Below are 54,952 nucleotides of genomic sequence, written 5' to 3'. Positions count from 1 at the left end.
CCACACGCTCGGCCTGCCTGTCGTGCAGGATCATGGGGATAAAGGTATCGAAGTTCACGATTGGTCGAATTACTACGGTGTTTCCGGGATTCGATGAGCACCTGGGGTGGGGCATCCTTACCGGCTGTGGGGATGAGAGCGGTGGCTGAGGTGCTCAGCCGTCAGGGGTTGCGTGGACGCGAGATCGAGATCGGGCGGTTGGACGGCCTGGTGGAGGGGGTACGGCAGGCGGGGACGAGCGCGCTGGGGGTGCTGCGCGGCGAGCCGGGGATCGGCAAGACGGCGCTGCTCGACGAGGCGATCACGCGTGCGAGGGCGGCGGGATTCTCGGTCGGTCTCGGCCGCGCCGACGAGCTCGACCAGATCGCGCCCCTCGCGTCGCTGGTGGCCTGCCTGCGTCACGGCGAGCGCCCGCTGATGTCCTGCGACGCCTTCGCCCGGCTGTCTCACCGTCATGACCAGCGCATCTGGCTGGTGGAGCAGCTCGCGGGAGCGATCGAGGCGAGAGCCGTGGACGAACCGGTCCTGATCGCGCTGGACGACGTGCACTGGGCCGACCCGCTCAGCCGGTTCGCGCTCGGGCTGCTTCCCGTCAGGCTGCGGACCTCGCCGGTGCTGTGGCTGCTGACCAGCCGTGACGACCACGGTGGCGCGGCGGAGGAGATCGCCCTCGCGGCGGCGCGCGACCTGCCGGCGCGGACCGTGCGGCTGGGCCCGCTGTCGGGGACGGCGATGGACCAGCTGGCCCGCGACGCGCTGGGAGAGGAGGCCGACGACCGGGTCAAGGAGCTGCTGGAGGGCGCGGGCGGCAACCCGTTCCTGGCGGTGGAGATGCTTGCGGGGGTGGCCTCCGCCGATCCAGCCTCCCGGCTGGTCCCCGGCGTGCGCGGCAGGCTCGGCTCGCTCCCCACCTCCACGCTGCGCTTCCTGCAGACCGGAGCGGTCCTGGGCCGGAGGTTCACCCTCGCCGACGCCGCCGCGCTCCTCGGCCGACCACCCGTCACCCTGCTGGCCGACCTGGAGTCGGCGGTCCGCGGCGGCCTGCTGGAAGACGACGGTGATCACCTGTCGTTCCGCCACGACCTGCTCCGCCAGGCCATCTATGCCGACGTGCCGCCCTCCGCCCGCAAGGCGCTGCACCGCGAAGCGGCCGCGCACCTGGTCACCACGGGCCGCAGCCCCATGGACGCCGCCCCGCACATCCTCATCGGCGCCGTGCCAGGGGACGAGCAGGCGATCGCGTTGCTGGGCAGGGCCGCCCACGACGTGCTGCCGATCGCCCCCGCGCTGGCCGCCGACCTGGCGATCCGCGCTCTCGAGCTGGCGCCCGTCGCCTCTCCGCTGCGTTTCGAGGTGGGCGAGCAGGCCATCGTCCATCTGACCAGGGCCGGCCGCAACCGGCAAGCCGTGCGGACCGGTCAAGAACTGCTGGCCCTCCGACCGTCGTTGGACGTCTTCGGGCGGCTGCAGGCCGCGCTGGGCGACCCGCTGTGGAACCTGAGCCTGGCCCAGGAGCTGCGGCACCGCGCCGAGAGCGGCCTTGACGCGGGCGGTGGCGGCCCACACGTCCAGGCGCGGCTGGCGGCCCTGCGCGCGCTGGCGATGTCGCGGGATCCCGACCTTGAACCCGCACGCGAGGCGGGCTGTGCCGCGCTGGCCCAGACCGTCGAGACAGGCGACCGCCAGGCGCGTGTGACGAGCCTGCTCGCGCTCGGCGAGATCGAGCTCAACGCCGGTCGCGGCGGCGCCGCCCTGTCCCACTTCACCGCCCTGCGGCTGGTCGACGAGGCCTACACCGCCGAAGAGGTCATCGCCCACCAGCATCTCGACGACTATGCCGCCGCCGAGCGGCTGCTGGCCGTACTGGAGGCGGAGCAGGAGGCTCCCCGTCCAGGGATGCTCCGATGGGCGCAGGCCAACCATCATCTGGGCCTGGGCAGGCTGGACGACGCCGAGGCCGAACTGCTGACCATGCAACACCTGGAGCGGAACGTCGGCGAGTCCGTCCACCAGGTGAACGCGCACGTGATCCGCTGCTGGATCGCGTGCCTGCGCGGCGAGCCCGACGAGGCCGGGGTATGTCTGGAGGCGGCCCGCCAGGCACTCGCCGACAAGCCGGATCGGGGCAACCAGGCGGCCGTCGCCTTCGCCGAGGCGATCATCGGCCGGACCGCGAGCAGGCTGCGCGACGTCGAGGGACCGTTCACCCGCTGGCGGCTGCTGCGCACGTGGATCGCCCCCGCGGTACGGCTGGCGCTGCGCGACGGGGACCAGGACCTGGCAGGGAGCCTGGCCGCCCAGGCGGACGCCCACGCCGCGCTCAACCCCGGTGTCCCGACAGTTCACGCCATCGCCGCACAGGTCGCCGGGCTCGTCGGCGACGACCTCGACCTGCTGGCGGGCGCGCACGAGCTGGCACGGTCAAGCCCCCGCCCACTCGTCCGCGCCGACATCGCCGCCGACCTGGGGCTGGCGCTGATGGCGCGCGGGCGCGGTGGCGAGGCGCTCAGCCCGCTGAACGAGGCCCACGACACGTTCACCGACCTCGGCGCCCACGGCGAGGCGGCCCGCGTCCGCGCCCACCTGGAGACGGGCTCGACCCGCACGGTACGGCCGGTGCAGGGTTGGCAGGCGCTTACCGCCACAGAGAAGAAGGTCGCCCGCCTCATCGCCGCGGGTCACACCAACCGCTCCGCCGCCGGCCGGCTCGTCGTCTCCCCCCACACGATCAACACCCACCTCACCTCCGTCTACCGCAAGCTGGCCGTCAACTCACGGGTGCAGCTCACCCACATCGCCATGAGCCACCCCGAGGACTGACGACCGGATGTGGGACGTTCGTGCGATGCCCATGGCCCGGCAGTCGGGTTCGCTGGAGGCGGTATCTCCCGGGAGGCGACATGAGCGAACCCATCCGGCCGACGATCGTGCTCGTGCACGGCGCTTTCACCGACGCGTCGAGCTGGGCCGCGGTCATCGGCGAGCTTCAGGCGGCCGGGTTCACCGTGCGTGCCCCGGCCAACCCGCTGCGCGACCTGGCCGGGGACGCCGCGCACATCTCCGGCGTGGTACGCGCGATCGACGGGCCCGTCGTCCTGGTGGGCCACTGCTACGGCGGCGCGGTCATCACCAACGTGGACGCCGGCAACGTCGTCGCCCTGGGCTTCGTGGCGGCCTTCGGCCTGGACTCAGGGGAAAGCGTCAGGGACCTGGTGCACCGCTTCGCCCCCATGCCGATCGCGGCCGCGACGGTCCGCGCGGAAGGCGAGCTGTACGTCCGCGACGATCGCTTCCGCGAGGTGCTGGCCGCCGACCTGCCGCCCCACGTGACCGCCGTCATGTCGGCCGCACAGCGCCCGATCGCCCGCGGCGCGCTGGAGGGCAGGTCGGGGCGGCCCTCCTGGGCGTCGCTGCCCACCTGGTACGCCATCGCCCACGCCGACCGGGCGCTGAACCCCCGCGCCCAGCACTTCATGGCCCAGCGCATGGCGGCCGTCGAACACCACCTGGACGGCTCGCACGCCGTACCGCTGTCCCTGCCCGCCGCCGTGGCGGACATGATCCGCGCCGCGGCGGGCCACTAGTTGGCTCATTCACGCGATGCCGCGAGGCGCGCGCTCGGGTTGGCTGGGGCCACCCGTCGCAAGGAGTCCCCACCATGTCCGCCGAGCATGACATTCAGCAGATCGAGCAGGCCAACGCCTCCGGCAGGATCCCTGTCGTCTTCGTCCACGGCCTGTGGCTGCTGCCCAGCAGCTGGGACCGCTGGGCCGCCGTCTTCTCCGAGGCGGGTTTCGCCCCGGTGACGCCCGGCTGGCCCGACGACCCCGAGACGGTGGCCGAGGCCAGGGCCCACCCTGAGGCGTTCGCCCACAAGACCGTCGGGCAGGTCGCCGACCACTTCGAAGGGCTGATCTCCAAGCTGGAGCACAGGCCCGCCGTCATCGGCCACTCCTTCGGCGGCCTGCTCACCCAGATCCTCGCCGGTCGCGGCCTGTCCTGCGCCTCGGTAGCGATCGACCCCGCCCCTTTCCAGGGCGTGCTGCCGCTGCCGGTGTCCTCCCTGCGTGCCGCCGCGCCGGTGCTGACGAACCCGGCCAACATCCACCGTGCCGTCCCGCTCACCTACGACCAGTTCCGCTACGCCTTCGCCAACGCCGTCACCGAGGAGGAGGCCGAGCAGCTGTACGCGACCTTCTCGGTCCCCGCCCCGGGCGCTCCGCTGTTCCAGGCCGCGGTGGCCAACTTCAACCCGTGGAGCGAGACCAAGGTCGACAGCACCGGTCCAGGACGCGGCCCGCTGCTCCTCATCTCGGGCGAGAAGGACCACACGGTCCCGTGGGCCATCACCAACGCCTCCTACAAGAAGCAGGCGCGCAACGAGCACGCGGTCACCGAGATCACGGAGATGGCGGGGCGCGGGCACTCGCTGACCATCGACAGCGGCTGGCGCGAGGTCTGCGACACCGCCCTGGCCTTCGTCAAGCGCTTCGTCTGAGCGGAGGACGTCGCCCCCCGGCCGCCAGGCGGGCAGGGCAGGCGGCGGAGGTGTTTCCGCCGCCCCCGCCGCTCAGCGTCTCCTGGCGCCGCCCCCTCCGTTGGCGGCCCCGTTGGCGGCCCCGGTGGCGGCCCCGTTGGCGCTGCCACCGCCGCCATCCAGCTGGACGGTGACAGCGGACACGATGGACGACGTTCCGGCAACGGTGTCCGCGCCGGCGGACGGGGCCACCGCGGCCGCGGGCGCCACAAGGGCGAAGGCCGTCATCGTTCCAACCGCTAGAGCGTTCCTGAACTTGATCATGACAGATCACTCCATGTCCTGTCGGTCGCGCCCTGGGCGATGGGCCCGGGCTGACGGAACGCCGACATCGGTATCGCGTGCACCGACACGGCGCCTGCGGACATCACGCTAGGAGGGATACGGAAAGGCATGGGAGGAGTCCCGCTCCCAGGGGCGGCCCTCCCCCTCACCCCCATGGACGGGAAATGCCGAAGCGTTTATCGCGAACCAGGAATACGCCACACAGCCGCCTGGTTGCCACCGAAAAGTGATGAACAACACATTCGGTGAATGAAATGGTCAGCGACAACTCTCTGGGTGAGTTCCTTCGCGCTCGGCGCGAGGTCACCACCCCCGAGCAGGTGGGGCTGCCGCACGCCGGTCCCCGCCGAACCCCTGGACTGCGCCGCGAAGAGGTGGCGATGTTCGCCGGGGTCAGCACGGACTACTACGTCCGTCTCGAACAGGGACGCGAACGCCACCCGTCCGAACGGGTGCTCGAGGGACTGGTCCAGGCACTCGCCCTTGACCTCGACGCCGAAGAGCACCTGCACGAACTCGCCCATCCCAGACCACGTCGCCGGGCAACGATCAGCCTGCCGGAGCAGGTCAGCCCGGACCTGCTGCGCATGATGAACAGCTGGCCGTACACGCCGGCCCTGGTGACGAACCGGCGGCTGGACGTGCTGGCGGCGAACCCGCCGGCCACCGCCCTCCACGAGGGGCTGGACCACGCAGGCAACCTGCTGCGCATGATCTTCCTGGATCCGGGGGCGCACGAGTTCTTCCGCGAGTGGGAGCAGGTCGCCCGCGCCCATGTCGGGCACGTGCGCGCCGAGGCGGGGGCGGACCTGGACGACCCCCACCTGGCCGACCTGGTCGGCGAGCTGTCCCTCAGGAGCGCCGACTTCCGCCGGTTGTGGGCCGGCCACGACGTGTCCCGCGTACCGCACAAGGTCATACTCCTGCGCCACCGCGTGGCCGGAGACCTGACCGTCACGTACGAGACTTTCAACGTCAACAGCGCGCCAGGCCAGCAACTGATCACCCTTCACGCCGATCCCGGCAGCCCTTTGCACACTCTTACCCTGCTCGGCAGGGACCTCGTGAAGGCCGGGCATGAAGACGCGCGCCATGCGGTGGCGCGCAGGTGAGATACCGCGCGTGCTTCAGGAAAGATAAAGCCAATATTTCAATATAAGTCCAAATTATCGTCGAATATCATTTATCGGAGTAGATTCGAGCCAAGTGCGTATCGTTGCCGTCCTGCCGGAAGCCGGCTCTGGCGAAAGGAGCCGATCGTGCCTGACAACGTACTGATCATCCGACTGCACTCGCTCAGCGGCGAGGACATCTCCATGGTCACCGGAGATTTCGACGGAGAGCGGCAGGCGGTGGAGGCGATCGCCAGCGCCCTGGACGAACGGCGCAGCCTGGTGTTGACCCAGGCGGGCTACGACCACGAGACCGAGACGAACGGCGTGGTCGTCAACCTGGCCAACGTGGTGTTGGTACGGGTGTCCACGTCGGACAGCGCCGGCGCCGGGCAGTACCTGTAGAGGCGGCCACTTCGCGCCGGAACGCTACGGGAATCGGACGGAGGACAGGGCCGCGGACAGGGCGTCGAGGGCGGCAGGATAGGCGCGTTCGGACGGTGCCGCGAAGCCGATCAGCAGACCTTGCGGGGAGTCGGCGGCGTCGTGGTGGAGCTCGGTGAGGCCGCGGAGCGCGAGTCCGCGGGCGGCGCAGTGGTCCAGGAGTTCCCGCTCGCTCGGGCCGTCGTCCGGGATGGTGACGAGAGTGTGGAGCCCCGCAGGAACGCCGTGGGCGGCGAGTCCCGGGATCGCGGCGACGCGGTCGAGCAGGAGCGCGCGGCGGCGGGCGTAGCGCAGGCGGGCGGCGCGGATGTGGCGGTCGTACGCGTAGGTGGCGATCAGGTCGGCCAGCACCAGCTGGTTGAGGGTCTCGGTGTACTGGTCGGCTTCCTGCTTGGCCAGCACGACCTCCTGCAGGAGGGCCGGTGGCAGCACCATCCAGGCCAGCCGGAGCGCGGGCCCGAGGGTCTTGGAGGCGGTGCCGCAGTAGACGGTGTGGTCGGGCGCCAGTCCTTGGAGCGCGCCGACGGGCTGGCGGTCGTAGCGGAACTCGCCGTCGTAGTCGTCCTCGACCAGAAGGCCACCGGTGTCGCGGGCCCACGCGTAGAGCGCCTGGCGGCGGCTGGAGTGGAGCGGGACGCCGGTCGGGTAGTGGTGGGCCGGGGTGAGGAACACCGCCGCGGTGCCCGGCACCAGCGCGTCGACGCGGGCGCCGTGGGCGTCGACCGGCAGGGGGACGGTGGTGAGCCCGGCGCGCTGGACGACTTTCCTGAAGTGGTTGTGGCCGGGGTCCTCGACGGCCGCCGTCGTGGCGTGGCGCGCGGCCAGCACGGCGCCGAGCAAGGTCACGCTCTGGTAGTGGCCGGAGGTGATCACGATGTGGTCGGGCGAGGCGATGACGCCGCGCGTGCGGCCGAGGTGGTCGGCGAGCGCACGCCGTAGCTCGATGCCGCCCTGGGGGTCGCCGGACGCGAAGATCTCCGGCGGGGCGCCGGTGAGGATCCGGCGGGTGGAGGCGAGCCAGGCGCGAGTGGGAAAGGCGCTGATGTCAGGCAGGCCGGGGCGCAGGTCGTGGAGGGGCGGTGGTGGCGCGGGTGCGAGCGGCGGGGCGGCCGGGGCGCGCGCCGGCAGCTCGGCCACCGTGGTGGCGGACCCGGGGCGGGTGATCAGGTAGCCCTCCTCGACCAGCTGGTCGTAGGCGGTGGTGACGGTGCCGCGGGAGAGGCCGAGTTCGCGGGCCAGCCCTCGGGTGGAGGGCATCCGGGTCCCCGCGGGCAGGCGTCCCTCTCGGATGGCCTTGCGCAGGGCGGATTCCAGGCCGGCGCGCCGTCCGCCGCCCGCCTCGACACGGAGATACAGGTCGATCCCCGAACTGGCCCAAGAAAGTGGCACAAGACTGGATCTTATCTGTAGTCCGGTCGCCGCTTAGGCTCTGGGCTCGACAGCCCGGGACGCCATGGGCACCGACGTGCCGGGCGAGGACACCGCCTGGAAGGAATGCCCGTCTTGACAGTGATCGCGCACCTCAGCGACACCCACATCGACGACGGTGAGCGCAGCGTCGAACGCACCGCGGCCGTCATGCGCTACCTCGAAGACCTCCCCTACGACCTTGACGCGGTCCTGATCACCGGGGACGTCGCCGACCACGGCCTGCCCGCCGAGTACGAACGCGCCCGGGAGCTGTTCACCTCGCGGCACCCGGTCCTGGTGTGCCCGGGCAACCACGACGACCGCGCCGCGTTCCGCGAGCACCTGCTCCGGCGGCCCGCGTCGGCCGCGCCGATCGACCAGTCACGCCGCGTCGGCGACGCCGTCGTCGCGCTCTGCGACTCCTCGGTGCCGGGCAAGGCCGAGGGTTTCCTGGAGGAGGAGACCCTCACCTGGCTGGAGCGCCTGCTGGCCGGCACCCCGAGGACGGTCCCGGTGCTGATCGGGTTCCATCACCCGCCGGCCCTGCTGCAGGACCCCTTCATCGACGGCATCCGCCAGTTCGGCGCCGAACGGCTGGCAGCGCTCGCCGACCGCCACGACAACATCGTGGCCTTCCTTTCCGGGCACGCGCATACGGCGGCGGCGACCACCTTCGCCGGTCGGCCCCTGCTGGTGGCGCCGGGTGTGGTGTCCACCCTCCGGCTGCCCTGGGAGCCCCACGCCCATCCCCGCGACCACGTCCACCTCGACCAGCCGCCCGCGCTCGCCTTCCACGTCCTCGACGACGAAGGGCGCCTCACCACCCATTACCGCAATGTCGTCTAAGTTGGTGATCTTCGACAACGACGGCGTGCTGGTCGACAGCGAACCCACGGCACACCGGGTGATGTCCGGCTATCTCACCGAGCTGGGGTACCCGACGACCCTGGAGGAGTCCTTGCACCACTTCCTGGGGAACGCGGGCCGCAACGTCCACCAGGTGATCGCCGACCGCTACGGGGGAAGCCTGCCGGAGGACTTCACCGCCCGTTGCCACGAGCGCGTCTTCGCCGCCTTCCGGGAGGGCGTGGCCGCCATGCCGGGCGCGGCCGAGGTGCTCGCGGAGCTGCGCCTGCGCGGCATCCCGTACTGCCTGGCCTCCTCGTCGGACCACGCCTGGATCGACCTCACCCTCGACAGGGCGGGGCTGCGCGACCTCCTTCCCCCGGGGGCCGTCTTCAGCGCGCAGGACGTCGGCGGCGTGGGCAAGCCCGCGCCGGACGTCTTCCTGCACGCGGCGGCGGCGCGCGGCGTCGCCGTCCACGACTGCCTGGTGGTCGAGGACAGCCCCAACGGGGTCCGGGCCGCCCGTGCGGCGGGCATGGACGTGCTCGGATACACGGCGCTGACCCCCGAGCAACAGCTCGTCGACGCCGGTGCGACCGGGTTGATCTCCCGCCTGCCCGAGCTCCTCGACCACCTCTGACGCCGGCGCCGGGCCGGCCCGTAAAGGCCGGGCCGGATCGCCGGAGGCCGGGCCGGTTCCGCGGAGGCGGCCGCGCCCGGCCCGATCAGCCGGCCGCGGCCGTGCTCAGCGCCTTGAGCGTGGCCGCCCCGCCGGGGTCGCGGCCCGTGCTCACCGGCACCAGGGCGACCTCGTCCACCCCGGCCGCCGCGTACGCGGACAGCCGCGCGCCGACCGCGTCCGCGTCGCCGAGCAACGCGACCGCGGCGACCAGCTCATCGGGCACGGCGGCCAGCAGCTCCCGGGGATGGGGCCGGGCGCGCGCGAACGCGACGACGTCGGCGAATCCCGCCTCGGCGAACATCTCGCCGTAGCCGGGAGCGGGCAGGTATCCGACGACGGCCCTGCGGATCCGGTCGACGGCCTCGCGGTCGGGGTTCACGGCGGCGGTGACCCAGGCGGTCACGGACGTGGCCGGGTTCACGGCACGCACCTGGGCGATCAGCCGCTCGGCCGAGGCGGGCGTGACCAGGTTGAGCACCATGCCGTCGGCCATGGCCGCGGTCCGGACGGCCGCAGGCCCGAAGGCCGCGACGGACAGCCGCGACCGCGGGGCAGGCAGCCGGAGCCGGTAACCGCTGCTCGCCACGGACGAGCCCGCGAAGTCGGAGCGCTCGCCGTCCAGCAGCGGCCGCAGTGCCTCGACCGTCTCCCGCAGCGCCGTCGCGGAGCGGGCCCGTAACCGCCCGTGCCATCCCTCCACGACGAGCGGGCTGGAGGTGCCGACGGCGACGTCGACCTGCCGCCCGGTCAGCCCGGCCACCGAGGCCACCCCCATGGCGATCATCATCGGATCCCGTACGGCGACCGCCAGCGGCCCGACGGTGAGTCGGATCCGCGTGGTGGCCAGGCCGACGGCGGTGGCCAGCGCGAAGGCGTCGTAGGTGGCCATCTCCCCGATCCACAGCGACGGGTAGCCCAGCTCGTCCGCGGCCCCGGCCGTCAGCAGGGCCTCCTCCGCGGGCCGGTCCTGCCACAACCCGAGAGACACGCACAACGACGGCGCGGGCGACACCATGGGGGCGGGGGACGGCACGGGCGCGGGGTGAGACGACGGCGAAGGGCTCATACGCGCTCCAGGAGGACGGCCGATCCGGAGCCGGCGGCGCCGCTGACCGCGGCCACGCCGTAGCGGGCGCCCCTGCGGTGGAGTTCGTCGACGCAGGCGGCGATGAGGAGGGCGCCGGTGGCGCCGAAGGCATGGCCCATGGCGATGGTGCCGCCGTTGACGTTGAACCGGTCGTCGCCGACCCCGAGGTCACGCTGGAACTTCAGGCAGAGCGCGGCGAACGCCTCGGCGAACTCGAAGACCTCGACGTCGTCGGCGGACAGCCCGGCATCGGTCAGGACCCGTTCGACAGCGAGCTGTCCGGCGGTGAGCATGGTGACCGGGTCGCCGACAGCGGTGGCGGTGCCTGCGATGCGGGCGAGAGGGTCCAGGTCGAGGCCGGTGCCGACGAGCACCAGGCCCGCAGCGTCGCACAGGCTGGGCGAGGTGCCTCTGGTGTGCGGGTGGCGGACCTCGCCGAGCTCGGGCCGGTGCTCGAGGACGACCGCGTCCTGTTCGGGGGTGCCGGCGAAGGCGGGCTCCATTCCGGCGAAGGAATCGATCGTCAGGCCGGGCCTGACGTGCTCGTCGCGGTCGAGGGCGTTCAGCGGGACGAGGGAGCGGTCGTAACGGCCGGCGGCCCACGCCGAGGCGGCGAGCGTCTGGGTCCGCAGGCCGTACCGGTCGAGCTCCTCGCGCGAGAAGCCCTCGAGGGTGGCGACCGCGTCGGCCGCGACGCCCATGTGGATGGAGCCGACGGGGAGCGACCACAGCGGGCCGCGGTCGGAGAACATCGGCACGCGCGAGACGGACTCCACCCCGCCCGCGACGACGGTACGGCTCGCACCGGAGGCGACGAGCGCGGCCGCGGTGCGCACGGCGTCGATCCCGGAGGTGCAGTAGCGGTTGACGGTCATGCCGGGCGTGTCGAAGCCGGAGGTCAGCGCGGCGGTGCGGGCGAGGTTGCCGCCCTGCTCGGCGTGCTGGGTGGCGCAGCCGACGATCAGGTCGTCGGCGGCGCCGACCCCGGTGCGCTCGCGCAGGGCGGACAGCAGTCCTTCGAGCATGGCCAGCGGCGTGACGTCGGCCAGGCCGCCGCCGGGGCGGGCCTTGCCGCGCGGGGTGCGGACGCAGTCGTAGACGTAGACGCTCATCGCAGCTGCTCCGACCGCACCCAGGTGGCGTGGAAGCCGAGCGGCACCCGCTGGGGCAGCAGCACGCGGGCGAGCGGCCCGTCGGAGATCCTGGAGGCGTCCAGGATCTGCACCTCCGAGCGGCCCTCCCGCTCGTCGGTGACGAAGCTGACCAGGTAGCCGTCGTCCTCGCCGGTCGAGCCGTCGCGCGGGGCGAAGGGGGCCTCGCTGCCGTAGCGGCCTGGGCCGTAGAAGTAGGTCTCCTTGGCGCCGGTGACGTTGTCGTAGCGGACGAGGCCGTCGAACAGGTTGGTCGCGGCGTCGGCCACGGAGACGTTGTAGGCGTACCGCGTGGGGTATCCGGTCGAGCGCGCGTCGATCGAGGGGAACTCGGTGTTGTGGTCGGCGTCCACGTATCCCTCGGAGGTGCTTCCCGTCCGCAGGTCGAAGCGGTAGCGGTACATCCGCGCGTCGAGCTTGAGATAGGAGATCATCCGCGAGAGCGGCGAGCCGTTCCCCGCGGGCGCCGGGCGCGAGACCCGGCAGACGTCCATGACGATCGCGTCGTCCTCTTCCCAGGCGTTGACGACGTGGTAGATGTAGCAGGGCTTGGCCTCGAACCAGCGGATCTCGTGCGCCTGACCGCGCCGCGGGATCACGCCGAAGCGGGAGGGCAGTTCCCTGTTGAAGGTCAGCTTGTAGCGCCCCTGCCGGGCGGCGTCGAGGTCCTGGTAGAGCGGCAGGTCCATGAGGATCGCGTGGTTCCGGGTGATCGCCATGTCGTGCGGCAGCCGGGCCCCCGGCAGGTCGAGCTCCACGCAGTGCTCGACCGTGCCGCCGGGGCCGACCACGCCGTAGCGCAGGTACGGCGGGCGCGGGCCGTAGTCGAACCAGAACAGCTCGCCGGTGCGCTCGTCCACCTTGGGGTGGGCCATGAAGTCGCCGTTGAGCGTGTCGAGGAGGGTGTCGGCACCGAGCGTCTCCAACGAGAGCGGATCCAGGCCGTACGGCGTCCCGCACAGGTACCAGGAGGCCAGCACCCTGCCGCGGTGGAAGATCACGTCGGTGTTGGCCGTGTCCTTGAAGGGCAGGCCGCGGGCGTTGCCGAACGGGTTGTCCTTCGGGTTCTCCATGACACCGGTCCAGAGCGAACGCCCGGCGGCGGACTCGGCCTCGAAGGCGCGGGTGCGCACCCAGCGGTTGCGGTAGCGGGCCCGGCCGTTCTCGAAGTGCACGGCGTGGACCATGCCGTCGCCGTCGAACCAGTGGTAGCGCCCCTTCATCGGGAAGCGCGCGTTGGGCCCGTTGCGGAGGTAGACGCCGTTGAGGTCAGCGGGGATCCGCCCGATCACCGTCAGCTCGTCGGCGGTGATCTCGTCCTGGACCGGCGCGTAGACGCCCAGGAGGTACGGGTTCGGCTCGCCCGACTCGTCCACGATCACGACACTTTCGACCATGGCTGGAAGCTACGATAGGCGAAGTCAGGTGTCAATATCCGGACATTGACGGGCTGACTTCTGCTTTCGTAGTGTTGCGGCCATCACACCCCATGGGAGTCGCGATGACGCATTCCACGGACCGGATCGCCCGCTACACCGCCGAGGGCTGGTGGACCGGTGACACGATTGGCAAGCTCCTCAGGACACACGTCGCGACCCGGCCAGGCGCAACGGCGATCGTGGACCCGCTGAACAAGGCGGACCTGCTCGACGGCCCGGCCAAGCGGCTGACGTGGGGACAGCTCGGCGCGGAGGTGGAGCGGGTCGCGGGCGTGCTGCACGCGCGGGGCATCGGTCCCGGCGACGTGGTGGCCGTCCACCTGCCCAACAGCGTCGAGCTGGCGGTGAGCTTCCTCGCGATCGTCCGGCTCGGCGCGACCGTCACGCCCCTTCCCGTGCAGTACCGCGAGTACGAGCTGGCCCAGTTACTGCCCCTGTCCGGCGCCCGGCTGCTGATCACCGGCAGGGAGTCCAGGGCGCCCGAGGGCACCCCAACGCTGTCGTGGCCCGGCGACCTGGAGGGCGTCCGGGGCGCGGCGGCACCCGAGCGCGAGGCCGACCCCGCCGAGCGGGTGACGATCTGCTGGACCTCCGGCACCGAGGCCACCCCGAAGGGCGTGCCGCGCTGCCACTACGACTGGCTCGCGGTCGAGGCGGTCTGCACGGCGGCGCCCGCGCTCACCGCCTCGGACGTGATCCTCAACCCGTTCCCGATGGTCAACATGGCCGGGATCGGCGGCGTGTTCCTGCCGTGGCTGCGGGTCGGCGCGGTGCTCGTCCAGCACCATCCCTTCGACCTGCCCGCCTACCTCGCCCAGATCGCCGAGGAGAACGTCACCTACACCCTGGCCCCGCCCGCGCTGCTCACCATGCTCCTGCACCGGAAGGTCGGGCTCGCCGGATCCCTCACCCGCATCGGCTCGGGCTCGGCGCCGCTGCCGCCGCCGATGGTGCGTGGCTGGCAGGAGGAACACGGCATCGCGATCATCAACTTCTTCGGCTCCAACGAGGGCGTCTGCCTGCTGTCGGACCCCGCCCACATGCCCGACCCCGAGGACCGCGCCCGCTTCTTCCCTCGCCCCGGTGCGCCGGGCGCGCCCGCGCTGCTCGACCGGGTGCGCACCAGGCTGGTCACCCCGGACGGAGCGGAGATCACCGAGCCCGGCGTCCCCGGCGAGCTGCGGCTGAGCGGCCCCACCGTCTTCGCGGGCTACCTGCCGGGCACGGCCACCGCGGACCCGTTCGACGAGGACGGCTACCTCAGGACCGGCGACCTGTTCGAGATCGCCGGCGAGCAGGGGCGATACCTGCGCTACGTCGACCGCGCCAAGGACATCATCATCCGCGGGGGCATGAACATCGCCCCCGCCGAGCTTGAGTCCCTGCTCGCCGGGCACCCGTCCGTCGCCGAGGTGGCCGTCGCCGGATATCCCGACGACGTGCTCGGCGAGAAGGTCTGCGCGGTCGTGGTCCCGAGGGACGAGATCGACCTGGAGTCGGTCGTCGCCTTCCTCAGGGACAAGGGCATCGCCTCCTACAAGCTGCCCGAGCGGCTGGAGATCGTCGAGGCGTTGCCGAGGAATCCGGTCGGCAAGATCCTCAAGAGGGAGCTGAAGCTGTGATCCGCGTCCTGGGCGGCTACCAGACCGATTTCGCCCGCTCCTGGGCCGCCGAGGGGCTGGGCCTGTTCGAGATGCTGCGCGAGGCGTCGCTCGGAGCGCTGGAGGCGGCGGCCGTACCGGCGGAGGACGTGCAGGTCGCGCACGTCGGAAACCTGGCGGGCGAGCTGTTCGCCGGGCAGGCCCACCTGGGCGGCATGGTCGCCTCCCTCGATCCTGCGTGGGCGATGCTGCCCACGTCCCGGCACGAGGCCGCGTGCGCGTCCGGGTCGATGGCGGTCCTGGCCGCCATGGCCGATCTGGAGGCGGGGCGGTACGACGTGGCGCTGGTCGTGGGCGTGGAGCTGATGCGCAACGTCGGCGCCAAGGAGGCGGCCCAGCACCTGGGGTGCGCGGCCTGGGCAGGGCGGGAGGCGCAGGCGGCCGGCTTCCCGTGGCCCGCGCTGTTCGCCGAGATCGCCGACGAGGTGGACGCGCGCCACGGCCTGTCTCACGAGCATCTCGCCAGGATCGCCGAGATCAACCATGGCAACGCCCTGCGCAACCCGCTCGCCCAGGCCCGGTCGTGGACCTTCCCCGACGGCTGTTTCGGGCCGGACGACACCCTCAACCCCGTGGTGGAGGGGCGGTTGCGCAAGTACGACTGCGGGCGGATCACCGACGGCGCCGCGGCGGTCGTCCTCGCCTCCGACCGGTACGGCAGGCCCGGCCCCGTCATCTCCGGCTGGGGACACAGGACCGGGCCGATGCTGCTGAAGGACAAGCTCGCCACGCCGGGCCCCTACCTCTTCCCGCACCTGCGGAGGGCCGCGCTGGACACCTACGAGCGGGCAGGGCTGCGCGGTCCCGAGGACGTCGACCTCATCGAGACGCACGACTGTTTCACCGTCACCGAGTACGTCGCGCTCGACCACCTCGGCCTCACCCCGCCCGGCGAGTCGTGGAGGGCCGTCGAGTCGGGGACGATCGCCTTCGACGGTTCCCTCCCTGTCAACCCGTCGGGCGGCCTCATCGGGCTCGGCCATCCCGTCGGCGCCACCGGCGTGCGCATGCTGCACGACGCCGCCCGCCAGGTCTGCGGCAGCGCGGGCGAGTGCCAGGTGCCGGGCGCGCGCACGGCGCTGACCCTCAACATCGGGGGCAGCTGCACGACGGTGGCGATGTTCGCCGTCACCGCGGGCTGAGCCTCACCGGCTCTCCCCCGCCTCCGATCGCCCGGCGGACGCGCCCGGCCGAGGCCCGTGGGCCCGGCTGTCCCGCAAGGCCGCGGGCAGGCGCCGGCGTCACGCGGTCCCGGCGAGCGGCAGCCGCCGTTCCGGCAGGACCTCGGGCACGACGAAGTGCACCTCGGTACGGCTGATCGCCCGCCCGCACGACCGGCACCGCAGACAGGGCCTGAACGGCTGCCCGCAGGCACGATGGGTGACGCGCAGGTCCGTGTTCGGCGGGCCGGTGTACCACGCCTGCGCCCACTCGACGACGAAGGCGAAGATCCCGAAGAAGTCGAGGCCCTTGCCGGTCAGCCGGTACCTGGGCCGCGCCCCCGGCTCCTCCACGGCGAGCACGCCCAGCTCCGTGAAGCGGCGCAGCCGGTTCGACAACACCGAAGGAGCGACCCCCAGCTCCGACTGGAAATCGGCGAAGCGCCGCATGCCGAGGAAGGCCGCCGCGAGGATCACCGTGCTCCAGCGATCGCCCAGCAGCTCGAACGTGTCGGGCAAGTACGACAGCGGGTCACGCTCGGCCTCGCCGCGGACCGTCCTGCGGTGGTGGCGCGGCACCGTCACCTGGGCGAAGGTCGCCGCGGCCCGCACGGTCTCGGTGTCACGGGCGGTCACCGGCGCCCGGCCGCAGCTCGCGCAGCCCAGCTCGACGTCGGTACGGCTACCGCAGGTTTCGTGCACCAACTCGGGCAGGCTGTGGCGCCGCGGCACCCACCGGCGCTCCCACGACCAGATCTCGACGAGCATCGGCCACAGCTCGATGGCCCGCTCGGTCAGCAGGTACTCGGTGCGCGCGCGGCCCGCCTCGCGGTAGGGCTCCGGCCGGAGGAGCTCGCCCGCGACCAGCTCCTTCAGCCGGTTGGCCAGCACCGACTCCGACATGCCCAGCTGGTCACGCCAGTCCGCGAAGCGCCGGGTGTGCAGGAGGAAGGCCCGCTGCAGGATCAGCAACGTCCACTGGTCGCTGATCGCCAGCAGCGCCTGCCCGATCGCGCTGGGCCGCTCCGCTTCCGACACCCTTCCTGCCCCCGCTCGCCGACCTGCCACTTCGATAACCGAAAGCTATCGGAGCGCCCCGGGACCGCGCACGCCGAGCCAGGCCGGGTCCGACAGCTGGGCCCGACAGCTGGGGCCGGAAAGCCGGGGCTGGACGGCCGGGATAGCTTTCGGGCCCGCTGGGCAGCAGGTGGGCATGGCTGGGATGACAATACGGAGCACCGCGTTCAAGGATTACGGGGAGATCCCGCGCGACCACTCCCGCGCGGCCGGCGACGTCTCTCCCCAGCTCCAGTGGTCGGGCGTGCCTGAGGACACGGCCGAGCTGGCGCTGGTGTGCGACGACCCCGACGCCCCGAGCGGCACCTTCATCCACTGGCTGGTCGCCGGCATTCCACCGGAGACCACGGGGCTGGACGTCGGCGCCGACCTGAAACAGTACGCCGTGGGGCGCAACGACTTCGGCGAGCAGGGGTACGGCGGGCCGCATCCGCCTCCGGGCAGCCGGCACCGCTACTTCTTCCGCGTCTACGCCCTGTCGGCCCAAACGCGCCTGGCGGACGGGTTCGACTTCGAGGAGCTCAACAGGCAGCTCGACGCGAACACTCTGGCGGCCGGCACCCTGGTCGGGACCTACGCTCGGTGACCAGGACGCTGGTGCAGGCCGTCCAGGACGCAGGGGTATGCGACCCGCGCCTGCTGGACGCCGTGCGCGCCACCCCGCGCAAGGGGTTCGTGCCGCCGGAGTTCGCCGCGCGGGCCGAGCGGGACGAGCCGATCCCTATCGGGCACCAGCAGCCGACCTCGCAGCCGACATTGATCGCCCGGATGATCGACGCCCTCCGGCTGTCGGAGACGGACGAGGTCCTGGAGGTCGGGACGGGATACGGCTACCAGACGGCTCTGCTGGCGCGGCTGGCCAGGCAGGTGTACTCCGTCGAGCGCCATGCGGACCTGGCGGCGCGCGCCAGGGCCAACCTCGAGTCGGCGGGCCTGCGCAACACCGAGGTCGTGGTGGGCGACGGCAGCGTGGGCCTGGCGGAGCACGCCCCCTTCGACGCCGTCGTCGTCTCCGCGTCGGCGCGCCGGGTGCCTGCCCCGCTGGCCGCGCAGCTGGCCGAGGGGGGCAGGCTGGTGATGCCGATCCGCACGCACGAGGCCGACATGGTCACCCTGTTCGTCAAGAGGCACGGCCGCCTGGAACGGCAGCGTCTGCTGCTGCCCGCCTGCTTCGTTCCGTTGGTCCAGGCGGGCACCGACCCGTAGCCCCTCAGCTGTCGTTCGCACCCTGCCCGCAGGCCTCGGCGATGGCCTGCGGATCCCAGTAGAACGGACGACATTCCAGCATCCTCCCTCCCCCCGCAGGCCAGAGGCCCGGGGTGAAACCATGGCCTTCCCGACGTGCCGCGGGCAGGGCGGTCCCCCTGCGGCGTGCGGACGCATGGAGGTTGGCCCGATCAGTCGTCCCGCAATTGGCCCTGTCGCAGGTCCTCGTGGTGTCGTTGGATGACTGCCACAAGCAAGATCGCTGTCCTCGCGCACGTCCGGATTCAAGCCTGAGAGGAGCACGATGGGGCTTCGTGACGATCTTCACGCGCGGTTCGGCGAGGTGCCCGACGTGCCGGACCGGTCGGCGGCCGACGTGCTGGCGCCGCTGGCGGGGCGGGCGTCGTGCCGTGACTTCGCCGATCGCCCGGTGGATCCGGGGCTCGTGCGGCTGCTGTGCGCGGTGGCGCTGTCGGCGCCGAGCAAGAGCGACCTCCAGCAGCGCGACATCATCGTCATCGAGGACGAGGCCGTCCGCGCCGCGCTCGACGAGCTGCTGCGGGAGCAACCGTGGATCGCCGCGGCGCCGGCGTTCGTCATGATCTGCGGCAACAACCGCCGCCAGCGGCAGATCCACGGCATGCGCGCTCGCCCCTTCCCCAACGACCACCTCGACGCGTTCTTCAACGCCGCCGTCGACGCGGCGATCGCGTTGGCGGCCTTCGTCACGGCGGCGGAGGCCGTGGGGCTCGGGTGCTGTCCGGTCAGCTCGGTCCGCGATCGGGCCGAGGAGGTCAGCGACCTTCTGGGCCTGCCGGACCACGTCTTTCCCGTCGCGGGCCTGGCGCTCGGGCGTCCGGCGGGTGAAGCCGTGATCAGCCCCCGGCTGCCGCTCTCGGTCACGGTGCACGTCGACCGCTTCGATGACGGCGACCTCGAGGCGCGGATCGGGGACTACGACAAGCGGAGAGCGGCGGCCCAACCGTACGAGACGCAGCGGATGCCGGCCGAGTACGGGCACGACCCCTCGTACGGCTGGTCAGAGGACAAGGCTCGGCAGTATTCGCGGCCGCAGCGTACGGGTTTCGGCGCCTTCGTCCGCGCCAAGGGCTTCGACCTCGGCTGAGGAAGCGTTCGCCCTGGTCGTCCGGCTCCGCGCCGGATCAGGGAACGGCTCCTAGACCAGGATGCGTCTGCGTCTGGCCGCCTGAGGAGGGATCTGAACCTTCGCGAGCTCTCTGAGGGCTCGCAGGGCACCGGTCTGCCTGGCCACGGCGAGAGCCTGGCGGGCCGTCTCGACCGACCGCTCGCGCTCGTGGGCGTCGGCGAAGGCGTGGGCCATGCGAGCCAGGGCGTAGGCGCTGGCGTACGTCATCGGCGCCTTCGGCGGTCCCGCCTCCAGCAGTTCGATCGCGCCCCTGGCCCGGCCCAGATCGACGAGACACCCGACGCACAGCGTGTTGTGGGCCTCGGCGGAACAGTCGAACCGGTAGGGCGTGTCGTCGCCCGGTTCCGCGAGCGACTGGGCTGACTCCTCCAGCCGTCGATGGCACATGTCCAGATCTCCGGCGAGGGCATGGCCCTGCGCTTCGTGGTGCCGGGACAGCGCGTCCATGTGCGGAGGGAGGTCGGCTCGTTCGCGGGCCGCGACGGCCAGGGCGACGAGCTGCCCGGGACTGCCGCCGACGTCGGAAAGACCGCCGCGCTGGGCGAGCGTGTAGGCCTCGAGCAGCGTGTCCGCCGCTTCGCGAGCGTCGTGTATGGCCTCATCCGACCAGGTAAGCGCCCCGCCAGGGTCGCCTGCCTCGTGGTGCATGCGGCTGATCAGCTCCGCGTTCTCCGCGGCGAGCAGGAGGAAGGCGCGCCTGACAGGCGCACTGCTGTCGCGGTGGAACTCCTCGATCCCCGCGAAGACCGGCCGCAGGACGTTGATCAGGTCAGCCGGCCGCAGGTCGGTACGGGTGTAGGCGTCCAGGATCGCCCTGAAGTAGCCGACCGTTCCCTCGTCGGCCCGCTGGGGCTGCTCGATCGCCCGGCCGGTGCGCTCCTCCTCGTCGGCAGTGAACATCCCCGGCATCAGCGGGATGCCCGTCAGGTGGTGCCACAGGGTGGTGCCGGTGGCTTCTCCGACGAACAGTTCCTTCTCGTCCACGCCGAAGGCCCGGCAGAGCAGCTCCGCATACCGCTCGTCGGGCCGGCCCTCTCCGGCCTCCCAGAGCTGGATCATCCAGGCGAGCGTCTCCTGTGCGGGCAGCCGGTCGCGCGACGTCTCGTCCGCCGCGTCGGCCATCCGCTTCCCCAGTTCCCTGCGGCTCCACAGCCGGCCGCGGCGCAAGCTCCGCAGACGGGCGGCCCAGACCGGAACATCGATGTCAACCATTGGCGTATCCCTCACCATCCGAGCGGTCATCGAGAGTTCTTTGCGGTCATTTGCTCCCATTGTCCGCTTTTCGGGCTGGCTCGTCAGCCCCGTTCCGGGTACTCGCGCCAGACCTGCTCACGCGCCCGCGGATCCGGGCCCCACTGCCGGCGAAGGACCATCCTGCGCCGGTCTCAGGCGCCTGCGGGACGGCTCGCGCCCGCGTGGCTGGCGCGGCGCGGGGGATTCCGGCGGAGCGGCCGGGATCGGGCACGTGATCGGCTTACCGCGGGCGAGAGTGACCGGCTTGCCGTGGTGCGTGACCGCGAACGGCTCGCCGTCGATCAGCGTGTAGGTGGCGGTGCCCTCGTCCACCCGCACCCCCAGCCTGCTCCCTCTCATGACGATCGTGAAGCCGAGCCGGGTCAGCCCGTCGGGCAGCCTGGGTGCGAAGGCCAGCCTGCCGTCCCTCCTGCGCATCCCTGCCAGGCCGTTGACCAGAGCGATCCAGCTCCCGGCCAGCGAGGCGATGTGGAGTCCATCGCCGGTGTTGTGCTCCAGATCGTCGAGGTCCATGAGAGCGGCCTCCGCCACGTAGTCGTAGGCCAGCCGCAGGTGCCCCACCTCCGCGGCCAGGACCGCCTGGGCACTGGCCGACAGCGAGGAGTCACGGACGGTGAGCCGTTCGTAGTAGGCGAAGTTGCGGACCTTCTCCTCGGTGGTGAAGGCGTCGCCACGCCTGAACATGGCCAGCACGAGGTCCGCCTGCTTGACCACCTGCTTGCGATACAGGTCGAAGTAGGGAAAGTGCAGCAGCAGCGGATACTGCTCGTCGGTGGTGGCGTCGAAGTCCCACACCTCGTGCCCGGTGAACCCTGCCGCCTGTGGGTGGACGCCGAGCGCCGCGTCGTACGGGATGTGCATCGTCTCCGCCGCGTCCCGCCACCCGGCCATCTCCTCGGCGTCGATGCCCAGCTCTCTGGCGCGTTCCGGATGGCGGCGCGCGGCCTCGGCGGCGGCGTGCAGGTTCTGCTGGGCCATCAGGTTGGTGTAGACGTTGTCGTCGGCGATGGCGCTGTACTCGTCGGGACCGGTGACCCCGTCGATGTGGAAGCGGCCCTGCGCGTCGTGGTGCCCCAGGGAACGCCACAGCCGAGCGGTCTGCGTCAGCAGGTCCAGCCCGACCCCCCGCTCGAAGGCCTCGTCACCGGTGGAGTCGACGTAGCGGATGACCGCGTCGGCGATGTCGGCGTTGACGTGGAAGGCGGCGGTGCCGGCAGGCCAGTAGCCTGAGCACTCCTCGCCCGCGATCGTCCGCCACGGGAAGGCCGCCCCTCTCAGGTTCAGCTGGCTCGCCCGCTCCATCGCCAGGGGCAGCGTGGAGTGCCGCCAGCGCAGGGCGTGCGCGGCGGCGGCCGGCACGACCTGCGTGAGCAGGGGCAGCACATACGACTCGGTGTCCCAGAAGCTGTGGCCGTCGTATCCGGGCCCGGTCAGGCCTTTGGCCGGGATCGCCCTGCCCTCGGCCCTGGCGCCCGCCTGCAGCACGTGGAACAGCGCGAAGCGCACCGCCTGCTGGATCTCGCTGTCGCCCTCGACCTGCACATCCGCGTGCTCCCAGAACGTGTCCAGGTAGGCGCGCTGCTCCGCCAGCAGGCCGTCCCATCCCGTCTGGACCGCGCCGGTGAGGGCGGCGGCCGCCTGGTCGCGCACCGCGGGCTGCGAGCGGGACCCCGACCATCCGTAGCCCACGAACTTGATCACCCGTAGCCGCTGCCCCGGCTGGAGAGACGCCGTGATCGTGACCCGCCCGAGATTGGGCAGGCTCTCGGCGCTCACATGGACGCCGTCGGGCCCTTCGACGACATGGTTCATCCCGACGGCGACACACAGGCCGCTGCGCCGGGTACGGTGCACGAGTCCCGCGCGGGCCTCCTTCGCCGCGTGCTCCAGCGGCACCAGCGGGGCCTCCAGCGCGGCGGCGACCCGGGGATCGCCGTCGGGAGACGGAAGCGGCTCGTTCGCGACCAGCTCCGACTGCACCACCAGGCGTACGGGTCCGGCCAGCGACTCCACCTCGTAGCAGATCGCCGCGACGGAGCGCTGCGTGAAGGACACGAGCCTGGTCGTGGAGACGCGCACCACGTCGTCGGCGGGAGAGGCCCATTCGGCGTGGCGGCGGAGCACCCCGTCGCGCAGATCGAGCAGGAGCTCGTGGGAGTGCAGTTCGCCGTAGCGGAGGTCGAAAGGCTCGTCGTCGACGAGCAGGCGGATCAGCTTGCCGTTCGTCACGTTGATGAGTGTCTGGCCGGACTGCGGGTAGCCGTAGCCCGCCTCCGCGTACGGCAGGGGCCGCAGCTCGTAGACGCCGTTCAGATAGGAGCCGGGAAGGCCGTGCGGCTCCCCCTCCTCAAGGTTCCCCCGCCAGCCGATGTGGCCGTTGGACAGGGCGAAGAGCGACTCGTACTCGGCCAGAACGGCGAGGTCGAGGTGGGTGGCGCGCAGGCACCACGGCTCGCTGGGGAAGGCCGGATGGCTGATCACGACTGGCCCTGGAGCTCGGCCAGATCCGTCACCACGACGTCGGCTCCGTGCGCCGTGAGCTCGGCGGCCTGTCCCACCCGGTCGACGCCGACCACGAACCCGAAGCCGCCGGCGCGCCCCGCCGCCACTCCGGCCAGGGCGTCCTCGAACACCGCGCACTGGCCGGGGGCCATCGCGAGGGCTCGCGCGGCGGCGAAATACATGTCGGGCTCGGGCTTGCCCGCCAGCCGGTCGCGCTGCGCGGTGAGGCCGTCGACGCGCACCTCGAACAGATCCTCGATGCCGGCCGCGACGAGCACGTCGCGGCAGTTCGCGCTGGAGGAGACAACGGCGCGACGCAACCCCGCGTCCCGTGCCGTCCGGACGTAGCGCACCGAACCGTCGTAGGCCTGCACGCCGTCGTCCCGCATCCGCCGCAGCACGATCTCGTTCTTGCGGTTGCTCAGCCCCTCCACGGTCTCCGCGCCGGGCCGATCGTCGGGCTTGCCCTCCGGCAGGACGATGCCGCGTGAGGCGAGGAAGGACCGTGTGCCGTCGGCACGGGGCTTGCCGTCCACGTAGGTGTCGTAGTCGCCGACCGGATCGAACGGGACGTACGGCTCGCCGTACGACCTGGCTCGCTCCCGCAGGTAGACGTCGAACATCTCCTTCCACGCGGCGGCGTGCACCTTCGCCGTCTGGGTGAGCACGCCGTCCAGATCGAACAGGCACGCGCGGATCCCATCGGGCAATCCCAGGTCGGTTGCCTTCATGTCATCCCCCACCGAAGGTCGCTTCACTGGAAGACGTGCCCGGCCGGACGCAACGGTCCACCTGGGAGATCCGTGGTCCTGGTAAAGGAAGGGCACGGACTCGGCCGGGGCGCCTTCCGGTGCCGCGCCGCCTGGCGCGTGGAAACGGTTCGGCCGTCCCTCTCAGCCTCGCCGCGCCCACCCGGCCCGCAGGATCACAGCGGCTGGTCGAGGCCGGGGGCGAACTGGTCCAGCGCGACCTGCCTGCCCGCCGCGATCTCCTCGGCGGTGGCGGTGCCCGACTTCTCGATCACCGACGTCCAGGCCAGCACCGACTCCTTGGAGTAGCGCTGCGCCTCCTCGGAGTTGGCCGCCTCGACCGGGTCTGCGGCCGTTTCGCCGCGCAGGAACAGATCCAGGCCCAGCACGGCGCCGTCCCAGCCGGGGCCGACGTAGAAGGCTCCCGCGCCGCTGACCGCCATCGCGATCGGGACGGTGTGCTCGAACTCGAAGTCGGTGCGCTCGTCGCCGTCCGCGCGCAGCCTCACCTCCACGAGGCTGCTCGCGTCCCCGAAGGTGGCCCTGAAGCGGTGCGGCGGGTCGCACTCGAGGATCTCGCCGCCGGCGTTGCCTTCGAGCTGGAACCTCCCCCCGACGCGCAGGTCGCCGCTGATGGGCATGAGCCAGCGCTTGATGCGGTCGGGGTCGGTGAGCGCGTCCCAGACGTCCTCCACCGACGCCTGGTAGGTGCGCCCCATGACGACGGTCACGCTCTCGTCGTCGCGCCTGACGCCGCGGCTCGTGGCGTTGATCTGGGCCAGGATGTCGATCATTTCGCTCTCTTCTCTTCGGTGGCCTTACGGCGTTCGCGCTTGCCCCTGGCGAGCTCGGTCGCCAGGGCGTCGAGGTGGTGGTTCCAGAAGCGGCGGAACTGTTCCAGCCAGATGTCGATCTCCTGCAGGGGTGCGGCGTTGACGACGTACAGCCGCCGCACGCCCTCGGCGCGCACGCTGGCGAACCCGGAGTCGCGCAGCACGCGCAGGTGCTGGGAGACGGCCGGCTGGGAGATGCCGAACTCCGCCTGAATGGCGGTGGTGAGCGAACCTGAGGTCTGCTCCCCGTCGACCAGCAGCTCCAGGATGCGGCGACGTACGGGGTCACCGAGAACGTCGAAGGCGTGCATGCGGGAGACTATGCCAGGCACGGCTTATATAAGTCAACTCTTATATACTGAGATATGGTGGCGCTCCCATGAACGTCATCCTGCTCATCGCGCTCCTCCTCCTGATGCTCGCCTGGCCCGTGCCCGCGCTGGCCGCCTTGGCGCTGGTCGTGCCGGCCGCCCTCGGCCTGTCCCGCCGCGCCGGCCGGACGGCGGTGCGAGACAGGACGAGGGCGCTGCGGGCGGGATGGCTGCTCACCGCCGCGTCGGCGTGCGCGGCGATCGCCGCCTACGGCTACGGCCTCAGGACGACCACCTTCGGGGCGTGGACCGACCCCGACGACCGGTGCGGGCTGGCCCGACCCGACCTGTACGGCTACGGCCATCGCGGCCCAGACGGCGGATCGCACAGCATGTGGCCCCTGCACGACACCACGTGCGGCCCCGACCTGGTGCCCGGCTTCGTCAATCCCGTGGTGGCCGGATCGGCGACGCTGTTCGCGGCGCTCATGGTGATCATGACGGTGGCGACAGTGGCGAAGGCCAGGTCCCGCCGCCGCGCGTCGCAGGATTGACCCCGGTCGTCCCCTGCCGCCCGCACGGTGTCATCACGGCCGGCGGTACCGCCCGAGACCGTACTTTCGGCCGGTTCTGCCGGCAGGAGGCGATCACCTAGCCTGAGCCGCATGCAGCTTCGGGGGTGGCCGGCCGATGTCGTGCTCGGCGCCGTGTTCGCGGCGGCGCTCGCCTTCCAGGCGTCCCGGATCGCGGAAAGCTGGGGTCCCGGTTACTGGCAATTCGGCTGCGCCGCCGGAGCGGTGGTGTGCGTGATCGCGCTGGGCCGCAGGCGCGACCGGGCCTGGGCGGCCGTCGCCGGCCTGGCCGTCGCGGGGGCGGCCGTCCTGGCCGGCCTGTTCGCCCATCTGCCGGCCGAGCCAGGCCCGGCCATGGCGCTGGGCCTGTCCGTGCTCGTCGGCTCCACCACCAGAGCGCTTCCCGCCCCGCCGGCCTGCGCCCTCGCCGCCGGAGGGCTCGCGGTGGTCATCGGCGGCCCGCTCACGTCCGACACGTCCTCGGCCGGCCTCCCCCCGGTGACCGCGCTGAGTGGCGCAGTCCTGCTCGCCGGCCTTTCGGCCGGGCTGTGCCTGCGGCTGCTCGCCGCCCGCCGCCGTGCCGCCGCCGAGAGGGTACGCCGCGACGAGCGCCTGCAACTGGCCAGGGAGCTGCACGACGTCGTCGCGCACCACGTCACCGGCATCGTGCTCCAGTCCCAGGCCGCCAGGCTCCTGGCCCGCAAGCAGGCGGAGCGGCTGGACGACTCCCTGGCGGGCATCGAGGCAGCGGGCTCCGACGCGCTGGCCGCCATGCGCCGCCTCGTCGGCCTGCTGCGCGACGCCGACGACGCGGCCCTTGCCACGCTCGGCGCCGAACGGCTCAGCGACCTGGTCACCCGCTTCGAGGGGCCGGCCGTACGCCTGCGGCTGCCCGGCGACGAGGACACGTCGGGGTGGCCGCCCGAAGTGAGCAGCACCGTCTACCGGGTCGTTCAGGAGTCGCTGACCAACATCTCCCGGCACGCCCCTCACGCGCGCTCCGTCATGGTCGACGTCTCCAGGGACGGCGACGCGGTCGTCGTCGAGGTCGTCGACGACGCCCCGCCGGCACCGGCCCTGCACCACCGCCGGGCCGGGTACGGCCTGGTGGGGATGCGCGAACGCCTCGAGGCCCTGGGAGGCACGCTGTCCGCGGGCCCGCGCCACGGGGCCGGCTGGTCGGTGCTCGCCACCCTGCCCGTCCCCGCGTGGGAGCGCCGATGACCATCAGGGTGCTGCTCGCCGACGACCAGGCGATGGTCCGCGCCAGCCTCCGGGTCATCCTCGAGGACCAGCCCGACATCGAGGTGGTGGGCGAGGCCGCGGACGGCGCCGATGCGGTCACTCTGGCGCGCAGGCTACGGCCGGACGTGTGCCTCGTGGACATCCGGATGCCTCGCCTCGACGGCATCGACGTCACCCGCGCTCTGGCCGGCCCCGGTGTCTCCTCCCCGCTCCGCGTGATCGTGGTCACGACCTTCGACCTCGACGAGTACGTCTACGGCGCGCTGCACGGCGGCGCGGTCGGCTTCGTCCTGAAGGACGCGGGCCCTGGCCTGCTCGTCGAGGCCGTGCGGGCCGCCAACGCCGGGGACGCCCTGATCTCGCCCTCGGTCACCCTGCGCCTGCTGCGTCACTTGAGGTCCGCCGGCGCTCCGGCCGCCCGCGAGCCCGCCAGTCCGTTGTCCGAACGGGAGGCCGAAGTCGTCATGGCCGTCGCCAGAGGCCGCACCAACCAGGAGATCGCCGCCGAGTTGTTCATTTCCCTGAGCACGGTCAAGGGCCACATCTCCGGCATCCAGACCAAGCTCCGGGTGCGCAACCGGGTCGAGATCACCGCCTGGGCCTGGGCGAACCGCATGATGGACGCCACCTAGAGGCGCCTTCGCCACCCGCCTCTCGGCACCCCCCTCGACGCCGGCGCCCGCCGCGCGGGCCGTCCGGGGATCGCGCCCTGCTCAGAACCAGTACCGCCGGCCGCCGACCGGACGTCCGACCGCGCCCAGCAACAGCAGCACGAGGCCGATGACAAGGAGAATGGCGCCGATCGTGTACAGGATCGAAATGCCGAGCAGCCACCCGAGCACCACCAGTATCACACCGAGGATGATCATGACATCCTCCTTGGAAGACGTGAGTCCCCTGCCACGCGGTCGCGTGACAACCGTAATATTCCCTGGCAAGGGCACACGAATCGTTCAAACGGCGTCGCCCTCAGGATGCGCGATCGCGGGCCCGTGTCCGCGTAGCGGCGTGGCCTCGACCGGCGTCACGGCCTGCTCGAGCCGCTGCGGCGCCGCCCCCTTCGGTCATCGGCAGCGGCGGTGGATCTCGTCCACCCGTTCGGTGATCCCGCTCCGGTCGAGGTGTTCCAGCAGTGGCACCGCGACCCTTCGGCTGGTGTCGAGGGCGCGCCTGGCCTGGCTGACCGTGAAAGGCTGCGGCAGCCGCCTCAGCAGCTCCGCCGCCCCGCTGTCCGCGCCGGGCAGCAGCACCACACCTTCGGTCACGCGCAGCAGGCTCCCCGCCCGTACCGCCGCCGCCAGCTCCCTTGTGCCCAGCCCCAGCTGGGCCAGCCGCGACGTCTCCGGCGCCTGGTAGGGGTGCGCCGACAGCTCGGCCCTCAGCCGCGCGACGGCCCGGGCCACCGGCACGGGCAGGCCGGAAGTCCGCCCGGAAGGCTCGGCGAGGACGCGACCCTCGGCGACTGTGAGCGGCGGGCGCACCAGCGCGACGACCAGCCGCCGGTCGGGCAGGCCGAGCTCGTGCCTGGCCGCCTCGACCGGCATGCCGGGCTCCAGCGGATGCTCCACCGCGTACCGCCGGGCCACCTCGGCCAGCCGCCTGGCCAGCCGCGCCCAGTGCTCGGGGTCGGCGTACCAGTCGCCGCAGACCGGGTGCCCTCCTGTAGCCCCGGCCATCGCGATCAGGTCGGCGGCGCGCAGCAGCCGATGGGTGCGCAGGACGGAGGTCGCGTCGGGCGTGGCCGACTCCAGCCGCGCCGCGCGCGCCCGCGCCGCCCCCCGGCGGCCGAGCTCCGGCGGCCGCACGTCGAGCACGCTCGCCCCCGCCAGCACCCGAACCTCGGCCCTGTCGCGGCCCGGGTCGCGCAACAGCAGCACGTCCCCGAGGTGGAGCGGGAGCGGGACGGCCAGGCGCAGCCGCACGACGTGCCCGCCGAGCGGCCGCACCTCGCACGCCACCGCCGCCGACCCGATGTGCGCGGTGAGCCGCCTGGGCAGGTGCCGCTCACCCTGTCCGCGGCCGGGACCCACGAGGGCTCCGACAGGTGAGATCCGGACGTCGACCAGGTCGGTGAACGTCCATCGGCCGGGTGTGACCAGCGCCCCGCCTCGCTCGGGGAGGCCGCGGCCCTTCAGGTTCACCGCCACCCTGGCGAGGCCGGTCACCGAGGCGAGCGGCTCCTTGAGGGACTCCAGCGCCCGGACCCGCACCGGCTCGCCGCCGAGCGCCAGCTCGTCGCCCACCGAGATCGTGCCCCCGGCCAGGGTCCCGGTCACGACCGTGCCACTGCCCGTCACGGTGAACACGCGGTCGATCCACAGCCGGACCGGCGCCCCTGGATCGGGCGCGGGCAGCCCGGCGACCAGCCGCTCCAGGGCCTCCCGCAGCTCGCCGAGCCCCTGGCCGGTGCGTCCGCTCACCCCCACCGCCTCGACGCGACCCGGCCCCGCCACCCCACCGGCCCCGTCCAGACCCGCGCCATCCAAGCCCGCCGCACCGCCCGCGTCCAGGCCCGCGCCACCGAGGCCGGCGGCGGCCATGCGGGTCCGTGCCTGCTCGATCGCCGGGGCCGGGTCGGCGAGGTCGGCGCGTGTCACCGCGAGCAGGCAGTGCCGTACGCCGAGGGCCTCGAGTGCCACCAGGTGCTCCTCGGACTGCGGCATCCAGCCCTCGTCGGCGGCCACCACGAACATGACGGCCGGCACCGGGCCCACCCCGGCCAGCATCGTGCCGAGAAACCGCTCGTGGCCCGGCACGTCCACGAAGGCGAGGCGCCGCCCCGAGGGGAGGGTCGTCCAGGCGTAGCCGAGCTCGATCGTCAGCCCCCGCCGCCGCTCCTCCTCCAGCCGGTCGGGCTCCATCCCGGTGAGCGCCCGCACGAGCGTGGACTTGCCGTGGTCGACGTGACCCGCCGTGGCGACGACGTCCATCAGCCGCTCACCTCGAGGATCGCGCGGGCCACATCGCCGTCACGGTCGCCGGCGACGGTACGGAGGTCGAGCAGCAGTCTCCCGCCCTCGATCCGGCCGACGACGGGGGGATCGCCGGTTCGCAGCGGTACAGCGAACCACTCGGGCAGGCTCACGGCGGCGCTCGCCAGCGTGACGCCCGGCGCTCCCCCGCCCCCGACGGCGGCCCTGCTCGGCACGGCTCGCGCCTCGATCCCCGCGCCGGCCAGCTTGTCGGCGAGCGCCTCCGCCCGGTCGGCGAGCGCCGCGGGATCGGCGTGCAGCGCCTGGCGGACCGGGACGGCGGGGCCCCGGAGTGTCGCCTCCAGCGCCGCCAGCGTCAGCTTGTCGACCCGCAGCGCGCGGGCCAGCGGGTGCCGCCTGCACCGTTCGACCAGGTCACGGCGGCCGAGCAGGAGCCCCGCCTGCGGTCCGCCCAGCAGCTTGTCGCCGCTGGCGGTCACGAGATCCGCCCCCGCCTGGAGCACGGTCGTCGCGTCGGGCTCGGCGGGCAGCAGCGGCTCGCGGGCGAGCAGGCCCGAACCGATGTCGGCCACGACGGGCACGCCCAGCCCGGTCAGCTCCGCCACCTCGGCGGCGCCGGTGAAACCTTCGACACGGAAGTTCGACGGGTGCACCTTGAGCACGCATCCGGTCTCCGGCCCCACGGCCGCCGCGTAGTCGCCGCACGAGGTGCGGTTGGTGGTGCCGACCTCGCGCAGCCGCGCCCCTGTGGAGACGAGCAGGTCGGGAATGCGGAATCCGTCGCCGATCTCCACCAGCTCGCCGCGGCTGATCACGATCTCCCGCCCTGCGGCGAGCACGGTGGCCACCAGGACGAGCGCGGCGGCGTTGTTGTTGACGACGTGCACGTCCTCGGCGGCAGGGACGGCGCGCGCGAGAGCCTCCATCGCGCCCCGCCCGCGGCGGGCCCTGGCCCCGGTCTCCAGGTCGAACTCCACGTCGGCGGCACCGGCCGCGGCCGCCATCGCCTCGACCGCGGCGGGCGACAGCGGCGCCCTGCCGAGGTTGGTGTGGATCAGCACGCCGGTCGCGTTGATCACCGCGCGCAGGCTGGCGGCCTGCGCGGGAAGCGCCGCGAGGGCCGCGTCCGCGACCTGCTCGGGGGCGATCTCGCCGAGCCGGGCCCGCTGCTGGGCCCGCACCACCGCGTCCTTGACGACCGACCAGCCCAGCCGCCCGCCCTCCGCGACCAGCCGCGGATCGGCGAGCACGGCGTCGGTGCGCGGCACGTGCCTTCGTGGGTCCACTCTTCGAAAATAGAACGGAGGCGGACGGGAATCGAACCCGCCAGGCCGAGGACCTCGGCCTCGTCGGTTTTGAAGACCGCGGGGGCCACCAGGCGCCCTCACGCCTCCAAGCAAGAACCTACCCCGCGGCGGGGCGGTGACCGCGGCGGCACACGCCGTCACCGTCCATCGGCGGCTCCGTCGTCGAGGCGCCGCCTCTGGGGCACGACCGTGTACTTCGGGTCAGCTGCCGATGCCCTGCCCGCTTCCAGGATGCCGAAGCGGGTGCACAGGGCGCCGGCCGTAAGGGCGAGGCCGGACAGCACGCTGAGCGTACGGCCGCGCCCGGCGGCCGCGGCGAACAGCCCGCCGCAGACCGTCAGCGCGCGGGCCGAGCGCATCAGGCGGCCCGCCCTCCCCAGCCGGTACGGCTCGCCCGCCGGCCCCAGCCTGCGCTCCATCACCGCGGCCGCGGCGGTCTCCATGACGGCCCCGAGCATCGCCACCGCACGGGCGGGCCGCTGCTCCGCGCGGGGCGCCGCCAGCATGCCCAGCGCCCCCGCGCCGGCCAGCGCGCTCCCGGCGAACAGGAACGGCAGCTCCCTGTACGCCTCGTGCCAGGCGGGCACGGCGGTGTCGGCGACCAGGACGGCGGTGTAGGTGGCGGTCAGCGGACCCGTCACTCCCGTGGCGAGGGCCGCGGCGTCGCCCACGAGGGGCAGGACCCCCGTCAACTCGGACGAGGCGGCGACCGCCGACAGCCCTCCCTGGGCGGCCAGGATCCAGGAGCCCACGCTCATCGGCGAGGTCGGCTTGAACACACGCAACATGTTGAGGAACCGTTCGGGCCTGCCCAGCTCGGCCGCCAGGAGGCCGGAACCGGTGATCGCCCCGAGTGCCGCCGCGAGCCGGGCGGTGCGCGCGAGCCGGTGGTGCCCGGTGAACCCCGCCATCACGGCCATCACCGACGAGGCACCGGACAGACCGCCCAGGTAGAGATAGGTGGGCATGTGTGGTTCATGCCAGATCGGAGGCTTAATCACCGGCCGGCCGTAGTACGACCGGAACTCGGCCTCCTGCACCATCGCCCGCTCCCGCGTCACCGTCGGCCCCCGTTGGGGGACGCCGCGAAGGCCACTGCCACCACCCCTGCCAAGGACAGCGCCGCAGCCCCCGCCCAGCGCCACATGGACGGCAGGTCGCGGGTGGTCACCACGGGATCCGGCGGCAGGCCGTACACCTCCGGCTCGTCCAGCAGCAGGAAAAACGCCCCCGCGCCGCCCACCCCGTCGTCGGGGCTCTCGCCGTACAGCCGGGCCTCGGTGCGTCCCTCGGCGTGCAGCCGCTCCAGCCTGCCCTCGGCCCGCTCCCGGAGCTCGTCGAGCGGGCCGAACTGGATCGAGTCGGTCGGGCACGCCTTGGCGCACGCCGGTTCGAGGCCCCCGCGCTGCCGGTCGTAGCACATCGTGCACTTCCAGGCCCGCCCGTCGTCCTCTCTGCGGTCGATCACGCCGAACGGGCAGGCAGGCACGCAGTAGCCGCAGCCGTTGCAGATGTCCTCCTGCACCACCACCGTGCCGAACTCGGTCCTGAACAGCGCGCCGGTCGGGCACACGTCCAGGCAGGCGGCGTGGGTGCAGTGCTTGCACACGTCCGACGACATCAGCCAGCGGTCCACGCCGCCGTCGTCCACGCCGCTGTCGTCCCCGCCGCCGTTCGTCCGCACGGGGCGCGACTGCTCGATGAAGGCCACGTGGCGCCAGGTGCTCGCCCCGAGCCGCCCGGTGTTGTCGTAGGAGGTCGCCTCGAACACGAACCCGTCGTCGGGCAGCTGGTTCCACTCCTTGCAGGCCACCTCGCAGGCCTTGCAGCCGATACAGACGCTCGTGTCGGTGAAGAACCCCATCCGCTCAGCCACCATCGCGGTAGACCTCCAGCAGGTCGAGCATCGCCCGGCCCCTCGGCCGCCTTCCGGGCAGCACGTCGCAGGTCACGGCCTTGCCCTCCTGGATGTAGACGTTCGGGTCGAGCACCAGCGGCAGCAGGTCGTTGGTGACGTCGCCGGTCACCAGGCCGCCGCCGCCCCACCCCCAGTGGTAGGGCATGCCGATCTGGTGGACAGTCCTGCCCTGGATCCGCAGCGGCCGGACCCGGCCGGTGACCAGCACCCTGGCCTCGATCACGGTACGGCTGGTCACGATCGTGGCCCAGTCGCCGTTGACCAGCCCGAGCTCGGCGGCGAGCTGCGGGGACACCTCACAGAACAGCGCGGGCTGCAGCTCGGCGAGGTAGGCCAGCGGCCGGCTCATGGCGCCCGCCGTGTGGTGCTCGGTGAGCCGGTAGGTGGTCAGCACGTACGGATAGCGGGGCGACTCCGGCGGGTTGTAGGGGCTTTCCGGACGCGCGTAGATCCGGCGCGCGGGGTTGGCCCGCTGGCCGTACAGCGGGTTGGCGACCGGCGACTCGTGCGGCTCGTAGTGGGTGGGCAGCGGTCCGTCGGCCAGGCCCGCCGGCACGTACAGCCAGCCCTTCCCGTCGGACTGCATGACGAACGGGTCGGTCCCGGCCAGCGCGGCCTCGGCCCTGGCGCCCTCGGGCGGCACGTAGTCAGGCGGCTTGTTCCGCTCGAAGTCGGGCACGTCGTGCCCGGTCCACTCGCCGCGCTCCGCGTCCCACCACACGTACGCCTTGCGCTCGCTCCACGGGCGGCCTTGCGGATCGGCGGAGGCGCGGTTGTAGAGGATCCGCCGGTTGGCCGGCCAGGCCCAGCCCCATTCGGGTGCCACGGGCGTCTGTTCCCGGCCCGGCCTGCGCCGGGCGGCCTGGTTGACCTCGTCGGCGTAGACGCCGCAGTAGATCCAGCAGCCGCACGCGGTCGACCCGTCGGGCCTGAGCTGGCTGAAGGACGACAGCGCCCTGCCGTCGGGGCCGACGCCGTTGATCTCGCGCAGCACGGCCGCCGCCGAGGGGTCCCTGTGCTCGCCGACCTCGGGGTAGTCCCACGTCAGCTCGCGCACCGGCCGGTCGATCTCGTCCCCGGTCAGCCGCTCCCTGACGAGTCTGCCGAGGTGATAGTAGAACCACAGGTCGCTGCGGCAGTCGCCGGGCGGGTCGAGCGCCTTCTCCCTCCACTGCAGGAGCCGCTGCGTGTTGGTGAAGGTGCCCTCCTTCTCCACGTGGCTCGCGGCCGGGAGGAAGAACACCTCGGTGCCGATGCCCTCGGTGCGCATCTCGCCGGTCTCGAGTTCCGGACCGTCCTTCCAGAACGTGGCCGTCTCCACCAACGTCAGGTCGCGCACCACCAGCCAGTCGAGGTTGGCCAGGCCGAGCCGCTGGGCGCGGCCGCCGGAGGAGCCGACCGCGGGGTTCTCCCCCACCACGAAGAAGCCCTTCACCGTCCCGTCGATCTGGCCCATCACGGTGGTGTAGTGGCTGTGGTCGCCGGTCAGGCGCGGCAGGTGGTCGAAGCAGAAGTCGTTCTCCTCGGTGGCCGCCTCTCCCCACCAGGCCTTGAGCAGGCTCACCATGTAGGAGCGCCGGTTGCCCCAGAAGCCGGTGTCGCCGCCCTCGCGCTCCAGGTAGTCGTCCAGAGCTTCGTGCCGGTGGGCGTGGGGCATGGCCAGGTAGCCCGGCAGGATGTTGAACAGCGTCGGGATGTCGGTCGAGCCCTGGATGCTCGCGTGTCCCCGCAGCGCCAGGATGCCGCCGCCGGGACGGCCCACGTTCCCCAGCAGCAGTTGGAGGATGGCCGCGGTCCTGATGTACTGCGCGCCGACCGTGTGCTGCGTCCAGCCGACGGAGTACACCCATGCCGTGGTGCGTTCCCTGCCGGAGTTGGCGGTGATCGCGTCGGCGAGTTCGGCGAAGTCCTCCGGCGAGATGCCGCACAGCTGCTCCACCATCTCCGGGGTGTAACGGGCGAAATGCCGCTTCAGGACCCGGTAGACGCAGCGCGGGTGGCGCAGCGTCGGGTCCGTCGGCGGGCTGGGGTGCGCGGCGGCGCCGCTGGAGCCGTAGCGGTCGGCCCCCGCGGCCCTCGCGTGGTGCAGTCCGCCCTCCAGGGTCTCGCCCGGCGCGTGCTCGCCCGTGCCCTCGTACGACCAGCTCGCCGGGTCGTACGAGCGCGTCTCGGGATCGAAGCCGGAGAACAGCCCGTCGAGATCCTCGGTGTCCTGGAAGTCCTCGGACACGAGGGTGGCGGCGTTGGTGTAGGCCAGCACGTACTCGCGGAAGTCGAGCTCGTTGCCGAGGACGTGGTTGATCAGGGCGCCGAGCAGCACGATGTCGCTACCCGCGCGGATCGGCAGGTGGCGGTCGGCCAGCGCGCTGGTCCGGGTGAAGCGCGGATCCACGTGGAAGACCTTCGCCCCCCGTGCCTTGGCCTCCACCACCCACTGGAAGCCCACAGGGTGGCATTCGGCCATGTTGGAGCCCTGGATGACGATGCAGTCCGCACCCGCCAGGTCCTGCTGGAAGGTGGTCGCGCCGCCACGCCCGAAGCTGGTCCCCAGACCGGGGACGGTGGAGGAGTGTCAAATGCGCGCCTGGTTCTCCACCTGGATCGCGCCGAGGGCGGTGTAGAGCTTCTTCATCAGGTAGTTCTCTTCGTTGTCGAGCGTCGCCCCGCCCAGACCGGCGATGCCCAGCGTGCGGCGCACGACCTTGCCCTCAGAGGTCTGCTGCCAGGTCTCCCGTCGCGTCCTCAGCACCCGCTCGGCGATCATCTCCATCGCGGTGCCGAGATCCAGCCGCTCCCACTGCGTGCCGTACGGCCTGCGGTACAGCACGTGGGTCTGGCGGCCCGGATGGGTGACGAGCTGCTTGCTGGCCGAGCCCTTGGGGCACAGCCGCCCACGCGAGATGGGCGAGTCGGGGTCGCCCTCGATCTGGCTGACGCGGCCGTCCTTGACGTAGACGAGCTGGCCGCAGCCCACCGCGCAGTACGGGCAGATCGAGCGGGCGACCGTGTCCGCCTCCTCGGTGCGCGGCCTCAGAGCGTCGGTCCGCGCCGAGCGCACGGCATCGCTCCTACCGTCCTCTCCCTTGAGTTGCCGGAGCACCGGCCACCGAGAGAGCCATCCCCGACCTGCCACAATGCGAATCCTGCCCTGATCCGTCCGGCCTAACCGCCCAGCGCCGCCTGCCGCGGCCTGCGTTCTCGGCGAGGGCCCTCGTGGGAGCCGCTCGGCCGGCTCGTCGAACACCTTGTCGACGGACGGGAGGGCAGGTCGTGAGGGTGTGTAGCATGAGGCGCATGTATCGAGGTGTTGGCTCCCTGAAGCTCCGCCGTCGCGCCTGACGGCGCGGCACTGAGCTCTCTTCTCGTGTGTCCGCCGTCCCGGTAGTCGTACCGGGCGGCTTCTTCGTGCTGCCCGGTTCCGGAGCGAACTGTGGAGCACACTGTGAAGGCATCACCCTCACGCGGTCGGCCTGCGTCCAGCCGGTCGACGCAAGAACTTCTCTCTGAACTGAGTACGACCGGTCGCCTGCCGGCCGGGACCAGCGCTCACGTCCGCGCCCGCGAGATACGGGTCGTCCTCGGCGGGCGACCTGTGCTGTCCGACGTCACCGTGACGGTCTCGCACCGGTCGCGGACGGCCGTCGTGGGTGAGAACGGCCGGGGCAAGACGACGCTGCTGCGCGTCCTGGCCGGCGACCTCGCGCCCGACGACGGCGCCGTCGAACGCGGGGGCACATCGGGGGTGGTCCATCAGTCGCTCCGTGCCCATGCGGGAGAGACCGTCGGCACCCTGGTCGCCGAGTCGGTGCGCCTGCCGCACCTGGCTCTGCGCGCGCTGGACCTTGCCGCCGCGGGTCTGGAAAGGGGCGACGAGGGCGCAGATGATCTCTACGCGACCGCCCTCGACACCGCGACGCGCCTCGATGCGTGGGACGCGGAACGTCGGGTCGACATCGCCCTCGAAGGGCTCGACGCGTGCACGGACCGTGACAGGAAGCTCGCCACATTGTCCGTCGGCGAGCGTTATCGCGTGCGCCTGGCATGCGTGCTCGGCGGGAGCCACGACGTCCTCCTGCTGGACGAGCCGACCAACCATCTGGACGCCGACGGTCTGGACTTCCTGACCTCCCACCTGCGATCACGGGCAGGCGGTTTGGCGATCGTCTCCCACGACCGTGCCCTGCTGCGCGAGGTGGCCGACGAGTTCCTCGACCTGGACCCGAGCGAGGACGGCCGTGCTCGCGTGTTCGCCGGAGGGTACGGCGGCTGGCAGGAGGGCCGCCGACGGGAACGGGAACGGTGGATACAGGAATACGAGGCCCAGCAGGCGGAGCACGCCAGGCTGACCCAGGCTGTGCAGGAGGCTCGCAACCGGCTCACCACAGGGTGGCGGCCGGACAAGGGCACGGGAAAGCACCAGCGCCAGTCGCACGCCCCAGGGGTCGTCCAAGGCCTGAGGCGCAGGCAAGAGGTCCTGGAGGCGCACCGGGTGAGCGTGCCGCAGCCGCCGCAGTCGTTGCGGTGGCCACAGCTGCGGACGCGCCGTGGCATGCCGATCCTGCGGTGCGACGAGGTGACGGTCGAGGGACGGCTGCGCGCGCTGATCTCATGGGACCTGGACGGCGGCGACCGGCTCCTCGTCACCGGCCCGAACGGCGCCGGCAAGTCGACGCTGCTCGGCGTCCTGGCCGGCCACATCACCCCGTCGACCGGGGCGGTACGCCGCTCCGCCGGCACCGCCATCGCCTACCTGTCGCAGGAAGTGCCCCCGTGGCCGGTCGATCTGCACGCGCACGAGGTGTACCGCAGGCACACCGCGATGCTCGTCACACAGGGTGAGGTGGCCGAGACCGACCTTCTCCCGCTCGGGAGCACGGGACTGCTGGACCGTGAGGCGCTCCGCACGCCGTTGGGGCGGATGTCCCAGGGGCAGCAGCGCCGTCTGCATCTGGCGCTGTGCCTGGCCGAGCGGCCCGACCTGCTGATCCTCGACGAACCCACGAACCACCTGTCATCGCTGCTCGTCGACGAGCTCACCGACGCGCTGCGAACCACGCCGGCGGCCGTCGTCGTGATCCCTCCCCCCTGCCCCCTGCGACCTCGAGGGCGGTACTGACCGCCTCGTCGAGGCCGCAGGACAGGAAGGTGACCGCCGGGTCGCCGGGCACGTCACCGAGGTGGTGCGTGAGGACGAACAGCGGGCCGAGCCGGTCGGCTCGTCCCTGTCTGTCAGACAGGGCCGGAGCGCACTGTTTCCATAGAGGAAAGTCAAGTGTTGACAACACGGAAAGTCTGATCGACCCTTTCCAGTATGGAAACAAACGAGAACGTCGACCGCCCCTCTCCCCTTGAGGCCGCCGCGGCACTGGACGCGGCCAGACAGGCACGCGCGGCGGGCAACACACCGATCCAAGGCTGGTTCTTCCCCGTCATCAGCCTGCTGGTGGCAGGCATCATGGTGGCGCAGATGCTGGCGGACACCACCCCTCTCGCCACGATCGCGCTGCTGGCTGTCATCGGCGCCGGCTGGTGGCTCACCGAGCGCCTGTACTCCAGGCAGGTCGACAGGGCGGGGATCGCGCCTCGCGAGCTCACGCTGCGCCGGCAACTGGTTCTGGCGGCGCCGCTGCCCGCGCTCTGGATCGCCGCCGAGCTACTCGACCACAGGGGGAACTGGGTCTGGGTGGCCGCGGCGCTCCTGTCCATGGGCTGGATCATCGGATACGGGATCGTCCACAACCGGCGGGCGCGGACCTCGGCATGAAGGTGATCGACAGGGCCGAGGACGGCTTCGACGCCACGATCCACGCGCCGAACCGGCTGCGGATCTGTGCCCTGCTGGAGGCGGCCGAAAAGGTCGAGTTCGGCGTGGTCCGCGAGCGGCTCGGCGTCAGCGACTCGGTGCTGAGCAAGCACGTCAGCGTTCTGATGGACGCCGGGTATGTGGAGCAGACCAAGGCCGTGCGCGACACCAGGCAGCGGGTCTGGCTCGCGCTCACCAAGACCGGCAGGGCCGCCTACCAGGCGCACGTCGCCGCCCTGCGCGCCATCGTCGGGGAGACCTGACGAGCGGGGGACGGCTCGCTCACTCCATGTTGGTGTGCCTGGCGCGCATCGCCTCGCGCGTGGCGCCCGTCAACGTGCTGAGCTTCAGCACCATCACCTCGAACAGCACGAACAGCGCGCCTTCGTAGACCGAGCCCATCGGCAGGACGGACGTCCGTCTTTCGCCCTGGTCGCTGGCCATGGTCTGCGCCGGGATCACGATCGCCAGATCGGCGAGCTCGGCCGCGCTGCTCTCAGCCTCGGCCGTCAGCAGCAGGTTCGTCGCGCCCGCCGCCTTCGCCGTCCGCATCAGCGCCAGCACCGTGGCGGTTTCGCCGGGGCCGGAGGTGACGAGGAAGACGTCGCCGTGGCCCAGCGCCGGCATGGTCATGTCGCCGATCACCGCCACAGGCAGGCCGAGATGGAAGAGGCGCATCGCGAAGCCCTGGATCTGCAGCGCCTCCCTGCCACAGCCGTAGACGCCGACCGTCGTCGCATCGGCGATCAGCCGGCACGCGGCGTCGACCTGCCGCTCGTCCAGCTTCGCGAGCACGGCGCCAAGCTCGTCGAGCGCGGCGCGGAAGAGGTTGTCGCCCATGACAGCTCCGCCATCAGCCCCTGGTTCGGCGATAGAAGTCCTTGGATACCCGATACCGCCGGTCCTAGACGGCGCCGTCCTTCCCGCCGCTCACGGCCGGGCGGAAGACGCCGATCCACGACCCTCAGCCTGCCGACCGAGGCCGGGTGATCCGCTTGCGGGTCCACCGGACGGCGCGCTGGACGACGGGCCCGGCCAGGCTGATCTCACCCGTCGCCTTCCGTAGCGCCTGCACGGCGGTTCTGGACTCGGTCACGGTCTTCTTCAGCTCCGCCGAGGTGCGCTGGAGTTCGGCGCTCAGCCGTTCCAGTTCCGCCAGGTCGCCGCCGCCCGCGGCGGGCTTCGGCTTCTTCCGCTGGTTGACGCGCACGAGCTGACGCTCGCCGAGCACGTCGACGGTGTGCCACAGGTCGGGGACGGTGCCGAGCCACGCGAGCATGCGCGTCCGGACAGGGGCGGGATCGCCCCACGTGGCGTAGAGCTTCTGGGTGCTGACGCAGATCGGCTCCAGCCCCAGCGCGGAGACGGCCTCCCAGACCGCCAGGGCGACGCCCGGCGTGTGCTCGCTCCGGTAGTCGTCGAACGCGACGACTCCGTCCTCGCGCAGGACCGTCCTGGCCGCCAGCACGTCCTGCTTGACGTGCGCGTACAGGTGTGACGCGTCGACATGGACGAACCTGCAGGACCCGGGCTTGACGTGGTCGAGGATCTCCGAGGTCGGCCCGTGCACGATCCGCGGCAGAGTGGCGTGCACGCTGAGGTAGTTGTCCTCGAACTTCCGCCGGGTGAGCGTGGAGTACGACTTGCTGGTCTCGGCGTCGTTGTCGGCGTCGGGCGCGTCCGACTCGAACAGGTCGCAGACGGTGAACGTTTCCCCTTGCCGTAGATGCCCGCCGATCAGGACCGCGCTCTTGCCCAGGTAGGTCCCGAGCTCGAGAAGGTCTCCCTGATCGCCCGCCGACAGGAACCACTCGAACAGGCGCCGGTCGGTCGGCCAGAACCATCCGGGAATCCGATCCACCGCCGGGGCGAGGTCTGCTGTTGCCGTAGGTTCGGACATGGCCGGACGCTAACAGCCCCCGATCCCGGCACTGAAGGGGGTTTGCCGCATCGCCATCCGGGCGTCGCCGAGAATTCGGCCGGACGACCCGGTCGCCTACGTCTCCGCGACCCCGGCCTGCCGTACGCCACGGACCGTGACCCGGCGTTCCCCCAACCGCGTCTTCGGCCGGCTTCCCCCGACCTCTTCCTCTTCACCGCGCTCACCGGCCTCGTCCGGCTGATGACGTGGCCACCTCCAGAACGCCGAGCCCGCTTGTTCGGGCAGGTTCACCCGCGGGGCGCGGCGAGCCGGTCGGCGGCCGGGCCTGACCTGGTGGACGCGCGCTGGGATTCGTATCAGGTGTCGCCCGCCCATGTTCCAGCTCCATGAGACCGTCGGCCGGTAGGCGGGACTCCTCCTCGGTGAACGACGGGGATGCCTCGTTCAGGTCGGCGCAGGTCCGGCCAGCAGGCGCGCGAGGAAGTCCTCGACCGCGCGTTCCGCCTCCTCCGTCTTCCCCGTCCGTGCCACCAGCAATGCCATCTCGTTGACCGCCGCCAGCAGCATGTGCGCGTACAGATCCAGATGGTCGCCCGGAACGGCCCCGGTGGCCCGAAGCGCCCCCTTGAGCATGCCGAAGGCGTGCCGGGCCTCGACCTCGCGCCATTTCTCCCAGCCGAGCACCGAGGGCGCGTCGATGAGAACGATCCTCTGGATCACCGGGTCGCCGGCCAGGCGGACCCACGCCAGGACGCCCAGGCGCAGCGCCTCGGCCGCGCCGCCCGCCCCCGCCCCGACCGCGCCGGCTGTCCCCGTCGCCGCCCCGGCCGCGCCGTCCGCCCTTGTCACCGCCTCGGCGATCTCGCGGCCGACCCTCTCCTCCACGGCCTCGAGGACCGCCTCGAACAGGGCGTCCTTGCCCGCGTAGTGGTGGTAGAGCGCACCTCTGCTCAGGGCCGATTCGTGCAGGACCATCTCGATCGAGGTGCCGTCGTAGCCGTGCTCGGCGAACAGGCGGGTGGCGATGGCCAGGACCCTGTCGCGGGTGGCGGCGCCGCGCTCTGCCTTGAGGTTCATGCGAACACTCTAGACATACCGACTATCAGTCGGTTATTTTCTAGACCGACAGTCGGTATGCAATCGGAGGAACGATGAGAACGCCGCATGGAATCTCCTACGTCGACGAAGGCCGCGGGCCGGTCGCCCTGTTCGTGCACGGCCTGGGCACCAACGCGAGCCTGTGGGCCAACGTCATCGCCGAACTCCGCGCCGAGCGCAGATGCGTGGCCTTCGACCTGCCCCTCCACGGACAGAGCGAGGCGAGAGACGACCTGTCGCTCCCCGCGCTCGCCGAGCTGATCGAGGAGGTCTGCGCGGACCTCGACCTCGGGACGGTCGACCTCGTCGCCAACGACACCGGCGGCGCCATCGCGCAGGTCTTCGCGGTCAGGCATCCCGAACGGCTGCGCACGTTCACGCTGACGAACTGCGACGTGCACGACAATCTGCCGCCCGAGACGTTCAAGCCCACGGTCGAGCTCGCCGCGCAGGGACAGCTCGCCCCGCTCACCGCCCAACTGCTCGACCAGCCCGAGCTCGTGGCGCAAAGCGCCTTCGGCACGAGCTACGAACGCATCGACGATCCCGCCGCACTGGTCGACCGGTTCCTCCGGCCGATCTTCGGCGACCCCGAACGCGGCCGCGCTTTCGAACGGTTCGTGGCGGGGCTGGACGCCAAGGACCTCATCGCCATCGAACCCGGGCTGGCCGCGCTCACCGTGCCCACATTGGTGGTGTGGGGCACCGACGACGCGTTCTTCGAGCTGCGGTGGGCGGCATGGCTGCGTGACACCATTCCGGGGGTCAGGAAGGTCGCGGAGATCGAGGGCGGCAGGCTGTTCTTCGTGGACGAGCGGGCGGGCGAGCTCGTGCCGCACCTACGGGAACACTTCGCCTCGGTCCCCCAGCACAGCTGACCACCCCCGCACCGACCTCCAGCCGTCACACCTCTACCTCCACCCCCGACTCCACCCGGTGACATCCCCCACCCGGGCTCCACTCCCACAGCAACCAACCAACACCACGCAGGCCTTCACCTCCAGCACAACCGACCCCGCGGCCAGAGGTCTTCAGCACGGCCGGCCATCACACGGGGCGGGGCCTTCAGCGCCGACCGTCCACCACATGCCCTCCCTCCGCACGACCGGCCACCGCTGGCGCCGAGGGAGGGCCGGGCCGGAGGAGCCACCGCCGGTCTGCACCTCGGGCCCCGAGCCGTGGCGCGCGGGATCTCGGGATCGTGACCGGTTCCGCAGACCGGACGTCAACGCACGCGCCCGTCACGGGGTTTCGGCACGGCCCCGTGTTTCCCTCGTGAAGGGGTGCGGGCGCTTCCCTCGCGAAGGGTGCGGGCAAAGGCGCTCGGCGGAGAGGCCTGGCGGAAAATCGGTGGAGGTCGACGGCGCCGCCGTACACACTGGGCCGGGTGACGGAGAGCGAACTGGTGACGGCGGCGACGTTCGAGGGCGACGACGAGGTCCGGCGAGTGCTGGACGGCGGCGCGTCCCCCGACCAGCCCGACGACGAGGGCGCCACGGCCCTCTACCGGGCAGCCGTGCGAGGGGAAGCCGGTATCGTGCGCATGCTGCTGGCCGCCGGGGCCGATCCCGACAGGGAGAGCGGCGCCGAGAGCGAAGGCCTGCCGCTGTGCGCCGCCGCGTGCTGGGGGCACCTCGACGCGGTGGTCGCGCTGCTCGACGGAGGGGCCGACCCCGACAGGCTTGAGGATCGCGACCGGCACGGGATGGCCGCTCTGCACTGGGCGTCCGCGAAGGACCATCTCGCCGTCGTGTCGGTGCTGCTCGACAGGGGCGCCGACCCCGACATCCGCGACGGCGCCGGAGGCACCCCCCTCGTGCACGCCGCACGGTACGGCGCGGCGGCCGTGGTCAGGACGCTGCTCGACCACGGAGCCGATCCCACGATCGCCGATGGTCAGGGCCTGCGTCCCATCGAACTGGCCCGCGAGTACGCCGGCCAGGACATCGAGGCGGTCGTGCGCGACAGGGCGCGGCAGTACGCCTCCGAGGGGGCGCGGATCACCGTCCGCCGCGAGGATGCGGAAGGCGGCGGCGAACGGGTCGTGGCCGAGGTGCACGACAGCAGCGGCCAGTTGCGTTCGGAGACGCCCCTCGGCACCGGGCATGCCGAGATCGTCCGCCTTCTGGAGGGCCGCCCCGCTCGCGCGTAGGGCGCGTCAACCGCGCCCGTCAGGGGTACGGCCGAGCATGGCGAGGATCCGCTCGAAGCGGGTGGCCTCCTCCGGCGCGGTCACGCCTGGACGGAACGCGGATCCGGGCGCCAGCCGCCGTTCGTCGTCAGGGACCGCCTGAGCGATCGGCCAGGCGGCCTCCACCAGATCGTCCGCCACCACGTAGTCGATGCCCAACGTCACGGCGACGTCCCATCCGTGCACCAGGTAGTCGATGAAGTGGAAGCCGATGGCCCGCGCGCCGGGGAACACCGCGTGGGAGCCGAACTCCGGGAGGGCGAACTCGCGCTCCAGCACCCCGTCCTGGGCGAAGGCGTCGATCACGTGCAACGCGGCCCGGCCGTACTCCTGCAGCACGTCCTCGTCCGGCGAAGGGACCCGCCAGGCCGCGAGGTCCGCGCCCTCTCCTCTGGCCGCGGCGGCGAACCCGCGATGCTGGGCGATCATGTGGGCCAGCAGATCCGCCAGCGTCCAGCCCGCGCACGGGGTCGGCCGCCCGAGGTCCTCGCCCGTCGCCTTTCCCACCACCGCGACGCCGGCCATCACGGCACGGCGGTCAAGCTCCCTGATGCCATCCTGATTGATAAGCATACAAATATCATCATCATCTGCTTATCATCTGTCAATGCGCATAGTATGTGGTCGTTCTGAGGGGGAGTTTCCGAAGCAGCCGACTGGAGATCTTCCCTTCGACAGAGGGACCGAAATGGTGAGCGACCGCTTCAGCACGCACGACCTTGAACTCGGCGACGACGTCGTGACCAAGCGATACACGTCGTGGGATCGAGGAGAACCCCACCGAGAGTGGGCGGCGCTGACGCTCCTCGCCGAACACGTGCCAGGCCTCGCGCCCACGCCTGTCCGAGCCGAGTTCGAGACATGTCCCCCCGCGATCGTGATGACCCGGCTGCCCGGCCGTGTCCTGCGTGGCGAGCACGTCACCGAAGAGCAGATCCGCGCGATGGCCGCGGCTCTGAACCGGTTGCACCACGAGATTCCCGCTCACGTGGTCGAGGCGGTCGAGCCCGCCGCTTGGCGACCCGCCCTGGCCGTGAGCAAGGTCCGCGCCTGGGCCGACAAGCGACCCGACCTTGGCGAGGACCCCCTCGTACGGCAGGCGGTCCACACGGGTGCCGCCTGGCTCGCCTCCTCCGCGCCGGACGAACTCACCACGAACCCGCTGACGCCCGTCCTCGGCTTGGCTGACGGAAACCATGCCAACTACCTGTGGGATGAGCACCAGGTGCGGCTCATCGACTGGGAAGACTCCGGTCGCAGTGATCGCGCCTTCGAACTGGGCGAGGTAGCCGAGCACATCTCCCGCGTCGACGGTGTCCTGGACGCAGAGCGGCTGCTTGCCTGCGTCGACCTGACCCGGCAGGAAGCCGAGCGCGTGCGGGAGTTTCGTCGCCTGTTCGCGCTGGGGTGGTTCCTCATGCTCGGCCCCGATGGGCCGGCCACACCCCACAATCCGGCAGGCACCCTGGAACGCCAGGCCGAACGAGTTCTGCACCTGCTCAGCTGACTCCCCGCACCTCACGGGAGGAGATCGATGCGTATCCACGGGCCGGAGCGACCGCAACGGCTCCTTCGATCGGGTGCAGGAACCACCACGCGCGTGGGGCCACCGAGGTCAAGGACGGCCCAGAAGCCGGGAATCCCTACCGGATCTGACGGGTTCATCAGCAGTATGCGTGCCATTGTCATCACCGCCCAGGGCGGACCAGAAGTCCTTGACCACCGCGAGCTGCAGGACCCCGTGCCAGGCCGGGGAGAGGTGCTCGTCGACGTCGCCGCGAGCGGCGTCAACTTCGTCGACATCTACCACAGGTCGGGGGTGTACCCGGTGCCGCTCCCGACGTCCATCGGGTCGGAGGGCGCGGGCACGGTGACCGCGCTCGGTCCGGGTGTCGAAGGGGTGGCCGTGGGCGACAGGGTCGCCTGGGTCAACGTGCTGGGGAGTTACGCGGAGCGGGCCCTGGTGCCGGCCGACCGGCTGGTCCCGATTCCCGAGGACGTGTCGTTCGAGGTCGCCGCGGCCTCGTTGCTCCAGGGGCTGGCCGCCCACTACCTGACGCACACCACCCACGAGGTGAAGCAGGGCGACACCGTGCTGATCCACGCCGCGGCCGGCGGCATGGGCCTGCTGCTCACCCAGCTCGCCAAGCTGCGCGGCGCCCGTGTGATCGGCACGGTGTCCACCCCGGAGAAGGAGAAGGCGGCCCGCGAGGCCGGCGCGGACGAGGTGATCGGCTACGAGGGGTTCGCCGAGCAGGTGAAGCGGCTCGCACCGCCTGGTGTGGACGCCGTCTACGACGGGATCGGCAAGGCGACCTTCGAGGGCAGCCTCGCCTCGGCGCGCCCGCGTGGCGTGGTGGCCGTGTACGGCGTGGCGAGCGGGCCCGTGCCGTCGTTCGACTCGCAGGCGCTCACCTCGCGGGGATCGTTGTTCCTGGCCAGACCTTCGCTCGTGCACCACATCGCCGAACGCGACGAGTTGCTGAGCCGGGCGGCCGACGTGTTCGGGTGGATCGGCAGGGGCGAGCTGAAGGTGACCGTGTCTCGCCGCTACCCGCTGGCCGAGGCTCGGCAGGCACACGAGGACCTGGCTGCCAGGCGCACGACGGGCAAACTGCTCCTGATCCCCTGACCCTCTGATCCTCTACTCCACGGGAGGGCGGCGCCGGTCACGCCGGAGGCGACCCTCCCATGGCATCCCCGACGCGGCCACCTCGTGGTTCCGCGGTGCGGGATCGAAGCGGCCCGTCCGGGGCGCGGGCGTGGCCGGCGTCGCGCACGCCCTTGCCGAGGCCCGAGCGGGAGGCCCGTCCGGGCGCGGGCGTGCCGGCGACCTGTACGGCGAGGTCGAGCGGTGGTGCGGTCAGCTGTGTGCGGGCAGGGCGGAGGGGGCAGGCGTTTGCGCGGTCGGTGAAACGCGTCCCCGGACGGCCTGCCCAGGTGGACGGGCGGCCACGGTCACCGCCTGGGGCGGCTCAGCTCGGCTCGGTAGTCGGGCAGGGCGACCGTGCTGACCTTCTGCCCTTCCTTGAGCATCCAGTTCATGACGGACCGCCTGTTCAGCAGGCCGTTGCGAAGGCGAAGGCCGGTCGCGGTGCCGGGGGCGAGGAACCTCCCCGTGCGGGCGCCGCCCTTCTGGCAGCTCTCGGCGTAGCCGCGCAACGTCTTCTCGTACCGTGTGAAGGCCGTCCGGTGGTCGCCCTCGGCCAGTGCGAGTTCGCCGGCCAGCACGTAGGCGGCCACCACTCCGGTCCCGCTGCCCATGCCGCCGATGGTCGCGCCGCAGGCCGCGTCGCCGACCAGGCCGATCCGCCCCTTGGACCACGCGCCCACGTCCACCCTGCTGATCGAGTCGAAGTAGAGCTCCGGGGCCTGCCGCAGGGACTCGAGGAGTCGCGGCACCTCCCAGCCGAGGCCCGCGAAGGCCTCGGCGATCAGCGCCTTCTGCTGTTCCTGGTCGTGGCGGTCGTAGGTGATGCGGGGTGCGGCGAAGACGAAGAAGGCGCCGGCCTTCGTCGCGTCCCTGTGGTCGCCGCCGACGCCGGCCAGGCGGCCAGGCGTGTTGTAGCCGACCAAGCCAGGCCCGAGGTCCAGGTAGTTGGCCAGGTGCCAGGTGGCGGCGTGGTAGCCGAGGTGGCGGACGAATCCCTCCTCGGGACCGAAGGCGAGCCTGCGCACGTTGGAGTGCAGGCCGTCCGCACCGATCACGAGGTCGAACTTCCGGGGCGGACCGTACCGGAAGCGGACCAGCACGCCCTCGGCGGTCTCGGTGAGGCTGGTGATCGAGTCGCCGAAGATGTACTCGGTGTGCGGGAGGCTGCGCTCGTAGAGCACCCTGGCCAGGTCGCCGCGCAGTACCTCGACGTCGCCGCCGGCGACCTCGGCAGGCAGGCGCAGCAGCTCGCGGCCGTGTTCGTCGACGAAGCGCATCGGGCTGCCGCCGGTCTGGAGCCGGCGCAGCTCCGCGAGGACGCCCATCCGCTCCAGAACCGTCAGGTGGGTCTCGCCGCGGAAGTCGACGGCCTGGCCGCCTTCGCGCAGGGCCGGCGCCAGTTCGACCACGGTGGGCTGGAACCCGTAGCACCCCAGCCAGTAGGCCAGCGCCGGTCCCGCGATGCTCGCGCCGGAAATGAGGACGTTCTTGCTCATGGGCACCACTCCAAAAACTGTGTCTGCCGGACACTGATTATTAAGTGTGTACGATAGACACAGTTTTTGGCGGGTCGCAAGAGGGCGGGGACAGGAGTGGAGAGATGAGCGACGAGCAGAGTCCGGCCGCACGGCTGCTGTGGGGCCCGCATCCGAAGCCGTCACGCGGACCCAAGCCGGCGCTGAGCCTGGACCGCATCGCGCGGGCCGGCGCGGAGATCGCTGACGCGGAGGGCCTGACCGCCGTGTCGATGCAGCGGGTCGCCGGGCTGCTCGATGTCACCAAGATGGCGCTCTACCGGTACGTGCCCGGCAAGGCCGAGCTGGTGGCGTTGATGGTCGAGGCCGCGATCGGTGAGGCCCCGCCCCTGAGCGGGCCGGGCAGCGGCTGGCGGGAGCGACTCGCCGACTGGTCCCGCCGGCTCGTCACCGTCTTCCAACGACACCCCTGGCTACTGGACGCCATGGTGGGCCCCAGGGTCCCCGGGCCCAGGGAGCTCGCGTGGATGGAGCTGGCCGTCGGCGCGCTGGACGGCTCCGGCCTCACGGGCGCCGAGCGGCTCGACGCCGTGGTCCTGCTGGCCGGTCACGTGCGCGGGATCGCGCAGCAAGCACAGGCGGCGGGCCCCGCGGGCGGCCCCGAGGCGCAGTTCTCTGGCGCGCTTGGGGAGCTGATGCAGGCGCACGCCGAGCGCTACCCCGCCATCGCCGCCGCGCTGACCTCGGCGAGCCGGCATGGCGGACACGACCAGGCACTCGAGTTCGGCCTGCAACGCATCCTGGACGGCTTGGGCCTGCTCATCGCCCAGCGCTCGGACTGACGCGGGACGACCCGACGGCCAGACGACCCGGGCGGCGGGGACGGGCCGCGCAGCGGGACAGCCTGGACAGCGAGGCGACCCGGACAGAGGGACGGGTCGTGAGAGGTCACACTCCGGTCGGGGTGAGCTCCGCCGCGGGGGTCGGACGCACGCGCGGCCGCATGACCGCCGACAGCAGGACCATCAGGACGGCCACCGCGGTGATCAACGCGAAGGCCGCGGGATAGGAGATGCCGCCCGCGACCCAGCCGGTGACCGCCGGAGCCGTCAGGCCCGACAGATACGTGATGGTCGCGACTCCGGCCACCCCCTCGCCGGGTGTCGGACCCGCGTGGCCCGCGGCGGCGAACACGAGCGGCACGATGGCCGCCACACCCAGCCCGATCAGCGCGAACCCGGCGACGCACAGCAGCGGCGTGCGGGCGACGACCACCATGACCCCGCCCACGGCGGCCAGCGCGCCGCCCACCCTGACGACCGCCACCGGCCCGAACCGGTGGACCAGCCGGTCACCGGCCAGCCGGGCGCCCGCCATGCACAACATGAAGATCGTGTAGCCGGCGGCGGCCATGCCGGGGCCCGCGGCCGCGACCTCGGTCAGGTAGACGGCGGTCCAGTTCGCGCTCGCACCCTCGACGAAGGTTCCGCAGAAGCCGACCACGCCGATGGCCAGGACCGCCTTCGGCGGGAGGGCGAAACGGCGGGGTGCGGGCTCGGCGCCGTCCGAGCGCTCACGGTACAGCCCGCGACCCGCGATGACGCCGACGACGAGCAGGAGCAGCGCCATCGTGCCGAGGTGCACTCTGGCGTCGGTCTCCGTATGGGCGGCCAGGACGCCGAGACCGCCGCCGGCGAGGCTGCCCAGGCACCACATGCCGTGCAGTCCGGAGATGATCGGGCGTCGCAGGTGCCGTTCCAGGACGACGCCGTGGGCGTTCATGACCACGTCGCACATGCCCGCGGCCGTGCCGTACAGGAGGAAGACGGCGAACAGCGCGGCGGGCGCGGGAGCGAGCGCGGGCAGCGCGAGCACGACGCACCACAGCGCGAGCAGGATCCTGGTCGTGGTGGCGCCGCCGAGGCGGTAGCTGAGGCGACTGGCCATGGGCATGGCGACGAACGCGCCGATCGATGGGCAGAGCAGGGCCAGTCCGAGCGTCGCGGCGCCGAGGCCGAGGTGATCCTGGATCCAGGGGATGCGGGTGGCCAGGCTGCCCGCGACGGCGCCGTGGACGGCGAACACGGCGGCGATGGCGCGATGGGGGCTCATGGCCGAGAAATTATCAGGAAGCCTTCCTGATGAAAAGATGTAATAGGCAGGCTCCCTGATTATTATGTTCAGGGTGAAGACTGCGACCCCGGCCATGGCCCGCGCGATCAACGACCGGCTCGCCCTGGACCTGCTGCTGGAACGCGGCCCGCTGACCGCCCCCCAACTGCGTGCGCTGACCGGCCTGTCGAGACCGACCGTCTCCGACCTGATCGAGCGGCTCATGGACGGCGGGCTGATCGAGGCGACCGGCGAGTGCGGCGGGGACCGCCGGGGGCCGAAGGCCCGCCTGTACGGGATCGTGGCGGGTCGCGCCCACGTGGCAGGCGTGGACCTGCGGCGTGTGTCGGTCAACGTGGAGGTCGCCGACATCACGGGAACCACGCTCGGCACCGCCGTCCGCGACATCCCGGGAACGGCGGGAGAGTCCCGCCCCGAGCCTGTGGACCTGGCCGCGCTCGTGGAGAGCGCGGTCGCCGCGGCCGCCGGAGGCCGCGCGCTGGACACAGTGGTGATCGGTGCGCCGGGCCTGGTCGATCCACGTCGCGGCGACCTGGTGTCCGACAACGGCGTGCCCGGGTGGGGGCCGGGCTTCCTGAAGTCGGTACGGCACCGGCTGGGCGTTCCTGTGATCCTCGAGAACGAGGTGAACCTGGCCGCCATCGCCGAGCACCGCACGGGCGCGGCCAGGGAGAGCGACGACTTCGTGCTGCTGTGGCTCGACGACGGCGTCGGGGCGGCCGTCGTGCTGGACGGCCAGCTGCGGCGAGGCGTGTCGGGCGGCGCGGGCGAGATCGGGCTCCTGGACGTGAACGGGGCGACGTTCTGCGACGTCGTGGACGCTTCGGTGCCACGAGGACTCGATCACGAGGAGTGGGCGAAGCTGATCACCGTGGGCGCGTTCGCGATGGTCACGGTCCTCGACCCGGGGCTGGTGGTGCTCGGCGGCACGATCGGGCGGGCCGGAGGCGACGAACTGGCAGGGCTGGTGGGCGAGCGCCTTCGCGAGCTGTCACCGGCTCCGACGAGGGTGCTGGGGAGCACGGTGGCGGGTAACGCGATCCTTCAGGGAGCCGTGCTGACAGCTCTCGACACGGCGCGCGACAGGATCTTCGGCTAGGAGGCGGGTGGTTTCCTCGGCCTGCGACCTCGGCGGGTCACTCGGGGAGCACGACATAGGCGATGAGCGAGGCGGCGATGAAGATCGCCAGCAGCCACTGAGCGATCACCGCCACCTGCATGCGCTCACGGTCCCACCGGCCGACGAGGCCTGCCGGCGGCGAGCCGGGTTTCGTCGCCCAGCCCAGGACGGCCGACGCGACGGCCAGGACGAGCACCGAGACGTAGGCGGCGAACGCCACCGGCGGCAGGCCCCGCAACTCCCCGGACAAGGCGATCCAGATCCAGGGCACCAGCAGGAGCGCGGCTCCTGTGCGCGCGATCATCGTGCCGCCGTACGCGGCCCTTTCCTGTACGGTGCCGCTGCTCCGATCCGTCCGGGTGCGATCCGAGCTGTCACGATCCATCGGATACCCCCGCGGCCACGGCGGTGACTGCCATCATGCATTCCCCCCTGTCCAGGATGGACCTACAGGCGAATGCGCTCGCGACATCACGGTTAACCCACGGCGAAAGTCACGTAGATCTCGCGAAAGAGCCCGATCGACCGCATTCGGCGTCGTGCAGCGCACGCCACCTCCCTTGGAACGCGCGATCGGGGCCTGCCTTCGCGAAGGCACCAGACGAAACCGATGCCTCGGCCCCATCCGCCTCGCGGACATGGGGCCGAGGCACCCGGAGGTCGGCGCTCGAAGATCAGGGCCTTGGGGCTCTCCCGATCCGCGCCGTCACGGTCCGCTTCGACGACGTGCTCGTCGAATACCAGCTGGCCCGGCCCGGCAGCGGGCTCGTCAGACTCGCCGCGAAGCTCGACCCGCTGAACGCTCACCCGTACCTGATCGACACCCTTCGTGCCTTCGTCAACCGAGGGCACAACCGCCGCCAGACCGCCCAGGACCTGCACATCCACCGCAACACGCTTGACTACCGGCTCCACAGGGTGACCGCCCTGACCGGCCTGGACCTCATGGTGCCGGCCGAGGCGCGCATGCTGGCGGCGGCTCTCACCGCCAGGGACCTCGCCTGAGCATGACACGGTCGCCCGCCGCCGGGCCGCTCCGGGCGGCGGCGGTCAGTGCGGTGTCGCGCCACTCGATGACGCCCGCCCCTGAGGCGTTCAGGCGCCCAGCGCCTCCTGCCTGATCTGCTCGAACTGCGCGCCCATCGCCTCGGCCAGCGCGTTCGCCCCCGACAACGGCCGCACCATCACCGTGAGGTCGTCGATGAGCCCGTCGTCGTCCACGTGCAGGAAGTCGCAGCCATGGACCTGCCGCCCGTTCACCTTCGCCTCGAACACGAACGCGTGGTCACGGCCGTCCGCGCCGGCGATCTCCCTGACGTAACGGAAGTCCTCGAACACGCGCGCCGCCCCGCGCACGATCGCCGCCGTGAGGGCCTTGCCCTGATACGGCTGGTAGGCGACCGGGCTGGTGAACACGACGTTCTCGGCGAGAAGCGCCTCGACCGCCGCCATGTCGTGGGCCTCGACGGCCTGACGGAACGGATGCATGCCCACTCCTACTCAACTTGTTGACTATACGCGGGAGACAGTAGCTCCGACGTGCGACCACCGTCCAGAGAGCGACACGTGCGACTAGTCACATTTTTGACTAGGGAACAAGACGGCTAATCAACTTGGCGATACTGTTGTCGCATGTCGTTGCGCTACGCGGTGATGGCCGCGCTTCTGGAGGGCGAAGCGTCCGGATACGACCTGGCCAAGGGTTTCGACGCGTCGGTGGCCAACTTCTGGATGGCCACACCCCAGCAGCTGTACAAGGAGCTCGACAAGATGCGAGCCGAAGGCCTGGTCCAGGCACGGGTCATCCAGCAGGAGCGTCGCCCCAACAAGCGATTGTTCTCGCTGACCGAGGCCGGACGCCGCGTGCTGCGCGACTTCACCGCCGTGCCGCCGCGCCCTGGCGCGATCCGCGACGAGCTGATGATCAAGGTCCAGGCCGTGGACGCCGGCGACGCCGAGGCCGTACGCGCAGCCGTCGAGGAACGCGTGGTCTGGGCCCAAGCCAAGATCGCCCGATACGAACGGCTCCGTGCCCGGTTGCTGAACGGCCGCAGCGAGGAGGAGTACCTGGCGCGGTCCGAACGCGTCGGCCCGTACCTGACGCTGATGCGCGGCCTGGCCTTCGAACGTGAGAACCACCAGTGGGGCGAGTGGGCCTTGGCCGTGCTGGAGCAGCGCTCGGCCGCCACCACGTGAAGCCCCGAGCGGCTTCGTCAGCACATGATCGCTTGTTCGACGATGAAGGTGGGCCGATGAGGCATCTGCGATACGTCGCGGTCGGCGACAGCCAGACCGAGGGGCTGAACGACGGCGACGAGAAGACCGGCTACCGAGGCTGGGCGGACCGGCTGGCAGAACAGCTGGCGGCCGAGGAGCCGCGGTTCCGCTACGCCAACCTCGCGGTCCGCGGGCGGCTCGCCGCGCAGATCCGCGCCGAACAGACGGACGCGGCCCTCGCGATGGAGCCGGACCTGGTGACGGTCATGGCGGGCATGAACGATCTGATCAGGCCGGGATTCGACGCCCCCGCCGTCACCGCCGAGCTGGAGGCGATGCTGGACGCTTTCGCCGCCTCCGGCGCACGCGTGGTCACCTTCACCTTCCCCGACGTCGCCCGGGTCGTCCCGATCGCCCGGCACCTGCGGCCCCGCGTACTGGACTTCAACGAACGTGTCAGGGCGGCGGCGCACCGCCACGGCGCCCTTCTGGTGGACACCTTCACCCACCCGGTGACCACCGACCCCCGGCTGTGGAGCGCCGATCGCCTGCACGTCAGCCCCCTGGGACACGCCCGCATCGCCGCGGCCGTCGCCGAGGTTCTCGAACTGCCCGGCAGCGACGGGTCCTGGACCCATCCGCTCCCGCCGCTGCCACCCATACCGGCATGGCAGCGCGCCCGCACCGAGGCGACCTGGGCGGCCGCCTTCCTGGGACCATGGCTCGTCCGCCGGCTCCAGGGCCGCTCGTCAGGCGACGGCCGCACCGCCAAACGCCCGCACCTGCAACCGGTACAGGTCACCGGCCCCTGAACGCCACGCGCCGGCCGCGCCCGGGTCCCGGCGTACCGACCGGCCCGCGGGAGGCTCGCCCTACTCCCCCGCGAAGTCGGCGGCCCAGATCAACCGGCCGGTGTCCGGGGCGCGGGCCAGCGTCCCCCGGCACTCGGAGAAGCTCCGGGGCGGCTTCTCGACGCTCCACCTTCGGCCGTCGTACCGGAGCAGGACCGTGGACACCTCGTAGATGCGCGGCTGGACCTTGGTGTACTGCTTGGCGAGGATCCACGCGCTCCCCCGCCCGTCACCCTCGACCTGGCAGGCACGCCCGGTCGGCGGCGGCGGCAGGACGTGCCAGCGCCGGCCGTCCCAGCGCATGACCTGGGCGACGGAGGAGACCGTCACCCACACCTCGGCCGGGGACACCGCCCTGAGGCGGACGTCGCCGTTCTTCGCCGGAGCGGTGGGGCTCGGCACGAGGCGCCAGCGGCGGCCGTCCCAGTGGGCGACGGCGAGCTTGCCGCCGACGTGGCCCACCGCCCACACGTCCTCCGGTGACACGGCGTCGATCTCCTCGATGTCCATGCCGCCAGGCGAGTCGATCTGCGACCAGCCCGAAGCCGTCCTGCGGGCCAGGAAGGGGAACGTCGCAGCGTCGGGGTCGCTGTCGCGGTAGGCGGTCCCCGCCACCCACGCCTCGCGCGGGCTGGTGACG

54 protein-coding genes and 1 tRNA gene (2 of these 55 running past the window's edge) are annotated in these 54,952 nt (G+C 71.9%); 27 read left to right on the top strand and 28 right to left on the bottom strand.

Going from position 1 to position 54,952, the window contains the following annotated elements; genetic code table 11:
• Positions 1-34 carry part of the coding region annotated (locus AC3EO4_RS12830) for a helix-turn-helix transcriptional regulator (RefSeq protein ID WP_431895555.1) on the bottom strand (this coding region is incomplete at its 3' end). Its footprint begins 2,684 nt before the window's first position, so 34 of the 2,718 annotated nt are shown.
• Between the two features lie 107 nt (positions 35-141).
• Here AC3EO4_RS12830 and AC3EO4_RS12825 point away from each other — a divergent pair.
• The 3 genes from AC3EO4_RS12825 (at position 142) to AC3EO4_RS12815 (ending at position 4,498) form a co-directional block, all read left to right on the top strand.
• Positions 142-2,820 (top strand): helix-turn-helix transcriptional regulator, encoded by a 2,679-nt coding sequence (locus AC3EO4_RS12825; RefSeq protein ID WP_431895553.1) that lies wholly within the window; start codon positions 142-144, stop codon positions 2,818-2,820.
• 80 nt (positions 2,821-2,900) lie between these two features.
• A complete protein-coding gene (locus tag AC3EO4_RS12820) occupies positions 2,901-3,584 on the top strand; it encodes an alpha/beta fold hydrolase (RefSeq protein WP_431895551.1) in 684 nt (227 codons plus the stop codon).
• 74 nt (positions 3,585-3,658) lie between these two features.
• Entirely contained in the window at positions 3,659-4,498 is an 840-nt protein-coding gene (locus AC3EO4_RS12815; RefSeq protein WP_431895549.1) for an alpha/beta hydrolase, read from the top strand.
• Between the two features lie 72 nt (positions 4,499-4,570).
• Here the strand turns inward: AC3EO4_RS12815 and AC3EO4_RS12810 are convergent, their stop codons facing one another.
• Complete coding sequence (locus AC3EO4_RS12810) at positions 4,571-4,801, bottom strand: hypothetical protein (protein ID WP_379567954.1); 231 nt, start codon at positions 4,799-4,801, stop codon at positions 4,571-4,573.
• A 275-nt stretch (positions 4,802-5,076) separates the two neighbouring features.
• Between AC3EO4_RS12810 and AC3EO4_RS12805 the strand changes: the two genes are divergently transcribed.
• Positions 5,077-5,934, top strand: coding sequence for a helix-turn-helix transcriptional regulator (locus AC3EO4_RS12805; protein ID WP_431895573.1), 858 nt, complete (start codon positions 5,077-5,079; stop codon positions 5,932-5,934).
• 147 nt (positions 5,935-6,081) lie between these two features.
• On the top strand, positions 6,082-6,339 hold the full coding sequence (locus AC3EO4_RS12800; RefSeq protein ID WP_379567956.1) for a hypothetical protein: 258 nt from the start codon (positions 6,082-6,084) through the stop codon (positions 6,337-6,339).
• Between the two features lie 24 nt (positions 6,340-6,363).
• Here AC3EO4_RS12800 and pdxR read toward each other — a convergent pair whose 3' ends face one another.
• Positions 6,364-7,767, bottom strand: a complete 1,404-nt coding sequence (gene pdxR / locus AC3EO4_RS12795) for a MocR-like pyridoxine biosynthesis transcription factor PdxR (RefSeq protein ID WP_379567958.1) — start codon at positions 7,765-7,767, stop codon at positions 6,364-6,366.
• 120 nt (positions 7,768-7,887) lie between these two features.
• On the opposite strand from pdxR, the gene AC3EO4_RS12790 reads away from it, so the two are divergent.
• Entirely contained in the window at positions 7,888-8,634 is a 747-nt protein-coding gene (locus AC3EO4_RS12790; protein ID WP_379569161.1) for a metallophosphoesterase, read from the top strand.
• Positions 8,624-9,274, top strand: a complete 651-nt coding sequence (locus tag AC3EO4_RS12785) for an HAD family hydrolase (protein ID WP_379567960.1) — start codon at positions 8,624-8,626, stop codon at positions 9,272-9,274. The genes AC3EO4_RS12790 and AC3EO4_RS12785 overlap by 11 nt, the downstream gene beginning before the upstream one ends.
• Positions 9,275-9,359: 85 nt before the next feature.
• On the opposite strand, the gene AC3EO4_RS12780 is transcribed toward AC3EO4_RS12785, so the two are convergent.
• The 3 genes from AC3EO4_RS12780 to AC3EO4_RS12770 are packed head-to-tail and all read right to left on the bottom strand — an operon-like array spanning position 9,360 to position 12,951.
• On the bottom strand, positions 9,360-10,382 hold the full coding sequence (locus AC3EO4_RS12780; protein ID WP_379567962.1) for an LLM class F420-dependent oxidoreductase: 1,023 nt from the start codon (positions 10,380-10,382) through the stop codon (positions 9,360-9,362).
• Positions 10,379-11,515 (bottom strand): acetyl-CoA C-acyltransferase, encoded by a 1,137-nt coding sequence (locus AC3EO4_RS12775; protein ID WP_431895545.1) that lies wholly within the window; start codon positions 11,513-11,515, stop codon positions 10,379-10,381. Before AC3EO4_RS12775 ends, AC3EO4_RS12780 begins: the two co-directional genes overlap by 4 nt.
• The gene (locus AC3EO4_RS12770) at positions 11,512-12,951 is read right to left on the bottom strand and encodes a carotenoid oxygenase family protein (RefSeq protein WP_379567966.1); all 1,440 of its coding nucleotides are present in this window, start codon (positions 12,949-12,951) and stop codon (positions 11,512-11,514) included. Before AC3EO4_RS12770 ends, AC3EO4_RS12775 begins: the two co-directional genes overlap by 4 nt.
• Positions 12,952-13,055: 104 nt before the next feature.
• Here AC3EO4_RS12770 and AC3EO4_RS12765 point away from each other — a divergent pair, with 104 nt between their 5' ends.
• Together AC3EO4_RS12765 and AC3EO4_RS12760 are read left to right on the top strand one after the other, a co-directional pair.
• Complete coding sequence (locus AC3EO4_RS12765; protein WP_379567968.1) at positions 13,056-14,615, top strand: class I adenylate-forming enzyme family protein; 1,560 nt, start codon at positions 13,056-13,058, stop codon at positions 14,613-14,615.
• Positions 14,612-15,796: an acetyl-CoA acetyltransferase gene (locus AC3EO4_RS12760; RefSeq protein ID WP_379567971.1), complete on the top strand. Its 1,185-nt coding sequence runs from the start codon at positions 14,612-14,614 to the stop codon at positions 15,794-15,796. Before AC3EO4_RS12765 ends, AC3EO4_RS12760 begins: the two co-directional genes overlap by 4 nt.
• Positions 15,797-15,895: 99 nt before the next feature.
• Here the strand turns inward: AC3EO4_RS12760 and AC3EO4_RS12755 are convergent, their stop codons facing one another.
• Positions 15,896-16,852: a winged helix-turn-helix transcriptional regulator gene (locus AC3EO4_RS12755; protein ID WP_431895542.1), complete on the bottom strand. Its 957-nt coding sequence runs from the start codon at positions 16,850-16,852 to the stop codon at positions 15,896-15,898.
• A 184-nt stretch (positions 16,853-17,036) separates the two neighbouring features.
• Between AC3EO4_RS12755 and AC3EO4_RS12750 the strand changes: the two genes are divergently transcribed.
• The 3 genes from AC3EO4_RS12750 to AC3EO4_RS12740 all read left to right on the top strand — a co-directional run bounded on the left by AC3EO4_RS12750 (position 17,037) and on the right by AC3EO4_RS12740 (position 19,223).
• Positions 17,037-17,477 (top strand): YbhB/YbcL family Raf kinase inhibitor-like protein, encoded by a 441-nt coding sequence (locus tag AC3EO4_RS12750; RefSeq protein ID WP_431895540.1) that lies wholly within the window; start codon positions 17,037-17,039, stop codon positions 17,475-17,477.
• Positions 17,474-18,097, top strand: a complete 624-nt coding sequence (locus AC3EO4_RS12745) for a protein-L-isoaspartate(D-aspartate) O-methyltransferase (RefSeq protein WP_379567977.1) — start codon at positions 17,474-17,476, stop codon at positions 18,095-18,097. The genes AC3EO4_RS12750 and AC3EO4_RS12745 overlap by 4 nt, the downstream gene beginning before the upstream one ends.
• 304 nt (positions 18,098-18,401) lie before the next feature.
• Positions 18,402-19,223 (top strand): nitroreductase family protein, encoded by an 822-nt coding sequence (locus AC3EO4_RS12740; protein ID WP_379567979.1) that lies wholly within the window; start codon positions 18,402-18,404, stop codon positions 19,221-19,223.
• A 51-nt stretch (positions 19,224-19,274) separates the two neighbouring features.
• Here AC3EO4_RS12740 and AC3EO4_RS12735 read toward each other — a convergent pair whose 3' ends face one another.
• From AC3EO4_RS12735 to AC3EO4_RS12715, 5 genes are all read right to left on the bottom strand, one after another.
• The gene (locus tag AC3EO4_RS12735) at positions 19,275-20,477 is read right to left on the bottom strand and encodes an NsdA family TPR-like regulatory protein (protein WP_431895538.1); all 1,203 of its coding nucleotides are present in this window, start codon (positions 20,475-20,477) and stop codon (positions 19,275-19,277) included.
• 117 nt (positions 20,478-20,594) lie between these two features.
• Complete coding sequence (locus tag AC3EO4_RS12730; RefSeq protein ID WP_431895536.1) at positions 20,595-23,000, bottom strand: glycoside hydrolase family 65 protein; 2,406 nt, start codon at positions 22,998-23,000, stop codon at positions 20,595-20,597.
• Entirely contained in the window at positions 22,997-23,752 is a 756-nt protein-coding gene (locus AC3EO4_RS12725; protein ID WP_431895534.1) for a beta-phosphoglucomutase family hydrolase, read from the bottom strand. The genes AC3EO4_RS12730 and AC3EO4_RS12725 overlap by 4 nt, the downstream gene beginning before the upstream one ends.
• 194 nt (positions 23,753-23,946) lie before the next feature.
• Positions 23,947-24,564 carry an SRPBCC family protein gene (locus tag AC3EO4_RS12720; RefSeq protein ID WP_379567987.1) on the bottom strand — a complete coding sequence of 206 codons (618 nt, stop codon included), beginning with the start codon at positions 24,562-24,564 and terminating at the stop codon, positions 23,947-23,949.
• Positions 24,561-24,914: an ArsR/SmtB family transcription factor gene (locus AC3EO4_RS12715; protein ID WP_379567989.1), complete on the bottom strand. Its 354-nt coding sequence runs from the start codon at positions 24,912-24,914 to the stop codon at positions 24,561-24,563. The genes AC3EO4_RS12720 and AC3EO4_RS12715 overlap by 4 nt, the downstream gene beginning before the upstream one ends.
• 68 nt (positions 24,915-24,982) lie before the next feature.
• On the opposite strand from AC3EO4_RS12715, the gene AC3EO4_RS12710 reads away from it, so the two are divergent.
• The 3 genes from AC3EO4_RS12710 to AC3EO4_RS12700 all read left to right on the top strand — a co-directional run bounded on the left by AC3EO4_RS12710 (position 24,983) and on the right by AC3EO4_RS12700 (position 27,363).
• On the top strand, positions 24,983-25,468 hold the full coding sequence (locus tag AC3EO4_RS12710) for a hypothetical protein (protein WP_431895531.1): 486 nt from the start codon (positions 24,983-24,985) through the stop codon (positions 25,466-25,468).
• A gap of 111 nt (positions 25,469-25,579) precedes the next feature.
• Positions 25,580-26,710, top strand: coding sequence for a sensor histidine kinase (locus AC3EO4_RS12705; RefSeq protein ID WP_431895529.1), 1,131 nt, complete (start codon positions 25,580-25,582; stop codon positions 26,708-26,710).
• A complete protein-coding gene (locus AC3EO4_RS12700) occupies positions 26,707-27,363 on the top strand; it encodes a response regulator (RefSeq protein WP_379567995.1) in 657 nt (218 codons plus the stop codon). Before AC3EO4_RS12705 ends, AC3EO4_RS12700 begins: the two co-directional genes overlap by 4 nt.
• Positions 27,364-27,444: 81 nt before the next feature.
• Here the strand turns inward: AC3EO4_RS12700 and AC3EO4_RS12695 are convergent, their stop codons facing one another.
• The 7 genes from AC3EO4_RS12695 to fdh form a co-directional block, all read right to left on the bottom strand.
• The gene (locus tag AC3EO4_RS12695; protein WP_379567997.1) at positions 27,445-27,600 is read right to left on the bottom strand and encodes a DUF6131 family protein; all 156 of its coding nucleotides are present in this window, start codon (positions 27,598-27,600) and stop codon (positions 27,445-27,447) included.
• Between the two features lie 195 nt (positions 27,601-27,795).
• Positions 27,796-29,661 carry a SelB domain-containing protein gene (locus AC3EO4_RS12690; protein ID WP_379567998.1) on the bottom strand — a complete coding sequence of 622 codons (1,866 nt, stop codon included), beginning with the start codon at positions 29,659-29,661 and terminating at the stop codon, positions 27,796-27,798.
• Positions 29,661-30,950: an L-seryl-tRNA(Sec) selenium transferase gene (gene selA, locus AC3EO4_RS12685; RefSeq protein WP_431895526.1), complete on the bottom strand. Its 1,290-nt coding sequence runs from the start codon at positions 30,948-30,950 to the stop codon at positions 29,661-29,663. The genes AC3EO4_RS12690 and selA overlap by 1 nt, the downstream gene beginning before the upstream one ends.
• A 15-nt stretch (positions 30,951-30,965) precedes the next feature.
• A tRNA-Sec gene (locus AC3EO4_RS12680) sits at positions 30,966-31,058 on the bottom strand.
• 50 nt (positions 31,059-31,108) lie between these two features.
• Positions 31,109-32,014, bottom strand: coding sequence for an NrfD/PsrC family molybdoenzyme membrane anchor subunit (gene nrfD / locus AC3EO4_RS12675; RefSeq protein ID WP_379568002.1), 906 nt, complete (start codon positions 32,012-32,014; stop codon positions 31,109-31,111).
• A 14-nt stretch (positions 32,015-32,028) separates the two neighbouring features.
• A complete protein-coding gene (locus AC3EO4_RS12670) occupies positions 32,029-32,850 on the bottom strand; it encodes a 4Fe-4S dicluster domain-containing protein (RefSeq protein ID WP_379568004.1) in 822 nt (273 codons plus the stop codon).
• Positions 32,840-36,022, bottom strand: coding sequence for a formate dehydrogenase (gene fdh / locus AC3EO4_RS12665; RefSeq protein WP_431895523.1), 3,183 nt, complete (start codon positions 36,020-36,022; stop codon positions 32,840-32,842). Before fdh ends, AC3EO4_RS12670 begins: the two co-directional genes overlap by 11 nt.
• A gap of 375 nt (positions 36,023-36,397) precedes the next feature.
• Here fdh and AC3EO4_RS12660 point away from each other — a divergent pair, with 375 nt between their 5' ends.
• The 3 genes from AC3EO4_RS12660 to AC3EO4_RS12650 all read left to right on the top strand — a co-directional run bounded on the left by AC3EO4_RS12660 (position 36,398) and on the right by AC3EO4_RS12650 (position 38,955).
• Complete coding sequence (locus tag AC3EO4_RS12660; RefSeq protein ID WP_431895570.1) at positions 36,398-38,005, top strand: ATP-binding cassette domain-containing protein; 1,608 nt, start codon at positions 36,398-36,400, stop codon at positions 38,003-38,005.
• Positions 38,006-38,200: 195 nt separating this feature from the next.
• Positions 38,201-38,653, top strand: coding sequence for a hypothetical protein (locus AC3EO4_RS12655; RefSeq protein ID WP_431895521.1), 453 nt, complete (start codon positions 38,201-38,203; stop codon positions 38,651-38,653).
• Positions 38,650-38,955 (top strand): transcriptional regulator, encoded by a 306-nt coding sequence (locus AC3EO4_RS12650; protein ID WP_431895519.1) that lies wholly within the window; start codon positions 38,650-38,652, stop codon positions 38,953-38,955. The genes AC3EO4_RS12655 and AC3EO4_RS12650 overlap by 4 nt, the downstream gene beginning before the upstream one ends.
• A gap of 19 nt (positions 38,956-38,974) precedes the next feature.
• Here AC3EO4_RS12650 and AC3EO4_RS12645 read toward each other — a convergent pair whose 3' ends face one another.
• From AC3EO4_RS12645 to AC3EO4_RS12635, 3 genes are all read right to left on the bottom strand, one after another.
• A complete protein-coding gene (locus tag AC3EO4_RS12645; RefSeq protein ID WP_379568013.1) occupies positions 38,975-39,532 on the bottom strand; it encodes an SIS domain-containing protein in 558 nt (185 codons plus the stop codon).
• Positions 39,533-39,656: 124 nt separating this feature from the next.
• Positions 39,657-40,592: a class I SAM-dependent methyltransferase gene (locus AC3EO4_RS12640; RefSeq protein ID WP_379568015.1), complete on the bottom strand. Its 936-nt coding sequence runs from the start codon at positions 40,590-40,592 to the stop codon at positions 39,657-39,659.
• Positions 40,593-41,018: 426 nt separating this feature from the next.
• Positions 41,019-41,651 carry a TetR/AcrR family transcriptional regulator gene (locus tag AC3EO4_RS12635; protein ID WP_379568017.1) on the bottom strand — a complete coding sequence of 211 codons (633 nt, stop codon included), beginning with the start codon at positions 41,649-41,651 and terminating at the stop codon, positions 41,019-41,021.
• Between the two features lie 74 nt (positions 41,652-41,725).
• Here AC3EO4_RS12635 and AC3EO4_RS12630 point away from each other — a divergent pair, with 74 nt between their 5' ends.
• Complete coding sequence (locus AC3EO4_RS12630; protein WP_379568019.1) at positions 41,726-42,550, top strand: alpha/beta fold hydrolase; 825 nt, start codon at positions 41,726-41,728, stop codon at positions 42,548-42,550.
• Positions 42,551-43,059: 509 nt separating this feature from the next.
• Positions 43,060-43,824 (top strand): ankyrin repeat domain-containing protein, encoded by a 765-nt coding sequence (locus tag AC3EO4_RS12625; RefSeq protein ID WP_431895515.1) that lies wholly within the window; start codon positions 43,060-43,062, stop codon positions 43,822-43,824.
• A gap of 6 nt (positions 43,825-43,830) precedes the next feature.
• Here AC3EO4_RS12625 and AC3EO4_RS12620 read toward each other — a convergent pair whose 3' ends face one another.
• A complete protein-coding gene (locus AC3EO4_RS12620; RefSeq protein ID WP_379568023.1) occupies positions 43,831-44,436 on the bottom strand; it encodes a TIGR03086 family metal-binding protein in 606 nt (201 codons plus the stop codon).
• A gap of 118 nt (positions 44,437-44,554) precedes the next feature.
• Between AC3EO4_RS12620 and AC3EO4_RS12615 the strand changes: the two genes are divergently transcribed.
• Complete coding sequence (locus AC3EO4_RS12615) at positions 44,555-45,370, top strand: phosphotransferase family protein (RefSeq protein WP_488186339.1); 816 nt, start codon at positions 44,555-44,557, stop codon at positions 45,368-45,370.
• A gap of 165 nt (positions 45,371-45,535) precedes the next feature.
• Complete coding sequence (locus tag AC3EO4_RS12610; RefSeq protein WP_431895511.1) at positions 45,536-46,495, top strand: quinone oxidoreductase family protein; 960 nt, start codon at positions 45,536-45,538, stop codon at positions 46,493-46,495.
• Between the two features lie 326 nt (positions 46,496-46,821).
• Here the strand turns inward: AC3EO4_RS12610 and AC3EO4_RS12605 are convergent, their stop codons facing one another.
• Positions 46,822-48,012 (bottom strand): FAD-dependent monooxygenase, encoded by a 1,191-nt coding sequence (locus tag AC3EO4_RS12605; RefSeq protein ID WP_431895509.1) that lies wholly within the window; start codon positions 48,010-48,012, stop codon positions 46,822-46,824.
• Between the two features lie 104 nt (positions 48,013-48,116).
• Between AC3EO4_RS12605 and AC3EO4_RS12600 the strand changes: the two genes are divergently transcribed.
• On the top strand, positions 48,117-48,833 hold the full coding sequence (locus AC3EO4_RS12600) for a TetR/AcrR family transcriptional regulator (RefSeq protein WP_431895507.1): 717 nt from the start codon (positions 48,117-48,119) through the stop codon (positions 48,831-48,833).
• 106 nt (positions 48,834-48,939) lie between these two features.
• Here the strand turns inward: AC3EO4_RS12600 and AC3EO4_RS12595 are convergent, their stop codons facing one another.
• Positions 48,940-50,103 (bottom strand): MFS transporter, encoded by a 1,164-nt coding sequence (locus AC3EO4_RS12595; RefSeq protein ID WP_379568033.1) that lies wholly within the window; start codon positions 50,101-50,103, stop codon positions 48,940-48,942.
• Between the two features lie 73 nt (positions 50,104-50,176).
• On the opposite strand from AC3EO4_RS12595, the gene AC3EO4_RS12590 reads away from it, so the two are divergent.
• Entirely contained in the window at positions 50,177-51,223 is a 1,047-nt protein-coding gene (locus AC3EO4_RS12590; protein ID WP_431895504.1) for an ROK family transcriptional regulator, read from the top strand.
• Positions 51,224-51,260: 37 nt separating this feature from the next.
• On the opposite strand, the gene AC3EO4_RS12585 is transcribed toward AC3EO4_RS12590, so the two are convergent.
• Positions 51,261-51,548 (bottom strand): hypothetical protein, encoded by a 288-nt coding sequence (locus AC3EO4_RS12585; protein WP_379568037.1) that lies wholly within the window; start codon positions 51,546-51,548, stop codon positions 51,261-51,263.
• 422 nt (positions 51,549-51,970) lie between these two features.
• On the opposite strand from AC3EO4_RS12585, the gene AC3EO4_RS12580 reads away from it, so the two are divergent.
• Positions 51,971-52,249, top strand: coding sequence for a PucR family transcriptional regulator (locus AC3EO4_RS12580; RefSeq protein ID WP_431895502.1), 279 nt, complete (start codon positions 51,971-51,973; stop codon positions 52,247-52,249).
• 90 nt (positions 52,250-52,339) lie between these two features.
• Here the strand turns inward: AC3EO4_RS12580 and AC3EO4_RS12575 are convergent, their stop codons facing one another.
• Positions 52,340-52,732, bottom strand: coding sequence for a nuclear transport factor 2 family protein (locus AC3EO4_RS12575; protein ID WP_379568042.1), 393 nt, complete (start codon positions 52,730-52,732; stop codon positions 52,340-52,342).
• 144 nt (positions 52,733-52,876) lie between these two features.
• Between AC3EO4_RS12575 and AC3EO4_RS12570 the strand changes: the two genes are divergently transcribed.
• Both AC3EO4_RS12570 and AC3EO4_RS12565 read left to right on the top strand, forming a co-directional pair.
• Positions 52,877-53,440, top strand: coding sequence for a PadR family transcriptional regulator (locus AC3EO4_RS12570; RefSeq protein ID WP_431895499.1), 564 nt, complete (start codon positions 52,877-52,879; stop codon positions 53,438-53,440).
• 56 nt (positions 53,441-53,496) lie between these two features.
• Positions 53,497-54,273 carry an SGNH/GDSL hydrolase family protein gene (locus AC3EO4_RS12565; protein ID WP_431895497.1) on the top strand — a complete coding sequence of 259 codons (777 nt, stop codon included), beginning with the start codon at positions 53,497-53,499 and terminating at the stop codon, positions 54,271-54,273.
• Between the two features lie 60 nt (positions 54,274-54,333).
• Here the strand turns inward: AC3EO4_RS12565 and AC3EO4_RS12560 are convergent, their stop codons facing one another.
• Positions 54,334-54,952 carry the 3' portion of a hypothetical protein gene (locus AC3EO4_RS12560; RefSeq protein WP_431895495.1) on the bottom strand. The gene runs 548 nt beyond the window's last position, so 619 of the gene's 1,167 nt are visible here — the last part of the coding sequence; the start codon falls outside the window, past its right edge; its stop codon occupies positions 54,334-54,336.

The sequence above is a fragment of the Nonomuraea sp. bgisy101 genome (assembly GCF_057708945.1).
The sequence above is the reverse complement of the archived record's forward strand: the minus strand, read 5'-3'. Positions and strand labels throughout refer to the sequence as shown.

Excerpts from the sequence above, each read along its gene's own strand:
- AC3EO4_RS12820 (WP_431895551.1), top strand. The coding sequence starts at position 2,901 with ATGAGCGAACCCATCCGGCCGACGATCGTGCTCGTGCACGGCGCTTTC.
- AC3EO4_RS12815 (WP_431895549.1), top strand. The coding sequence starts at position 3,659 with ATGTCCGCCGAGCATGACATTCAGCAGATCGAGCAGGCCAACGCCTCC.
- AC3EO4_RS12810 (WP_379567954.1), bottom strand. The coding sequence starts at position 4,801 with ATGATCAAGTTCAGGAACGCTCTAGCGGTTGGAACGATGACGGCCTTC.
- AC3EO4_RS12805 (WP_431895573.1), top strand. The coding sequence starts at position 5,077 with ATGGTCAGCGACAACTCTCTGGGTGAGTTCCTTCGCGCTCGGCGCGAG.
- AC3EO4_RS12785 (WP_379567960.1), top strand. The coding sequence starts at position 8,624 with ATGTCGTCTAAGTTGGTGATCTTCGACAACGACGGCGTGCTGGTCGAC.
- AC3EO4_RS12780 (WP_379567962.1), bottom strand. The coding sequence starts at position 10,382 with ATGAGCCCTTCGCCGTCGTCTCACCCCGCGCCCGTGCCGTCCCCCGCC.
- AC3EO4_RS12775 (WP_431895545.1), bottom strand. The coding sequence starts at position 11,515 with ATGAGCGTCTACGTCTACGACTGCGTCCGCACCCCGCGCGGCAAGGCC.
- AC3EO4_RS12770 (WP_379567966.1), bottom strand. The coding sequence starts at position 12,951 with ATGGTCGAAAGTGTCGTGATCGTGGACGAGTCGGGCGAGCCGAACCCG.
- AC3EO4_RS12765 (WP_379567968.1), top strand. The coding sequence starts at position 13,056 with ATGACGCATTCCACGGACCGGATCGCCCGCTACACCGCCGAGGGCTGG.
- AC3EO4_RS12750 (WP_431895540.1), top strand. The coding sequence starts at position 17,037 with ATGACAATACGGAGCACCGCGTTCAAGGATTACGGGGAGATCCCGCGC.
- AC3EO4_RS12740 (WP_379567979.1), top strand. The coding sequence starts at position 18,402 with ATGGGGCTTCGTGACGATCTTCACGCGCGGTTCGGCGAGGTGCCCGAC.
- AC3EO4_RS12735 (WP_431895538.1), bottom strand. The coding sequence starts at position 20,477 with ATGGTTGACATCGATGTTCCGGTCTGGGCCGCCCGTCTGCGGAGCTTG.
- AC3EO4_RS12725 (WP_431895534.1), bottom strand. The coding sequence starts at position 23,752 with ATGAAGGCAACCGACCTGGGATTGCCCGATGGGATCCGCGCGTGCCTG.
- AC3EO4_RS12720 (WP_379567987.1), bottom strand. The coding sequence starts at position 24,564 with ATGATCGACATCCTGGCCCAGATCAACGCCACGAGCCGCGGCGTCAGG.
- AC3EO4_RS12715 (WP_379567989.1), bottom strand. The coding sequence starts at position 24,914 with ATGCACGCCTTCGACGTTCTCGGTGACCCCGTACGTCGCCGCATCCTG.
- AC3EO4_RS12710 (WP_431895531.1), top strand. The coding sequence starts at position 24,983 with ATGAACGTCATCCTGCTCATCGCGCTCCTCCTCCTGATGCTCGCCTGG.
- AC3EO4_RS12705 (WP_431895529.1), top strand. The coding sequence starts at position 25,580 with ATGCAGCTTCGGGGGTGGCCGGCCGATGTCGTGCTCGGCGCCGTGTTC.
- AC3EO4_RS12700 (WP_379567995.1), top strand. The coding sequence starts at position 26,707 with ATGACCATCAGGGTGCTGCTCGCCGACGACCAGGCGATGGTCCGCGCC.
- AC3EO4_RS12695 (WP_379567997.1), bottom strand. The coding sequence starts at position 27,600 with ATGATCATCCTCGGTGTGATACTGGTGGTGCTCGGGTGGCTGCTCGGC.
- AC3EO4_RS12690 (WP_379567998.1), bottom strand. The coding sequence starts at position 29,661 with ATGGACGTCGTCGCCACGGCGGGTCACGTCGACCACGGCAAGTCCACG.
- nrfD (WP_379568002.1), bottom strand. The coding sequence starts at position 32,014 with ATGGTGCAGGAGGCCGAGTTCCGGTCGTACTACGGCCGGCCGGTGATT.
- AC3EO4_RS12670 (WP_379568004.1), bottom strand. The coding sequence starts at position 32,850 with ATGGTGGCTGAGCGGATGGGGTTCTTCACCGACACGAGCGTCTGTATC.
- AC3EO4_RS12655 (WP_431895521.1), top strand. The coding sequence starts at position 38,201 with ATGGAAACAAACGAGAACGTCGACCGCCCCTCTCCCCTTGAGGCCGCC.
- AC3EO4_RS12650 (WP_431895519.1), top strand. The coding sequence starts at position 38,650 with ATGAAGGTGATCGACAGGGCCGAGGACGGCTTCGACGCCACGATCCAC.
- AC3EO4_RS12645 (WP_379568013.1), bottom strand. The coding sequence starts at position 39,532 with ATGGGCGACAACCTCTTCCGCGCCGCGCTCGACGAGCTTGGCGCCGTG.
- AC3EO4_RS12640 (WP_379568015.1), bottom strand. The coding sequence starts at position 40,592 with ATGTCCGAACCTACGGCAACAGCAGACCTCGCCCCGGCGGTGGATCGG.
- AC3EO4_RS12635 (WP_379568017.1), bottom strand. The coding sequence starts at position 41,651 with ATGAACCTCAAGGCAGAGCGCGGCGCCGCCACCCGCGACAGGGTCCTG.
- AC3EO4_RS12630 (WP_379568019.1), top strand. The coding sequence starts at position 41,726 with ATGAGAACGCCGCATGGAATCTCCTACGTCGACGAAGGCCGCGGGCCG.
- AC3EO4_RS12620 (WP_379568023.1), bottom strand. The coding sequence starts at position 44,436 with ATGCTTATCAATCAGGATGGCATCAGGGAGCTTGACCGCCGTGCCGTG.
- AC3EO4_RS12610 (WP_431895511.1), top strand. The coding sequence starts at position 45,536 with ATGCGTGCCATTGTCATCACCGCCCAGGGCGGACCAGAAGTCCTTGAC.
- AC3EO4_RS12605 (WP_431895509.1), bottom strand. The coding sequence starts at position 48,012 with ATGAGCAAGAACGTCCTCATTTCCGGCGCGAGCATCGCGGGACCGGCG.
- AC3EO4_RS12600 (WP_431895507.1), top strand. The coding sequence starts at position 48,117 with ATGAGCGACGAGCAGAGTCCGGCCGCACGGCTGCTGTGGGGCCCGCAT.
- AC3EO4_RS12595 (WP_379568033.1), bottom strand. The coding sequence starts at position 50,103 with ATGAGCCCCCATCGCGCCATCGCCGCCGTGTTCGCCGTCCACGGCGCC.
- AC3EO4_RS12585 (WP_379568037.1), bottom strand. The coding sequence starts at position 51,548 with ATGATCGCGCGCACAGGAGCCGCGCTCCTGCTGGTGCCCTGGATCTGG.
- AC3EO4_RS12575 (WP_379568042.1), bottom strand. The coding sequence starts at position 52,732 with ATGCATCCGTTCCGTCAGGCCGTCGAGGCCCACGACATGGCGGCGGTC.
- AC3EO4_RS12570 (WP_431895499.1), top strand. The coding sequence starts at position 52,877 with ATGTCGTTGCGCTACGCGGTGATGGCCGCGCTTCTGGAGGGCGAAGCG.
- AC3EO4_RS12565 (WP_431895497.1), top strand. The coding sequence starts at position 53,497 with ATGAGGCATCTGCGATACGTCGCGGTCGGCGACAGCCAGACCGAGGGG.